Source organism: Gracilibacillus saliphilus, from assembly GCF_010994085.1.
In the GTDB taxonomy this organism is placed as follows: domain Bacteria; phylum Bacillota; class Bacilli; order Bacillales; family Amphibacillaceae; genus Gracilibacillus; species Gracilibacillus lacisalsi.
This window is the reverse complement of sequence record NZ_WJEB01000008.1, coordinates 55,214-112,884: the sequence shown is the minus strand read 5'-3', so window position 1 is coordinate 112,884 and position 57,671 is coordinate 55,214. Positions and strand designations below refer to the sequence as shown.

Sequence of the window (57,671 nt, the reverse complement as noted above, 5' to 3'; positions counted from 1 at the left end):
AGTCAGGAATAGGTATTGATGAAATATTGGACCAAATTGTTGAAAAAATTCCTGCCCCAGAAGGTAATCCTGATGAGCCATTAAAAGCACTAATATTTGATTCTTTATATGATCCATATCGAGGTGTTATTGCATATATTTGTGTGAAAGAAGGATCAGTTAAAGTAGGAGATAAAATTAAAATGATGGCAACGGGTAAAGAATTTGAGGTCAATGAAGTTGGAGTATTTAATCCGAAGCCAGTCCAACAAGATCAACTAACAGTAGGAGATGTAGGGTACTTAACCGCATCGATTAAAAATGTAGGCGATTCTCGAGTCGGAGATACGATTACATTGGCAAACAATCCAGCAGCTGAGCCATTACCGGGGTACCGTCGTTTAAATCCAATGGTATTCTGTGGTCTTTACCCGGTAGATGCAGATAAATATAATGATTTACGGGAAGCTCTTGAACGTTTGGAGTTAAACGACTCTTCCTTGCAATATGAAGCAGAGACTTCGCAAGCATTAGGTTTTGGATTCCGTTGTGGCTTCTTAGGACTACTACATATGGAAATTATCCAGGAACGTATTGAGCGTGAGTTTGGTATAGATTTAATCACAACAGCGCCAAGTGTTATTTATAAGGTTGTGAAGACAGACGGGGAAGAAGTTGATATTGATAATCCTTCATTTATGCCGGACAATCAATCGGTCCAAGAAGTTCAAGAACCATATGTTAGAGCGACGATTATGGTGCCTAACGACTTTGTCGGACCAGTGATGGAAATCTGCCAGAAAAAACGTGGTGAATTTCAGGATATGCAATACTTAGATGATAATCGTGTCAATGTTGTCTATGAAATTCCATTGTCTGAGATCGTCTATGACTTTTTTGATCAATTAAAGTCACAGACGAAAGGTTATGCATCATTTGATTATGAAATGGTAGGGTATAAAATATCAGACTTGGTGAAAATGGATATTTTACTAAATGGTGATACTATTGATGCATTGTCCTTTATTGTACATCGTGATTTTGCTTTTGAACGTGGCAAGCAAATTGCTGATAAATTAAAGACGTTAATACCTAGGCAACAGTTCGAGGTCCCGATCCAAGCGGCAATTGGTAATAAGATAGTCGCAAGAACAAATATTAAGGCAATGCGTAAAAACGTGTTAAGTAAATGTTACGGTGGGGATATATCCCGTAAACGGAAGCTTCTAGAGAAACAAAAAGAAGGTAAGAAACGAATGAAAATGGTTGGTTCTGTCGAAGTTCCTCAAGAAGCCTTTATGGCCGTACTTAAAATGGATGATGATTAGACAAATGTTAAACCCTTGTCAATTGGCAAGGGTTTTTACCGTACGTGGAAGGGGGAAAAACAATGGTATCGTCTGTATATATTCACATTCCGTTTTGCGAAAAGATTTGCCATTATTGTGATTTTACCAAGTTCTTTTACGAAGAAAAGATGGCAGATGATTATTTAATTGCATTAGAGAATGAGATAAAAACGAATATACAAGAATCAAAAAAGAAAATGAAAACTATTTTTGTTGGTGGAGGAACTCCAACGGCATTGAATAACCGTCAATTAACGAAACTGGTGAAAATGATTGATTATTATTTTGATGTTGCCAGTGTAGAAGAATATTCATTTGAAGCAAATCCTGGTGATTTAACGGAGGATAAAATACGTATTTTAAAAGACCATGGAGTTAATCGGATTTCGATGGGGGTGCAAGTGTTTGATGACGAGATGTTGGAACAGTTAGGGAGACTGCACCGTGTGAAAGATGTTTATCAGAATGTGAATGACTTGATAAAGGTAGGCATCGACAATATTAGTATCGATTTAATGTATAGTCTGCCAAATCAGACGATAGAACACTTTGAGAAAACGTTGGATGAGGCACTACAATTTGATCTGCCTCATTACTCTGCTTATTCATTACAGATTGAGCCTAAAACCATCTTTTATCAGCGATATAAGAAGGGAAGGCTAACTAAGCCGCCAGAAGAAATTGAAGCGGATATGTATGAGTTACTGCGTAGAGAAATGAGAGATAAGGGGATCAAGCAATATGAAATCAGTAACTTTGCCAAACCTGGTTTTGAGAGTAAACACAATTTAACTTATTGGAACAATGATTACTATTATGGATTTGGTGCTGGTTCACACGGGTATTTACCAGGTGAAAGGATTATTAATATCCGTCCATTCCCGACATATGTGGAAGCAGCTAATGAAACAGGAAAACCAGTGCTTCATATAGAAAAAATCGGGAAAAAGGAGCAAATCGAAGAGGAGATGTTCCTAGGTTTAAGGAAAAGTGAAGGAGTATCAATACCAAAATTCGAGGAAAAGTACCAAGTAAATATTGAAGAAGTGTATGGTAATGAATTAGCTCAGCTTGAGGCTAGAGGATGGATTAATCGGAATACTACGTTTATTAAATTAACCGAAGAAGGAAAGCCATTTGGTAATGAGGTATTTCAATCCTTTTTATTGGACAGAGATATTTAATAAAGGTCAAATTAAATATGAGTTTCCTGATTGACATTTTTAGTGGTATTTGATAATTTATTAATAGATTTAGCACTCAAGGTTTCAGAGTGCTAACAGAGGTGATCATCGATGCTTACAGAGAGACAGACACAAGTTTTGCAGGTTATTATTGATGAGTTCATCCAGACGGCACAACCGATTGGATCAAGGGCTATCGCAAAGAAGGAAGACATTTCTTTTAGTCCTGCCACGATTCGAAATGAAATGGCAGACTTAGAGGAGTTAGGTTTTATTGAAAAGACCCATACTTCCTCTGGACGTGTACCATCCGAGAAAGGATACCGTTTTTATGTAGATAACTTAATGTCACCATTTCGTTTATCGAATCAAGATATGGGTATGATACAACGGACATTTGAACGGGAAATGATCGAATTCGAAAAAGTTGTACAAAAATCAGCACGTGTTTTATCAGATTTAACGAACTATACTTCGATCATTTTAGGACCGGAAGTTTTTGAAACAACATTAAAGCAAATTCAGATTATCAGTTTATCTGAACATACAGCAGTTGCTATATTGGTCACTAATACAGGACATGTGGAACATCGCTATTTCAATGTACCAACAACAATGCAAACTGTAGATTTAGAGAAAATGGTGAATATTTTAAATGATCGCTTGGTAGGCGTGCCAATTGTCCAACTGCAACAGAAGCTGTATGGCGAAGTTGCCCAAATGTTGCAACGTTATAGCTCCGATTTTGAAGCAACTTATGCCTATTTGAAAGAAGCTTTATTAGAGAAACAACCTGTAAAACTTTACATGGATGGAAAAACCAATATTATGTTACAGCCAGAATTCCATGACATTGACAAGATTCAATCTCTTTATTCCGTGATGGAAAAAGAAGATCAAATTGCGCGTCTGCTCAGAACATCTGGTAAAGGAATTAAAGTATCGATTGGACAGGAAAATGAATTGGCTGCGATGCAGGATTGTAGCCTGATTACCGCAACATACTCGTTAGGTGATGAACAGCTCGGAACGATTGCATTGCTTGGACCGACAAGAATGGAATATTCAAGAGTTGTATCCATATTGAATGTTTTATCAAACAGGTTAAGTCAAAAATTCAATTCGTGGTACTAATACGAGAAGGGTATGGTGTAATCCCGTACTCTTTTCTCGTATGTGTATAAAATTTGATTATTTAGTAAAAATGTGTTTTGCTATACAATGGCTTTATTTTAGGAGGTGACAGGGATGGAAGAAAAAGACGTAAAACAACAAGAACAAGAAGATGTGAAAGAAGAAGTAGTTGAAGATGCTGAACAAGAGCTTGTCACAGAAGAGGAATCAGCAGAATCTGAAGAAGTAACAGTAAGTAATAAAGAATTTGAAAAACTGCAACAAGAGAAAAATGAGTTGCAAGAGCGACTTCTTCGTGTGCAAGCAGAATATGATAACTTTAGAAAACGCACCAAGAAAGAAAAAGAAGCAGATCTAAAATACAAATCACAATCGGTAGTAACTGAACTATTACCGGTTTTAGATAATTTCGAGCGAGCACTTCAAGTAGAAATTGAAGATAAAGCAGCAAAAGGTGTTGTCGAAGGTCTAGAAATGGTCTACCGACAATTGAAGACAGTATTGGAAAACGAAGGTGTAACGGAGATTGAAACAGATGGTCAAACTTTTGATCCGAATATACACCAAGCAGTAATGCAAGTAGAAGAAGAAGGTTATGAATCAAACCAAATTGTTGAGACGATGCAAAAAGGGTACCAATTAAAGGACCGTGTAATCAGACCAGCAATGGTGAAAGTTAATCAGTAATTACATACGTTGTGAAGGAGGATGTTGAAAATGGGAAAAATTATTGGTATTGATTTAGGTACAACTAACTCATGTGTAGCTGTAATGGAAGGTGGCGAATCAAAGGTTATTCCAAACCCTGAAGGTAACCGTACAACCCCTTCTGTTGTTTCATTCAAAAATGGAGAACGTCAAATTGGGGAAGTAGCAAAGCGTCAAGCTATCACCAACCCAAATACTATTCAATCGATCAAACGGCATATGGGGACAGATTATAAAGTAGAGATTGAAGGGAAAGAATATACGCCTCAAGAAATTTCTGCAATTATTTTACAACATTTAAAATCATATGCAGAAGATTATTTAGGCGACACAGTAGATAAAGCAGTTATCACTGTTCCAGCTTACTTTAATGATGCTGAGCGTCAAGCGACAAAAGATGCTGGTAAAATTGCTGGTTTAGAAGTAGAACGTATTATTAACGAGCCTACTGCAGCAGCATTAGCATATGGTATTGATAAAGCAGAAGAAGATCAAACAGTACTCGTATATGACCTTGGTGGCGGTACATTTGACGTATCTATCCTGGATATTGGTGAAGGTACTTTTGAAGTAGTTTCCACAGCCGGAGATAACCGTCTTGGTGGGGATGACTTTGACCAAGTATTAATTGACCACATGGTAGAAGAGTTCAAGAAAGAAAATGGTATAGATCTTTCGCAAGATAAAATGGCACTTCAACGTTTGAAAGACGCTGCCGAAAAAGCGAAGAAAGATCTTTCTGGTGTAGCTCAAACACAAGTATCTCTTCCATTTATTACAGCTGGAGATGCTGGTCCGTTGCACTTAGAAATGAACATTACTCGCGCGAAGTTTGATGAGCTGTCTGCAGGACTTGTGGAAAAGACAATGGGGCCAACTCGTCAAGCATTAAAAGATGCTGATCTTACTGCAAGTGAAATTGATAAAGTGTTGCTTGTTGGTGGTTCAACTCGTATTCCAGCAGTACAGGAAGCAATTAAAAAAGAAATTGGCAAGGACCCATCTAAAGGTGTAAATCCTGATGAAGTTGTAGCACTTGGAGCGGCTATCCAAGGTGGGGTATTACAAGGCGACGTAAAAGACGTGGTATTACTGGACGTTACTCCATTATCACTAGGTATCGAAACAATGGGTGGTGTAACAACAAAACTTATCGAACGTAATACAACGATCCCAACAAGTGCACAACAAGTATTCTCAACTGCAGCGGATAATCAAACAGCTGTTGATATTCACGTGTTACAAGGTGAACGCGAAATGGCACAAGATAACAAAACACTTGGTCGTTTCCAATTAACTGATATTCCACCAGCACCACGTGGAGTACCTCAAATCGAAGTATCATTCGATATTGATGCCAACGGTATTGTGAATGTTCGTGCCAAAGATTTAGGTACAAATAAAGAGCAGTCCATTACGATCAAATCTTCTTCGGGACTTTCTGATGAAGAAGTTGAAAAAATGGTACAGGAAGCAGAAGAAAATGCTGAAGAAGATAAAAAACGTCGTGAAGAAATAGAATTGCGTAATGAAGCAGATCAATTGGTTTTCCAAACGGATAAAACGTTAAATGATCTTGGCGACAATGTTTCTGAAGAAGAAAAACAAAAAGCAGAAACAGCAAAAGACGAACTGAAAAAAGCATTAGAGGACAATGATCAGGAACAAATTAAAGCGAAGAAAGAAGCTCTAGAACAAGAGGTTCAAGCTCTTTCCATGAAGCTTTATGAGCAAGCTCAACAACAAGCACAGGCTAACGGTGATGCCGCAGGAGCAGAAGAACAGCAAGCAGAAGATGTAGTAGACGCAGACTACGAAGAAATGGACGATGAAGATAAAAAATAAAAATAGATTAAAAATCTAAGTTTGGAAAGTCAAAGTCAGTAATACATGGCTTTGGCTTTTTCCATGAAATAGTCAATTTTTAAAATTCTTATTTAACAACGGACGCTACTTTATGATACTTAGTGTCTAACAAGTAATGTTTGCTTATCTTTATCAATCAATGTTATGATAATGTTTATGCAATAAACGAGCGGGAGTGTGATCAGTCAGTGAGTAAACGAGATTATTATGAAGTACTTGGTGTATCCAAGGATGCTTCAAAAGAAGAAATAAAAAAAGCGTACCGTAAACTTGCAAGAAAATATCACCCAGACGTTAATCAAGAAGAAGGCACAGATCAGAAATTCAAGGAAGTCAAAGAAGCTTATGAAGTATTAGGTAATGAACAAAAAAGAGCTCAATACGACCAATTTGGTCATGCTGGACCACAAAGTCAGGGTGGCTTTGGCGGTTTCGGAGGCGCAGAAGACTTCGGTGGATTCGGAGATATCTTTGATATGTTCTTTGGTGGTGGTGGTCGCAGAAGAGATCCGAATGCCCCACGCCAAGGAAACGACCTACAATATTCGATGACATTAGAATTTGAAGATGCCATTTTTGGAAAAGAGACAGATATCCACATTCCTAAAGAGGAAGACTGTACAACATGTAATGGTTCAGGGGCAAAGCCTGGCACTACTCCAGAAACTTGTAGTCATTGTAATGGTAGCGGTCAGTTAAATGTGGAGCAAAACACGCCTTTTGGTAGAGTAGTTAATAGACGTGTATGTCACCATTGTCAAGGTAGCGGTAAAATGATTAAAGATAAATGTACAACGTGTGATGGCCAAGGTAAGGTCAAGACTCGTAAGAAAATTCATCTTAGTATTCCTGCAGGTATTGATGATGGTCAGCAAATTCGCGTCGCAGGTCAAGGTGAACCTGGTGTGAACGGTGGGCCAGCTGGGGATTTATATGTTATTATTCAAGTAAAAGAACATGAATTCTATCAACGTGAAGGCGATCATATTTTCTGTGAAATGCCTATAACCTTTGCACAAGCGGCGCTTGGAGATGAAATTGAGGTTCCAACATTACACGGTAAAGTGAAACTTAAGGTTCCAGCTGGTACACAAACTGGTAAAACATTCCGCTTAAAAGGAAAAGGTGCTCCGAATGTTAGAGGATATGGTCATGGTGATCAGCATATTAAAATCCGTGTGATTACACCGACTAACTTAAGTGAGCGTCAGAAGGAATTATTAAGAGAATTCAATGAAATTAGTGGTAACCAACCGACCGATGAACATGAAAATTCGTTCTTTCAACGCGTAAAACGTGCTTTTAAGGGAGAATAACTAAGCCTTAATGAAAATTTTTATAAAGTGAGTTGATCTGTGTGAAGTGGACAGAGCTGTGTATCTATACGACAAATGAAGCGATTGAACCGATCTCCAACATTATTCATGAAGCAGGTGCCAGTGGTGTTGTCATTGAGGATCGTCAGGATTTAGAGAAGGAACGTGAAAGCATTTATGGTGAAATATATGATCTAAATCCTGATGATTATCCTGAAGAAGGAGTTCGTTTAAAAGCATATCTTCCTGTTAATAGTTTCCTAGGTGAAACGGTATCTGAGATTAAGCAAGCGATTAATAATTTGCTTCTATACGATATAGATATTGGTTTAAATAAGATAACACTCAGTGAAGTAAATGAAGAAGAATGGGCAACTGCATGGAAAAAATATTATAAGCCAGCGAAAATTTCAGAACGGGTAACGATAACACCGACTTGGGAAGATTATCAGCCTGTCTCCACAGATGAACTCATCATAGAATTAGATCCAGGTATGGCATTTGGCACAGGTACCCACCCGACAACCGTACTAAGCATTCAAGCACTTGAGAGATTCATTAAGGAGGGGGACACTGTCCTTGATGTAGGATGTGGTTCAGGTGTATTAAGTGTTGCCTCCGTACTATTAGGTGCAGAACAGGTTTTTGCCTACGACTTAGACGAAGTAGCTATTCAGAGCACTAAGTTAAACGTCAAAGTAAATAAAGTGGATAGCAAAGTCAAAGTAAAGCAGAATAATTTACTAGAAAATGTTAAGGAAGCAGCGGATATCATCGTAGCAAATATCTTGGCTGAAATCATTTTGCGTTTTGAAAATGATGCTTTTGAACGGTTGAAACCAGGCGGAGTATTTATCACTTCGGGCATTATTCAAAAGAAAAAGCAGGATGTTAAGGAAGGTTTAGTAAAAGCAGGATTTAACATTTTAGAAATCAATCAAATGGAAGATTGGATTTCAATTATTGCCCAAAAGCCTGAAGAAAGTAGGTAAAGGGATGCAACGTTATTTTATAGAAAAAGATAACTGGCAGGAAGACAAAATACAAATTGTGGCTAACGATTATCATCATATTGTTCATGTTATGCGGATGGAAGAAGGAGATACATTGATCGCCAATCGTTATGACGGACAATCAGCCATATGTCGTATCAACGTAATTCAGGAAACAGTGGTGGAAGCTACTGTTGAAGAGTGGCTTCAGGAAGAATCGGAGTCACCAATTGATATTACGATTGTACAAGGCTTGCCAAAAGGTGATAAATGGGAACTAATTCTCCAGAAAGGGACTGAGCTTGGAGCTACACATTTCATTCCTTTCCAAGCAGACCGTTCTGTCGTAAAATGGGATCACAAAAAATTGAAGAAAAAACTACCCAGATGGCAAAAAATTGTGAAAGAAGCGAGTGAACAATCACACCGCACAAAAATTCCTAAAGTTGAGTCTGTTGTAACATTCAAAGAATTAATGGACGTAAGTGCGTCTTATGATTGGAAATTCTTTGCTTACGAAGAGGCGACGCGTGATTACAAGTCGTTCAAATTACATAATTACTTTTCACAAATAGAAGAAGGTCAATCCATCATGATATGCATCGGTCCAGAGGGTGGATTTAGCGAAGATGAAGCAAATGGATTAAAGGATGCAGGCTTTCAGGCAATACGTCTTGGACCACGAATTTTACGAACAGAAACAGCGCCTTTATACGTACTTGCAAATTTATCTTACTACTTTGAAGAAATGAGGTGAAGAAATGCCTACAGTAGCATTTCATACATTAGGCTGTAAAGTAAACCATTATGAAACAGAAGGCATATGGCAGAAATTCAAAAATGAAGGTTATGAGCGAGTAGATTTTGATCATCATGCCGATGTTTATGTTATCAATACGTGTACGGTTACCAATACAGGGGATAAAAAAAGCCGGCAAGTGATTCGCCGTGCCATTCGTAGCAATCCGGAAGCAGTGGTTTGTGTAACAGGTTGCTATGCTCAAACCTCTCCAGGAGAGATTATGGAAATTCCAGGCGTTGATATAGTAGTAGGTACACAAGATCGCGGTAAGATGATTCAATATATTGAAGAACATCAAGAGCACCGCCAACCAATCAATGGTGTATCCAATATTATGAAAAATCGTGTTTTTGAAGAAATGGATGTACCTCAATTCTCAGATCGTACACGTGCGTCACTAAAAATACAAGAAGGATGTAATAACTTTTGTACGTTCTGTATTATTCCATGGTCTCGTGGACTATTACGCTCTAGAGAACCAGAGAATGTACTGAAGCAAGCACATCAACTGGTAGATGCAGGTTATAAAGAAATTGTTCTAACAGGTATTCATACAGCTGGATATGGAGAAGACATGAAAGATTATAACTTCGCACAACTATTACGTGACCTAGAATCAAAAGTAGACGGTTTAAAACGAATCCGTATTTCGTCAATAGAAGCGAGTCAAATTACGGACGAAGTAATCGAAGTTTTGGATGATTCTAAAAAAGTAGTACCACATCTTCATATCCCGTTACAATCAGGTTCAGATACTGTATTGGAAAGAATGCGTCGTAAATATACAACAGACTTCTATAAAAAACGTGTAGCCAGAATACAAAAGGCCTTACCACATTTAGCGATAACATCAGATGTAATAGTTGGATTTCCTGGTGAAACAGAGGAAGAATTCCAGGAGACAATGAATTTTGTCAAAGAAATTGGTTACTCTGAATTACACGTGTTCCCATTCTCAAGAAGAACTGGTACACCTGCAGCACGGATGGACAACCAAGTAGATGATGAAGTGAAAAACCGCCGCGTTCAAGCATTAATTGACCAATCAAATGAACAAGCATTAGCATATGCGAAAAATTATGAAAATGAAGTGGTCGAGGTTATTCCAGAGGAAACATTTGATGCTGATCAACCGAATATGTTGGTAGGTTATTCGGATAACTATTTAAAAGTTAAATTCGAAGGTACGAAAGATATGATCGGTGAGATTGTTCGCGTGAAAATAACAAAGGCAGGTTATCCGTATAACGAAGGTCAATTTGTCCGAGTAATGGATGACACCGCATTATCTGTTTAAACCAAAATCATAACAGGTATTCTGTTATGGTTTTTCTAGTAGGACAAGAAAGTATAAAATTTTGCGCAGATGTCTAGCTCCGAGCGCCCAAAAACTAGGCGACTTCACGAATCGCCCTACGATAAGTCATCATCGGTTCGCTTTTCTCAGTGATTCCTTTATCTCAGTAGATTAGCTCCAGCCGCTACGTTTCTAAGCGGGCGCTCTGCGCTTTTCTTATTATAAAAGCAACCATGTTATTTCATGCTAGCGTTGTAGTTGAAGGGCAATCCCCACCGAAAGGGAAGTGGGTAGCCAGAGTGATGGTCAACCAGTCGATATATTTCATAATGGCTACTAGAGAAATCATAGGTCTAGTTAGCATTTAGTAATAAGGATTGTATGGGGTTTGCCGGTTTTTCTTATTAAAACGGTTGACCTATTTTTGCTAGTATATTATAATTGCAAAGAGACATATGTATCTATACATATGTTTGATTAATTTTGTTGATGCTTCGGAGGGAGGGAAATTAGCATGTCTAACACAACTCGCGTTCGTAAAAACGAGTCACTTGAAGATGCTCTTCGTCGCTTTAAACGTAGTGTATCAAAATCTGGTACATTATCTGAATATCGTAAGCGTGAATTTTATGAAAAACCTAGTGTTCGCCGTAAGAAAAAATCGGAGGCTGCTAGAAAGCGTAAATTTTAAAGAGGGTGTAATGAAATAATGGCAATCGTTGAACTTTTGAACCAGGATATGAAGCAGGCGATGAAGGATAAAGATAAAGTTAAATTAGGTGTAATTAGAATGGTCAAAGCATCGATGCAAAATGAAGCCATTAAATTACAGAAAGATGCATTGTCTGAAGAAGAAGAATTAACTGTTTTAGCGAGAGAGCTAAAGCAAAGAAAAGATTCCCTCCATGAATTTAAAGAAGCTGAACGCGAAGATCTTGTAAGCAAGTTAGAAGATGAAATTAACATAATTCAAGCTTATATGCCTGAACAACTTTCTGATGAAGAGTTAGAGAAAATAGTTGTTCAGACGATCGAGGAAGTTCAAGCTCAATCAAAAAAAGATATGGGAAAAGTAATGAGTGCGCTTATGCCTAAAGTAAAAGGTAAAGCTGAAGGCTCAAGAGTGAATCAATTGGTTCAAAAGAACTTATCATAAATGGACAAAATGAATTCATTCATCTATAAGACCCTTGACTTAGTGAATAAGTTAAGGGTCTTTTTAACAAGGATAGGAAGTTTAAAAAAATTGATTCTCTTTCCTTAACAAATGTAATGGTTGGGTATATGTATATACATATATAAGTGAAAAATTTTTCTAGTAGTTATAAGTATGATAAACTAAATGCGTTGACATAAGTTTTTTGTCCATTAATGAAACTTTTTATACATAATTTCCGTATGAATACTTATATGTCAAAGCACTTAGTGAAGGGAGGGTGGGATTTGAAAAAATACGTATCTGTGTTGTTGGTCTCGATATCGATCATTGCAGCTCTAACTACCTTCACCAATAGTTTTCAAATGGAAGTGCTTGCTGAAGACAGTGGAGAAGGTAAACTTGTTTATGTTATACCAATAGAAAACGAGGTAGAACGTGGCTTAGAAGCATTTATTAGAAGGACAACAACGGAGGCAACTGAAAATAATGCAGATCATATTATTTTCGAAATTAATACTCCTGGAGGTCGAGTAGATGCTGCAGAATACATTGGGGAAATATTGCAGGATTTAGATATCGAAACGACATCTTTTATTACTGTTAGAGCACTTTCTGCAGGCTCCTATATTGCTTTAAATACGGATAATATTTATATGAAACCTCAAACGAGCATGGGAGCAAGTGGAGTCATTAATTCAGATGGTACTGCAGCTGACCAAAAAGCACAATCAGCATGGGTGGCTAGTATGAGAGGGGCAGCCAGTTCTAAAGACAGAGATCCATTATATGCAGAAGCTATGGCAAATGCTGAAATTGATTTACCTGAATATGGTGCTCCAGAAGGTGATTTCCTTACTTTGGATGCTAATAATGCAGTAGAAGTAGGTTATGCCCAAGGGATTGTAAGTCACAGGGCAGAGTTATTAAGTAATCTATCCTTAGCAAATGCGGAAATCATTGAAACCGAACCAACTGCTGCAGAAGGTCTAGCACGTTTTTTGACAAATCCGATAGTTGTACCGATACTGTTATCGTTAGCAAGTATTGGTTTAATCGTGGAATTGTATTCCCCAGGTTTCGGGATTCCAGGCTCCATTGGAATAGCATCATTGGTTTTATATTTTTATGGACATATCATAGCTGGTCTAGCAGGTTATGAAGCAATTGTTTTACTTATATTAGGGATTGTTTTAATTATTATTGAAATATTTGCACCGGGAGGGATTCTCGGCTTCATTGGTATTGGTGCGATAGTAGCTTCATTATTTATGTCGACTGATGATCCTGGGCATATGGCGATGAGTATTGCTATTGCACTTATTGCAAGTATTATTGTAGCTGTTATTTTATTTAAAACGATTGGTTTGGAGAAAGGGGTATTCAGACATGTTATTCTAAAAGACTCAACAACTACAGAGCAAGGATATGTCTCTAGTGTAAACCGATTAGAATTAATTGGTCAGAAAGGGATTACGGTTACACCACTAAGACCATCAGGAACTGCAGAGTTTGGTGATGAAAGGCTGGATGTGGTGTCTGAAGGAGCGTTTATTGACGTGGATACACCGATAAAAATAATCAAGGTCGAAGGTTCACGTCTTGTAGTAAGAAAAATATAAACTTTAATTTCTAGGAGGATGTAGTATGGAAGGATTTGGAGATATTTTTCCAATTATTATTATTGGGCTGATTGTAATTGCAGTTGCTATTCTATTTACCTTTATTCCGGTAATGCTGTGGATTAGTGCACTTGCAGCAGGTGTCAGAGTAAGTATTTTTACGTTAGTTGGGATGCGTTTGAGAAGGGTTGTTCCTTCGCGAGTTATTAACCCGCTAATTAAAGCGCACAAAGCAGGGTTAGATGTTACGACAAACCAATTAGAAAGCCACTTCTTAGCTGGTGGTAATGTTGACCGAGTTGTTAATGCGTTAATTGCTGCACAACGGGCAAATATTGAGTTGAGTTTTGAGCGTTGTGCTGCGATCGACTTAGCTGGTCGTGACGTATTAGAAGCGGTACAAATGAGTGTTAATCCGAAAGTAATTGAAACACCTTTTATTGCAGGTATTTCAATGGATGGTATTGAAGTAAAAGCGAAAGCACGAATTACTGTTAGAGCAAACATTGATCGACTCGTCGGTGGTGCTGGTGAAGATACAGTTATTGCCCGTGTTGGTGAAGGTGTTGTAAGTACTATTGGTAGCTCAGAAGCACATACGAAAGTATTAGAAAATCCTGACTCTATTTCTCATAATGTTTTAAACCGTGGATTAGATGCTGGTACTGCTTTTGAAATCTTATCAATCGATATTGCCGATGTTGACATCGGTAAAAATATTGGTGCGATTTTACAAACAGACCAAGCAGAAGCAGATAAAAACATCGCTCAAGCAAAAGCAGAAGAACGTCGTGCAATGGCAGTTGCCCAGGAACAAGAAATGGTTGCAAAAGTTCAAGAAATGCGTGCCAAAGTGGTCGAAGCAGAAGCAGATGTACCAAAGGCACTTGCAGAAGCCTTGCGTTCTGGCAATATGGGTGTCATGGATTATATGAATTATAAGAATATTGATGCTGATACAGATATGCGTGATTCTATTGGTAAATTAACAGAAACAGACAACGAAGAAGACGAAAACAAGTAAGAATCCTCATAGGGGCTTTCTTGGTTAGATGGCGTAAATTGCTAATAACTGTTGAATAGCCCCTGAAAGGAAGATGTAAATGGATGAATTGTTAAGTTTTATTGTTCCGATAATAGCAATATTGTTTTGGCTATTCGGTCTGTCAAAATCTAAAGATGAAGAGCAGAACCAAAAGAGACCACAAAGACCTGTTCAACAAAAAACTGGTCATACGCAACAGCCAAGAACCGAAACAACAACAGCACAAACTGTTCCTGATTTTCAAACAATCGATACCAATCCTGATTCTGGACAAGAGACATTTGCTCAACAAAAGGAAAAGCAAATGGAAAAATTAAAGGAAAAAATCCAACACGCAGAAAATATTCGGGATAAATCGAAAGACCAGCAGCTAGGTAAGCATGATGCTATAAAGGATGGTCCGCCGCCAAGAGCGTATCGAAAAGACAGTAAAGAACAGATTTCTTTATCAGTTGAAAAAAACTTAACATCAAAAGGAATAGCTCAAGGTATTATTATGTCAGAAGTATTGGGACCGCCACGCGCCTATCAAAAAAGAAAATATTATCGGAGCTATCGTTAAAAAAGTCGAATGGGAAACCATTCGGCTTTTTTTATGTTATAGAGAATTATGAATTTTCTTGTATTTGAACTCGCCACGGTGGAATAAGCCAAGTTACTACCTCGTATATATTAGAGTGGTGGTCAAGCTGTTGCCATTTTGAAATGGCTTGTACAGGAAACCATCGCTGCGGCTGTCCACTTCCCTTTCCACGGGATTTTCGTCTAAGCTAACTTTGGTAAGCAAAGAGTACTTACCAAAGTGGATCTTAGTCGAAAATCATCCCGTAGGAGTGGAAGTGGACGGCCTCCGCTATGAAACTGTTCTACAACGATTGTGACTGCTCACTTCTCGAGCTTTCTTAACCAGTGTTAAAAAATTGGAATGTCAGCGAGTACATTCATTGTAGAGCATTCATTAGCGTAGGCGTCCACTTCGACTCCTGTGGGATCAGCGTGATCTGAAGATCCACTTTTGTAAAGCGATCTTCTTTACAAAAGTTAGCTGAAGACACGGCCCACGGAAAGCGAAGTGGGCAAGCCGCAGCGGTTGTTACGCCTATTATTCATGTCAAAATAACTACTTTGGACAGGACCGGGTGGGCTTTCCCGGTTTTTCTTATTTGTAAAGAAAGTATAAAATTTGCGCAGATGTCTAGCTCCGAGCGCCCAAAAACTAGGCGACTTCACGAATCGCCCTACGATAAGTCATCATCGGTTCGCTTTTCTCAGTGATTCCTTTATCTCAGTAGATTAGCTCCAGCCGCTACGTTTTTAAGCGGGCGCTCTGCGCTTTTCTTATTTGTCTTTCATCAGTTGTGTATAACTGTTCTTAAATTTGTATATTTTCATAGAATGTAGTTGAGGGGAGGCATATAAACAGTGAAAAAGATAAAAGAAAAATTTATGACTGCCTTTACACGTACATTTGATTTGCCTTCTGAAGTAACGCTAGAATTGCCGCGGATCACAATGATCGGATCCATTCATGCGTACATAGAAAATCATCATGGCCTTATCATCTTTTCTTCTACCGAATTGCTTTTAAAAGTTCACCAAGGACATGTTCGAATAAAAGGAGAAGATTTTGTATTGAAAACAATGATAGATAAAGACATTTTACTAGAAGGTAATATAAAAGATGTCACCTTTGAGCAATCGTAAAGTCTGAATTCGGAGGGAAGGGCTTATGTTTTTCAAACGCAAAAATTGGTTATCAGGATATATCACTATTGAAATTAAAGGTCAGTATCCAGAGCATTTTTTCGATTTGTGTGCAAAATATCATATTCCATCCTGGGATATCAAAAAAAAGAGTGAAACAATTGCATTGGGGAAAATAAAATTATCTGATTTGCCTAAACTAAGGGTTGTAAAAAGAAAAACAATTTACAAAGTATATTTTAAAGGGAAAAATGGACTACCTTTTTTTCTTCGTCACTTACTTTTTCAAAAACCACTATTAATCGGGTTCTTTGTTGCCATGGCAGTTATTTTTTTCTTGTCTAATATCGTTTGGCGAATTGATGTATCAGGTTTGGATGAAGAAATTGAAAGCAAAGTCATCCAACAATTAGAAGAATATGGTGTAGAAGAGGGTAGCTTTCAGTGGAATATAGAATCACCAGCTTCTATCCAAAAACAGTTACTAACTGATGTTCCAGAATTATTATGGATTGGTGTTAAAAAGAGTGGATCTGCTTTTCATCTCGAAGGTGTTGAAAAGACAATAGTCGAAAAAGAAGAAGAGGAAGCAGCAGGACACCTAGTAGCCACAAAAGAAGGAGTTATTGAAGATTTATTTGTTTCAAGAGGACAACCTCTTGTAAGAACCAATGATGTTGTCTATCCTGGAGATATTTTAGTCTCTGCATATCTAAATGAGTCGGAGGAAGATGATGAAGAAGAACGAAAGCCTGTGGCAGCAGAAGGAGAGGTAATTGCTAAAGTATGGTATAAAAGTGAAGTGACCATACCGTTGGACAACCAGTATCAAGTACTCAATGGTAAAACGGAACAAAAACATTATTTACATGCTTCTAAATATTTAATTCCGATCTGGAATTTTAAAAATCCAGAATATAAACATTATCAAGTCGATATTGAAGAAAAAAATTTTTATTTTTTAAGATGGAAACTCCCAATCAGTTATATAAACCAAACAATATATGAAGCAGAGTTGAAAGAGGAACAACTTAGTGAAGATAAAGCAAAGGAAATTGCATTAGAACAAGGCAAAAGACAGTTAATGAGAGAAATTCCACATGATGCAGAAATTACGGATGAAAAAGTTTTGCACGAAAGTGTAGAGAGTGGTAAAGTAAAATTAACCTTGTATTATACTGTACTAGAAAATATTGCAAAGAAACAACCAATTACTCAAGGAGATTGATTATGTCAGAAGATCTAAAGATGATTGATTTACAATTAGAAAATCCTAATGAAGCATTAACACTTTTCGGCACAGAAGATCGACATTTAAAGCAATTAGAAGAACAATTGCAAGTATCGATTACTTCTCGTGGTGAGCAAATTAGTGTTTCTGGTAGTAATACAGATGTAAAAGTTATTCAAGAAGTTTTAAATGGATTGTTGGCTATTATTAGAAAAGGAATTACGATCACAGAGCGTGATGTTATTTATGCAGTAGACCTAGCAAAGAGAGGTAAAATTAACCAATTAGAAACATTGTTTGAAGATGAAATTACAAAAAATGCAAAAGGCAAATCCATCCGTGTAAAAACTTTAGGGCAGCGCCATTATTTGCAGACGATGAAACAGAATGATCTTGTCTTCGGGATAGGTCCAGCGGGTACTGGTAAAACATACTTGGCTGTAGTAATGGCTATCCACGCACTAAAAAATGGCAAAGTAAAGCGTATTATTTTAACAAGACCAGCAGTTGAGGCAGGAGAAAGTTTAGGTTTCTTACCGGGAGACTTAAAGGAGAAAGTCGATCCTTATTTACGACCTTTATATGATGCTTTACATGATGTATTGGGGACCGAGCATACGATGCGTTTGATCGAGAGGGGAACGATTGAAATTGCTCCCCTTGCTTACATGCGTGGTAGAACGCTAGACGATGCTTTTGTTATTTTAGATGAAGCTCAAAATACAACCAATGCCCAAATGAAAATGTTTTTAACGCGTTTAGGTTTCGGCTCCAAAATGGTGATTACTGGTGATGTCACTCAAATTGATTTGCCGCATGGAGTTCAATCAGGTTTAACGGAGGCAAAAGAAAAACTAGCCAATATGAAAGGTATCGGTATTGTTTATTTATCGCAATCTGATGTGGTACGACATCCAATAGTACAAAAAATTATTGAAGCATATGATAATTAAATGAAGTGGGACTTCCATCATTTTGGGGTCTCACGTATGGATGGTGCCGTGAAAGTTAAGGTCACTCTCTTCTAAAACTATTTACGAATGGAAAGCCCAAGAGATGGGGGAATCGAAATGAAAAAATTTTGGTGGTTAAAGCAAAAAGTTGTTTCTTTTTTTCAGTATAATAAAATTCAATTAGTTACAGCATGCATTGCTATCGCGAGCATCTTTTTTGTTGTAACTTACCAAAATGTTCATACAGAAACGTATGATATAGAAAAGTTTTCTACAGCTAGTGAAACTATTCGTTCCCCTATTACGATCGAGAATACCAAAGAAACGGAACGGAGGATTAGAGAAGTAGTCCAAGCTGTAGAGGATCATTTCGAAATTTCGGAAGAAGTGACCGAAGAACAAATTACATATATAAATGAGGTTTTTGAAGCGATAGACAAAATCGAATCAGGAAATATCGAATTAGATTCGGAGGAAGAAACCCTTGATTCTGTTTCAGAAAAGATTACTTATCTTGAAAATATAGTTCACGATCAACTACTTCTTGAAGTTGATAGAGCTACGTTTAGAGCATTATTCCAAGCGACAAATGAAGAAAGAGTGTTAGCAAAGGAATTAATTACGACTGCATTATATGATGCGTATTATAATGGCATTAAGGTCGAAGAAGTGGATCAAGCCATTCAGACAGCTCAACAGAAACTGACGTATTCAACATTAGATTCTTCTTTTGTGGATGCTTTACGGCCCCTCATTGCCTTTAGTATACAACCTAATTCATTTTTTTCTGCTGACCAAACTAATGAAGCGCAACAACAAGCGAGAAATAGTGTTGAGCCCGTGATGATACGAGCAGGAGAAGTAATTGTTGAAGAAGGACAACTGATTACGAATGAATTATATGAAGAGCTTGAGGTTACAGGCCTTTTAAACGAAGAACGGAATTTTTATCCGATGATTGGTTTATTCCTGTTAGTTACATTAATTGGCTTATTTTTGTTTTTTGAATTAAGCCACCATATGAAAAGGTCTAATTTTCATTTTCGTAAATTATTGGCAGTTAGCGTGTTAAGCATTTTTATTGTGTTACTGATGAAAGTAGTAAGTTTTTATACAACCTCTGTCAATCCTTTATACTTAGTTACCCCTGTCGCCACGGTATCTATGTTATTAAAAATCTTAGTTAACGAACGAATTGCTATAGTTATGTCGTTATTTTATGGTGTGATTGGCAGTGTCATTTTTAATGCGGATATTCCAGGATTGTTAAATATGGAAGCTGGAATTTTTATTATCTTCTCTCAGTTAGCCAGTATTTTCTCCTTGTCAGTAGTTAAAGATAGAGGATCGATTATTAAAAGTGGATTAGCTACGTCCGTCATTAATATGGTAACAATCTGTTTATTTTTATTCTTATCCTTCGAAAAATATTCGTGGTTGGACTATTTATCTTTAAGTGGATATGGATTTCTCTCAGCTATATTTGCTACGGTACTAACAATGGGGATGTTGCCTTTCTTTGAGACGGGATTACGGATTTTATCAGATACAAAGCTTTTAGCTTTATCAAGTCCTAATCAACCATTATTACGTAAGTTGTTAATTGAAGCCCCTGGAACCTACCATCATAGTATCATGGTAGCTAATTTAAGTGAGGCATCCTGTGAAGCGATTGGCGCAAATGGTTTACTAGCTCGCGTTGCAGCATATTATCATGACCTAGGAAAAACAATCAGGCCTCATTATTTTATAGAAAATCAAATGGGAATGAAAAATCCCCATGATTATCTTGATCCTTATCAAAGCGCAGAAATCATTTTACAGCATCCAGTCGATAGTGCAAAGCTGTTAAAAAAAGAAAAAATACCTAACGAGATTATTGATATTGCCTTACAGCATCATGGCACGACTTTATTGAAGTATTTTTATTATAAAGCGAAAGAGCGGAATGACAAAGTCAATGAAGACGACTTTCGATATGAGGGTCCAAAACCAAAGACGAAAGAAGCTGCTGTTGTTTCGATTTGTGATTCCATTGAAGCAGCTGCAAGATCATTGGTTAATCCCACTCAGGAAGAGATTGAAAAAGTTGTATCATCTATTTTTGAAGATCGATTATTAGACGGTCAGTTAAACGATAGTACCTTAACGTTTAAGGAATTAGAACAAATGAAATTAGTAATTTGTGAGACATTAAAAGGTATCTACCACTCTCGAATTCAGTACCCTAAGGAATCCAACATGAAGGAGGCGAAATAGAAATGGAAATTGATTTTCATGATGAAACAGAAAAAGTATCAGAGGAACATTTGGATTTAATTAGTCAATTGCTTACTTATGCTGCGAAACAGGAAAACATTGCAGTTGATTCAGAGTTGTCCATTTCATTTGTCAATAATGATGAAATCCAACAGTTAAATAAACAATATCGCGAACTGGATAAACCAACAGATGTCTTATCTTTTGCTCTTGAAGAAGAAGTTGATCAAGAGATAAGGATCATAGGCGCTGATATTCCTGTAACTTTAGGAGACATTATCATTTCGGTTGATAAAGCAGATGAACAAGCTTTGGAATACAATCATTCCTTATCTAGAGAATTAGGATTCTTAGCTTTACATGGTTTTTTACATTTGCTTGGCTATGACCATATGAATGAAGAGGATGAAAGAAAAATGTTTTCCAGACAAGAGGAGATATTAAATGGGTTCGGATTATCGCGAGAAAAATAAGTTTCATTTTGGTTTGCGGTATGCATTGAACGGTTTGAAAATTGCCATTTTGTCAGAACGGAATATTGTAATTCATTTTATTGCAGCAACCATTGTTTTAATTGCTGGGGTTCTCTATTCTATTTCCGTGATAGAATGGGCTATTTTGTTTTTGACGATTGGTGCGGTTATAAGTATGGAAATGATGAATACTGCTTTGGAAAGAGCTTTAGATTATTTGGAGCCTGAACATCGACCTCAGATAGGAGTTGCCAAGGACATATCTGCAGGCGCGGTCTTAGTTACTGCCATTGTGGCAATCATCATTGCTTGTCTCATTTTTGCACCAAAGATTTTGTCATAAATAGAACATTCCCTTACGGAGGTTTTACGGACGATTAGTATCGTGATTTACACTATAGGAGCACATATTTTTAAACTTTACCACTAGTTTTGTCGAAAGTATGAAATCTCAGAGAAGATATAGTATTATTATGTTATAGATAAGCAACAGGATTTAAAGCGGAGGAAAAGTTATGCATAACAATTTCAAATCAGGATTTATAGCCATTATTGGTAGACCAAATGTAGGAAAATCGACCTTTATGAATCATGTTATTGGTGAAAAAATTGCTATTATGAGCGATAAAGCACAAACTACCAGAAATAAAATTCAAGGTGTATACACTGATGAGCAAAAACAAATCGTATTTATTGATACCCCTGGAATTCATAAGCCTAAGCATAAATTAGGAGATTTCATGGTGAAAATAGCGGAGGATACTTTAAACGAAGTAGATGCAATTATGTTTATGATTAATGCGGATGAAGGCTATGGTATGGGTGACCAGTATATCATGGACCGCTTGGAATCGATCAAAAAACCTGTTTTTTTAGTCATTAATAAAATTGATCTTGTTCATCCTGATCAGCTGCTACCACTTATAGACCAATATAAGGACAAGTATCCGTTCAAAGAAATTATTCCTATTTCAGCTTTGGAGGGAAATAATGTTAATCATTTAATGGATGTCTTTACAGAGCATCTTCCCGAAGGCCCTCAATATTATCCAGATGATCAAATTACCGATCATCCGGAACGATTTATCATTAGTGAATTAATACGCGAGAAGGTCTTACAATTAACGAGAGAAGAAGTACCTCATTCTGTTGCTGTAGTAATAGATGGGATTGATAATCGCGGTGAGGATGAAAAAGTCTTAGTACAAGCAACCATTGTGATTGAAAGAAAATCACAAAAAGGTATTATTATTGGTAAACAAGGTCAAATGTTAAAAGAGATTGGGAAACGAGCTAGACAAGATATCGAACGATTATTAGGTTCGAAAGTCTATTTGGAGTTATGGGTGAAAGTGCAAGAAAATTGGCGGAATAAACCACATCAACTAAGTGAATTTGGTTTTAATCAGGATGAATATTAAAATAAGATGGAACATCTCAGCAGTAAATGTTTGATAAGTTGTTGTTTGTAGTTTGATACATGGTAAATATTTTTACTAATTGAATGAAGATTTCAGGAAAATCTAATATTGAACACAATGAAAGATTACCATAAGGAAAGGTGAGGTTTATTGTGATCGATGTACCATGGAAAATTTTTAGTCAAACAGGCAATATTGAAGCTTACTTATGGATGAAACAAGTTGAGTCAGATGATTTTGAGGAAGAAGAAGAGATTGACGATTCGTTGTTAAAGGATACTCATTTTTAGCGTGAAAGGGAAAGGTGAAGCTTGTGTTTGAAAAAGTTGAAGGCTTCATTTTGAAAACACAGGATTATGGGGAAACACATAAAATTGTGACCATATTAACACCAACATTAGGAAAAGTTGGTGCCATAGCAAGAGGTGCAAAGAAAACCAAAAGTAGAATGGCTGCTATTACGCAGCCATTTATTCATGGTTTATTCCTGATTCAGCCAGGATCAAGTCTTGCTACAATTCAGCAAGGCGAAGTGATCACTTCCTTTCGTAAAATACGGGAAGATATATTTAAAACCGCATATACAAGTTATTTAGCAGAATTAACGGATAAATTGGTCGAGGCTAAAAAGTATAACCCATTTGTCTATAAGCAATTATTACATACAATTGAGCGAATAAATGATGATAAGGATCCCGAGATATTAACAATGATCTATGAATGGAAAATGTATAAAGAAGCAGGGTTCGCTCCTGTAGTGACACAATGTGTTTCATGCGGAAACCCCCAAGATTTAAAGGTATTTTCTATTTCAAATGGTGGGTTGTTATGCAGGAATTGTGTACGATTAGATGAGAATGCGATTTCGATACCTGAAAAAGTAGCAAAACTAATGGCGTTATTCGCTTGGGTTGAAGTGGAACAAATCGGGAATATTTCAGTGAAAACTGAAAATAAAATGATTTTGCAGAGAATCATGGACCAATATTACGAGGAGCATGGCGGTTATTATTTGAAATCTAAAAGATTTTTGAAACAGATGAATCAGTTAAATGATAAATTATAATTGACAATTGGTTTAATCTTGCGTATGATGTAAAAATGAAATGAATAGCGGATTGCTAAGAAAGAGAGTAGTACTGATTCATTGTCTTTTAAGCGAGTTCAGGGTGGTGGAAGCTGAACAAGGTCAAAATCAGGAAGGCGCTCTGGAGCAGCTTTTACGAAAGTGGTCGTCTTTATTATTTTTAGGCGATAAATAGGGTGGAACCGCGGGCAAACCCGTCCCTATGCTTTATCAATGGATAAGGCATAGGGACGGGTTTTTCTATTGCTCTCTCATCTATAACACATAATGCATAAACTGCGAAATGAAGTGGACATGGATTTCTACTCATCCATTCAAAATATGGGTGAGTAGAAAACTAAGAACGTTTGCTTGCCAGTTCTTTGTCTGGAAGACGCGAAAGCTTTTGTAACATGGCTCAATGGAAAAATCCATTGTGTACAGAAATACGATGCGTCTTCATACTAGCGTTGTGGAGCAAATCTTAGCGAAGGCCACCCACTTCCACTCCTGTGGGAATTGTTTGACCTGAAGATCCACTTTTTCGAGCGGGTTATGCTCGAAAACGTTAGCTGAAGGGCAAACCCCACGGAAAGGGAAGTGGGCAGCCGGAGTGCCGGTTATCATCACGATAAATGTCAAAATTACTTCATAAGTGACCGTTCAAACAAATAGTATTTTCACTAGTTCGCATTATGTGTTTAAAGTTTTCTTATTAAAATTGTTATCAAACCGTCTATACATAGGAGGATGTACTGATGAAGAATATTCAAGAGATGATATTAACTTTACAAAAGCATTGGTCAGATCAAAATTGTATCTTAATGCAAGCATATGACGTTGAAAAAGGGGCCGGAACGATGTCGCCTATGACCCTTTTACGTAGTCTAGGTCCGGAACCTTGGAACGTAGCATATGTAGAACCATCACGTCGACCTGCAGATGGTCGCTATGGGCAAAACCCAAACAGATTATACCAACACCATCAATTCCAAGTGATTATGAAGCCATCCCCAGACAATATTCAAGAACTATATCTGGAATCATTAGAAAAGTTAGGAATTGACCCTAAGCATCATGATATTCGTTTTGTTGAAGATAATTGGGAGAACCCAACTTTAGGTGCAGCTGGGCTAGGATGGGAAGTCTGGTTAGATGGTATGGAAATAACACAATTCACTTATTTTCAACAAATTGGTGGACTGGAAGCGAAACCGGTAGCCGTTGAAATCACTTACGGCATCGAACGATTAGCGTCCTACATTCAAGATAAAGAGAATGTATTTGATTTAGAATGGACAAAAGAAGTTACAGTTGGAGATATCTTCTATCAACCGGAGTTTGAACATTCTAAGTACACATTTGAAGAATCTGATACAGACATGCTTTTTGAATTGTTCACTACATATGAACAAGAAGCAAAGCGAGCAATGGAAAAAGATTTAGTCTTTCCTGCGTATGATTATGTTCTAAAATGTTCTCATACCTTTAATTTATTAGATGCAAAAGGTGTTATTTCCGTAACAGAGCGTACGGGATATATCGGACGTGTCCGTAATTTAGCAAGAGAGATCGCTAAGTTATACGTAGCAGAAAGAGAAAGACTTGGATTCCCGATGTTGAAAGGAGAAGAAAACCGTGATGAAAACAACTAATGTTTTGTTTGAAGTTGGTTTAGAAGAAATGCCAGCTCGTTTTATGAATGATACGGAAAAGCAATTAAAGAATAAAACGATCGAATGGCTTAAAACCATTCGATTAGCTTATCAAAACCTAACCACATATATAACTCCAAGGAGATTTGCTGTACTGATTGAAGGATTAGACTACAAACAAGCCGATCAAGAAGAAGAAGCAAAAGGCCCTGCCTTGAAGATTGCACGGGATGATGAAGGAAATTGGACGAAAGCTGCGATCGGCTTCTCTAAAGGTCAAGGAAAGTCTGTAGATGATCTGTATGTAAAAGAAATTAATGGAACAGAATATGTTTTTGTAAACAAATTTTTAAAAGGTAAAACACAGGAAGAGTTGTTACCGGATTTTAAAGATATTATTCTCAGCTTAAATTTCCCTAAAAATATGCGTTGGGCTGATCAAAACTTGCGCTTTATTCGGCCGATAAAATGGCTAGTAGCCTTACAAGATGAAAATGTTATTCCTTTTGAGATTGCAGGTGTCCAGACAAGTAATGTCAGCTTCGGCCATCGCTTTTTAGGGGGAAAAATAGAAATAAAAACACCATCTAACTATTCACAGCTATTAAGTAAGCAATATGTAATCGCAGAAACAACGAAACGACAACAAATGATTGTTGAAGGTATTAAACAACTGGAACAAGAAAATGGATGGGATATTCCTGTTGATAATGATTTACTAACAGAAGTAGCGCATCTAGTAGAGTATCCAACTGTATTCTTTGGCCAATTTAGTGAGGAATTTTTGCATATACCAAAAGAAGTACTAATTACCTCTATGAAAGAGCATCAACGCTACTTCCCTGTTCAAACGGAAGATAATCAGTTATTACCGTATTTTATTGGTGTGCGTAATGGTACAAATGATCACATTGGTACGGTGTCAAGAGGTAATGAAAAGGTGTTACAGGCAAGACTACAGGATGCACAGTTTTTCTATGAAGAGGATCAGAAACAATCAATAGATAATAACTTAAAACAATTAGATCGCATGGTGTTTCAAGAAAGCCTTGGTACAATTGCAGACAAGGTGAAACGAGTAACAGAAATAAGTGAAATTATTGCAACTGAATTAAATTTACCCGAGCTGGAAAAGAAGCAAATCGAAAGAGCTGCGAAGATAAGCAAATTTGATTTAGTAACCAACATGGTTAATGAATTTACGGAGCTGCAAGGTATAATGGGAAGAAAATATGCAACAATTTTTGGTGAAGATGATGCCGTTGCACAAGCAATAGAGGAGCATTATATGCCGAGAAGTGCCAATGATAAATTGCCGGCTAGTGTGGTAGGATCTGTTGTAAGTATTGCTGACAAAATCGATACAATTGTTGGATGTTTTGCGGTAGGCTTGATACCAAGTGGTTCTCAAGATCCTTATGCTTTAAGAAGACAAGCGCTAGGTATTTTACAGATTAACCAACATAATAGCTGGGATGTTAATATTAATCAATTAATCGAAAAGGTATTTGGATTATTTGATGCCAAAAATATTTCAACAACAGAAAAATCTCATGTATTAACACAATTAGAATCATTTTTCAAACAACGTGCTGCATATATTATGAAAGAAGCAAACATTGAAGCTGATATTATAGAGGCAGTTCTTGTCAATGAATTATCAGATTTCTCGTTAGTACTAGAAAAAGCACAATTATTGAAAGAAAGACGTACAGACGTTGATTTTAAAGATAAACAAGAAGCTTTCGTCCGTGTAATGAATTTAGCAATGAAAGCCGAGGGAGACGTAACTGTTGACTCAAAACTTTTCGAAAAAGATGAGGAAAACCAATTATATCAATCATTTTCAGATATAAAAGCTCCATATCGCAAGGCAATGGTGAAGAAAAATGCCAAAGAAGCACTGGAACAATTAACACCATTGGTTGAGCCTATCCATCAATTCTTCGATAATACAATGGTAATGGCTGATGATGAACAGATTCGTCATAATCGTTTAGCTTTATTGAAAGTAATTGCCGATGAAATTTATCAATTTGCAGATTTAACCAAAGTCCAGTGGAAACAGACGCAGATTTAGGCGGACTGAGGAGGACATCACGTACATGGAAAAAGCAATCATTTATGTTGTTTCTGATTCAGTTGGCGAAACAGCAGAATTAGTAACAAAAGCAGCACTCAGTCAATTTATGAGTGAAAATGACTATGATTTATACCGCATACCCTATGTAGAAAATATCGAAGTTTTGCGTGGTGCTGTTTACCACGCAAAACAATTAGGTGCAATGATTGGATTCACGTTAGTCAACCCAATGTTCAGAGAGTTTTTAATCCAGGAATCCGTGAATAAAAATGTCGAATGTGTGGATATAATGGGTCCGATGCTCCAGGCAATGGAACGAAAATTTCAAAAGAAACCCAAACAAGAGCCAGGACTTATTCATAAGCTGGATGAAGATTACTTTAGTAGAGTGGAAGCTATTGAATTTGCAGTTCGCTATGATGATGGCAGAGATCCAAGAGGGGTAGAACAAGCAGATATTGTATTAATTGGAGTTTCCAGAACGTCCAAGACCCCGTTATCACAATATTTAGCACACAAGCAATTGAAGGTTGCAAATGTACCGATCGTTCCTGAAGTAGAACCGCCTTCTTCCTTATTTAACATTCCTACCCATAAATGTATTGGGTTAAGAATCAGTCCTGAAAAATTAAATGGAATTAGGAAGGAACGACTGAAAAGTCTTGGACTGGATGATCAAGCTGCATACGCAAATTTAAACCGAATCGAATCTGAATTAGATTATTTTGATAAGATTATTCATCAACTGGGTTGTCCTGTGATTGATGTGTCGAATAAAGCTGTCGAAGAAACAGCTAATATTATTTTAAATATGATCAATCAGCCTTATTGGGATTTACATGATAACAAGGCAAGTGAATAATATAAGTTAAGATGTTGGCAAATATTTTATTTATGTATTATAATTATATTTTGTGAAAATGTTTATATTATCAATAAAATGTATATTACTTACTAATATAATAAGGTTTTGCTAGACATTTCACCACATGTTATTAATGAAAGAAAACATTTTTTCAAAATTTAGCAGGAATTTGCGGTTTTGTGTAGAATAATGTATCCGTAAGGACTTTTTTGTTATTCGGCAATTTATTGTCATCATATGGGTAGTATTAATTATTCTAATATGGTGTTTATCATATCTAAGTTGGAGGGTATTATGTTAACAAGAGGCTGTACTGTTCACACAGTAATAGCTGTTGTTTATACCGAGGATGAGAAAATTGTCGAACCTTATACTGAGTAGTTGTAAGAAATGGTGATAAAAAATGGCCAATCAAGTATCAGATGAAACGATTGAATCACTTCGTCATGCTAATGATGTTGTTGATATTGTAGGAGAATATGTTCAATTAAAGAAACAAGGCCGCAACTATTTTGGACTTTGCCCTTTTCACTCTGAAAATACACCTTCTTTTTCCGTTAATCAAGATAAGCAAATTTATCATTGTTTTGGTTGTGGCAAAGGTGGCAATGTCATAACATTTATTATGGAAATGGAAGGATATACTTTTCAACAGGCTATTCAATATTTAGCTGAAAAATCTGGTCAGTCTATTCCTGAATTGAAAGAACCAGCAAATGAAAGGGTTAATAACGAAGAACAGACCATTTTAGATGCTTACCAGTGGTTGGTTAAGCTTTACCATCATTTATTACGTCATACAAAAGATGGAAAAAAGGCTTTGGAATACCTATATGATAGAGGTTTTTCAGATGAGGCAATCGATCAGTTTCAAGTTGGTTTTTCGCCAACATCAAGAGATTTTATTGCGCAGTTTTTAGAGAATAAAGGTTTCCACAAACAGAGAATGGCAAATGCCGGATTATTAACGGCGGGTAATGAAGGGACCTATTATGATCGATTCCAAGCAAGAGTTATTTTTCCAATTCGTAATCATTTAGGGAAAACAGTTGGATTTGTAGGAAGAACTATTTCAGATCAGCAACCTAAATATCTGAATAGTCCCGAATCATCATTGTTTAAGAAAAGTAAATTACTCTACAACTTTGATCTGGCTAGAAGTGAAATTAGGAAAAAAGGAGAAGTCATACTTTTTGAAGGCTCTGCGGATGTAATTGCAGCTTATCAGGCTGGTGTTACAAATGGCGTAGCATCATTAGGGACTTCTTTAACCGAATCACATGCCAGTCTTTTAAGAAGGTATGTTGATACAGTTCTCATTTGTTATGACGGTGATGATGCCGGTCAAAATGCTACGTATAAAGCTATTCAGTTGTTGAAAAAAGTTGATTGTAACATAAAAGTAGCAACATTACCTCATAATTATGATCCAGATCAATATATACAAGAGTATGGCGGTGACAAATTTCGAACAGAAGTGATTGAAACAGCAGATACCGAAATGGTCTTCTTCATGAAATATTTAAAAAAGAATTTTAATTTAAAACTTGAAGGAGATCGACTGCAATATGTAGAAAGAGTAATAGGGGAAATTGCACAGTTAGATAGTTCTATTGAACGAGATCATTATATACGAGAATTAGCAGAAGAGTTTAATCTCTCTTATGATGCTTTATCACAAGAATTAATGTCTCAAATGCGAAATATCAAAAAAAATGATGATAACCATGCTAGGTTTGGTAATACTAATGGTGGAAATCAACAGAAATATACACCGAAACAGTTAAATGTTTTACCGCCAGCATATCAAAATGCAGAACGTCGATTGATCGCATTCATGTTACAAAATACTCACATTGCAGAAAAAGTCAGAGAAACAATTGGATCTAAGTTCAATTTAGAGCAACATCAAATTATTGTAACCCATTTGTACGGATATTATGAGGAAGGGAATCCACCTGATCCCAGTCATTTCTTAACATATCTGGAAGATGCAAATCTTCAACAAACAGTTGTTGAGTTATCAATGATGGATTATTCTTGGGAAATATCAGAGAAGGAGCTGCAAGATTATATCCATCTTATTCAATCAGAACAGACAGACAGTGAGAAAATTAAACAACTACAACAACAAATGAAACAGTTAGAGAAAACAGATCCAAAAGAAGCAGCTAAAGTAGCAATGGAGATTATAAAGATAAAACAACAATCGAAAAATTGGAGTTAGTTTTGGAAGGAGGGGCACTCATGGCAGAAAACAAGCCGTCACGTTCAAAAGAAGCTGAATTAACAGTTGAGCAGGCCAAAGACCAATTATTGGAATTAGGTAAAAAACGTGGTGTATTAGCATATGAGGAAGTAGCAGAAAGATTATCAAATTTTGACTTAGAATCTGACCAAATGGATGAATTCTATGAGTACCTGAATGAACAAGGTGTTGAAGTGATAGGAGATTCAGATGAAGATCCTACCATGCAGCAGCTGTCAAAAGAGGAAGAATTTGACCTAAATGATTTAAGTGTACCGTTAGGAATTAAAATTAACGATCCAGTTCGTATGTATTTAAAAGAAATTGGTCGAGTTGATTTATTATCTGCCTCGGAAGAAATTGATCTTGCAAAGAAAATCGAAGAAGGTGACGAATACGCTAAAAAAAGGTTAGCGGAAGCAAACCTTCGTTTAGTTGTTAGTATCGCCAAACGTTATGTGGGGCGCGGTATGCTGTTTTTAGACCTTATTCAAGAAGGTAACATGGGCCTTATAAAAGCAGTAGAAAAATTCGATTTTCGTAAAGGATTTAAGTTCAGTACCTATGCAACCTGGTGGATTCGCCAAGCTATTACAAGAGCAATTGCCGACCAGGCGAGAACGATCAGAATTCCTGTTCATATGGTAGAAACAATCAATAAACTGATTCGTGTTCAACGTCAATTACTACAGGATCTGGGAAGAGAACCAACACCAGAGGAAATTGCGAAGGATATGGATTTAACACCTGACAAGGTAAGAGAAATTTTAAAGATTGCTCAAGAGCCTGTATCCTTGGAAACACCGATCGGTGAAGAAGATGACTCACACCTTGGAGACTTTATCGAGGACCAAGAAGCTACATCACCGTCAGATCATGCAGCATATGAGTTATTAAAAGAACAATTAGAAGATGTCTTAGATACACTAACAGATCGTGAAGAGAATGTGCTTCGATTGCGTTTTGGTTTAGATGATGGCAGAACAAGAACATTAGAAGAAGTCGGTAAGGTATTTGGCGTGACTCGTGAAAGAATTCGCCAAATTGAAGCAAAGGCATTACGAAAATTACGTCATCCAAGTCGCAGCAAACGTTTAAAAGATTTCTTGGAATAAATCTTTAAGTGTGATTAATGAACTATCTTCTTTCACAGAAGATAGTTCATTTTAAATTTTCGCGTAGACTATCAATGTTTCATCTAATTATCCGATATAATGGTTAAAGTGGTTCTGACTTGGAGATGGTATTAATGGAAGAAGAACGTAAGCAAACAATTATTAACGAAATTAATTACTGGAAAACACATCAATTGTTACCCAATCAGTATTGTGATTTTTTGCTAGCTCTTTATACGGAAGGTGAAGGGCTATCAGAGAGAAATAAAGAAACGAAACAAACACCTTATTATTTACTGTTTTATTTTTTGGACACCTTACTGATATTATTGCCATTTTTCATTTTTCAATTTACCGATAATCTTTTGGTACAAATAATTGGTATCGTTCTCACACTCTGTATCGCGTTCGCGATGATGAAGATTTTTTCGCGGCATAGTGGATTACAAAATTCTTTTGCTATTATGATATTTTTTGTAGTGTTTTTATTTGCTACTGTATTATGGATGAATGACCATATTAAATTAGGGTGGATCACCTATTTGTGGATTTTTATTAATAGTATTTCTTGGATTACTTTTGGTAAATTAAAAAAGCAATTTTTCTTACAAGTGGCAGGTGTTTTTATTTTAATTATTCTGATCATTATGCTTGGTTTTAATTATTTTTAGACATTTTCATGAATTTTAATGAGTATCACTTTTCTATTTGTCTTTTTTAAAGTAAAATAAAGATGGTTTTCCATTTATACATAGTAGAAAAAATTGTTGGTACGTAAAACCCAACTTGACGTTTCATTGAAGGAGGAAAAAACAATGAAGAAAAATCCAATTATACCTTTTGCACTTATTGCTGTTCTTGGGATTTTAGCGATGATCATTTTATCCGTAGTTGGTCTCAACGAACAAGAAAGAATTGCAACAGGTGGAGATGGTGAAGGTGAAACAACAGAAGCAGATCCAGAAGCACTAATACAGAGCTGTATTGGATGTCACGGTGGTGACTTAGAAGGTGGAAGTGGTCCATCGCTTAATGATGTTCATGAGAGATTGAGTGTTGAAGAAATTGAAAGTATCATTATCAACGGTTCCGAGAATGGTAATATGCCAGGTGGTTTAGTAACGAACGAAGAAGCCGCAGTGTTAGCTGAATGGCTTGCTGAGGGACAAGAATAAATTTGCAAAAGCTTTCTGTGTCTACAGAAGGCTTTTTTCATCTTTCAATATAGTTAAGAAAGGACAAAAAATATGTTATCTAAAAGACTAGAACAACTAGCCGAATACTTGCAGGATCCAATTCATTTTGCTGATATTGGTTCTGACCATGCTTATCTACCATGCTATGTTTGTTCACGGTACGAACATGCAACAGCCATTGCTGGTGAAGTTAACCAAGGTCCGTTTGAAAGAGCAAAGCAAACCGTTGGAGAATATGGACTAGCTGACCGAATTGAAGTACGAAAAGGGAATGGCTTGGAAGTGATTAAGGAAAAAGAAGTGAACCAAATTACCATTGCTGGTATGGGAGGGAAACTAATTCGAACGATATTGGAAGAAGGTAAGACAAAATTATCTGGTGTCTCCCGATTAATTCTACAACCTAATATAGACGCTCAAATTGTTCGCAAGTGGTTAATTGATCATCAATATCAGATTGTTGCAGAAGAAATTATTACAGAGGATGGATATATTTACGAGGTTATAGTCAGTGATTATCAAAATAAGTCCTCAGAACTTTCTGAACAAGAACTATTATTTGGTCCATACCTTTTACAAGAAAAAAGTGAAGTTTTTTTAAAAAAATGGTGCCATGAAAAAGAAAAACGTATCAAGCTAATCACTCAGATGAAACAAGCAGCAAACTTGCCTATTGAAAAAATTAGGAAGCTAGAAGCAGAGATCGAATGGATTGAGGAGGTAATAGAAGATGACAACCGTTAAAGATGTAATCCACTTATTCGAGAAGTGGGTGCCTAAGCAATATGCAGAGTCTTGGGATAATGTAGGCCTTCAAGTAGGAGCAAAGGGCCAAAAAGTGAAGAAAATAATGATCACGTTAGATGTGATAGACGCTGTCGTAGATGAAGCGATTGAGAAAAATGTTGATTTTATTATCGCGCACCATCCACTATTATTCAAAGGTTTAAAGCAAATTGATTTTCAAGATCCTAAAGGCAGAGTGGTGAAAAAGTTAATTCAGCACAATATCGCCGTCTATGCAGCCCATACTAATCTAGATGTAGTCAGTGGGGGTGTAAACGACCTGCTGGCGCAAAGGTTAGAACTAATCAACACAAAGGTTTTAGTACCAACCATAGAAGACCAACTGTTGAAATTTATTGTCTATGTTCCGCAATCACACTTAGATGATGTGGTCGAGAAAATAGGGGATGCTGGAGCAGGACACATCGGTAACTATAGCCATTGCACTTTCAGAGCGGTAGGAACAGGTGCTTTCCAACCGTTAGAAGGGACTAATCCATTCCTTGGTACACAAGGTAAAATAGAGGAAGTAGATGAGTATAAAGTAGAAACCATTATAAAGAAATCACAGTTGTCTTCTGTCTTGCAAGCTGCAGAGAAAGCACATCCATATGAAGAAATGGCGTATGACCTAGTACCACTTGCTAATAAAGGTAATAAGGAAGGGTTAGGCAGAATCGGTAAGCTAGCTAAGCCGATGAAATTATCAGAATATGCGGAATTAGTTAAACGTAACTTAAATATTCCAACATTGCGTTATGTTGGCGATCAAGATAAATGGATAAAGAAGGTTGCTGTACTTGGAGGTAGTGGTAAAGGTTATATCGATGTTGCACGCCATGCTGGTGCTGATCTATATATAACGGGTGATTTAACCTTTCATGAAGCACAAGATGCAGAGGAAGCAGGGATTTGCTTGATTGATCCAGGTCACCATGTCGAGGAAGTAATGAAAGAAGGGGTAAAAGATTATTTCTTAGCAAACCTTGATGCATTACCAGAAAAAATCGAAGTAGAGATCTCAACCTTATCAACCGATCCATTTCGTTACCAATAAGCCAAATGAATTGCGCTTGAATGATTGTAGATATAAACTGCGAAGTAATGAAAATTTGTGGAGTGTGATCATCTTCCATTCTGATTGATGATGAGTGCTCACATACGCTCCGGCAGAATACTGCGCTTTCCGTGGGCTCGGCTTCAGCTAACTTGGTGAAGAAAGGCACTTCACCAAGTGGATCTTCAGCTCTCGCTGTCCCACAGGAGTCTCCGTATTCTGCCTACGCTGTGTAAATAATTCTACCTTATATAAGAGGAAATACTCGGGAACCAGTACCCGTGTGTTACTTCTTTCAATAGTCAGAACATTACGCAAAGCGGAGGCAAGATACGTAGACTCCTACGGGAACAGCGCGAGCCGAAGACCCCGCAGGAAAGCGAAGTATCTTGCCGGAGCGCATGTAAGAACTCATCAAAATGCAGTACAGGAAGAGAGCAAATCCTTATCCTCGTTACTTCGCAGTTTATGTTTGATGTGGAGGAGAGATTTTCTGATCAAATAAGAAGCAGGCACCGGAAAGGTGTCTGCTTCTTATTTTTTGGCTTTTACTTTTGGTAAAATTTTATCTTTCTTTACTTTTGACGTGCGATCCCATGTTTCGGGGTTATTCGGGTCATAAAGTTCGATGAATTTGATAACTTCTTTTGCAATTGGTGTCGGTGTTGATGCACCAGCAGTGACGGCAACTTTTGAAACACCTTCTAACCATTCATATTGAATTTCAGAAACATCAGCAATGCGATATGCTTGAGTACCAGCTTTCTCCATGGAAACTTGTGCTAAACGATTGGAGTTATTACTGCGTGGATCTCCCACAACTAAAGTTAAATCGGCATCTTTCGCTTGTTCCGCTACTGCTTCTTGACGAACCTGGGTTGCCATACAGATTTCTTGCTCCAGCTCCGTTTGCGGATATTTCTCTTGAACTTTAAGCATTACATCATATACATCCCATTGACTCATGGTTGTTTGATTGGTTACTAAGATTTTTTCAGCATTAATATGAAGATTTTCAACATCTTCTTGATTTTGTATTAAATGAACATGATCCGGTGCTACACCTACTGCACCCTCAGGTTCTGGATGGCCTTTCTTACCAATATAGACAATTTCGTAATTGTTTTTAACTTTCTCACGAATCAAATCATGTGTTCTTGTAACATCCGGGCATGTTGCGTCAAGAACAGTCAACCCTTTTTCTTCTGCACGTTTCTTCACTTCTGGCGATACACCGTGAGCTGTGAAAATAACTGTCCCATCTTCAATTTCCTCCAACAACTCTCCGCGATTTTTTCCATCTAATGTGTAAACACCTTGTTCTTGGAAGGCGTTAGTTACATGCGAATTATGAACAATCATACCAAGTATATAAATAGGGCGAGGTAGATTGGGATCCTTCACTGCATTTTGAGCAATTACCATTGCATCAACAACTCCATAGCAATATCCTCTAGGAGCAATCTTAATTACTTCCATTCTGGTTCCCCCTCTGTACTTTCTACTAGAGATCAAGTAAAATGTTTAATAGCGGACTTGAATTTGTCCAATACTTATATTATAAAGGTATTTGCTACAATTGACAAAGATATTTGTTAACTAGAAGGAGAATAACATGGAAAAGCATTTATTTAAACAATATGCATTGAATGATTGGATGAATGAAGTGATTGGTAAGCTTGGATTTTATGAGCCAACTGCAATTCAAGCCAAAGTCATCCCAGAGGCTTTAAAAGGAAAAGACATTATTGGACAATCAGAAACTGGATCAGGAAAAACTCATGCCTTTCTCATCCCATTGTTGAATAAAATTGATATCAATCAATCCGAAACCCAAATTGTTTTAACTGCACCAACAAGAGAACTTGCTATCCAAATATATGATGAAGTGAAGAAAATTATGCAATTTTCTGGGAATGAGGATGTTTGGCGCGCAAAGTTAATTATCGGTGGAACGGACAAAAAAAGAATGGTTGAAAAAATGAAACAACCGCCACATATCGTCGTAGGTACACCAGGACGTATTTTAGATTTGATACAAGAAGGTGTATTAGATATTTATTCCGCACGTTCCTTTGTGATCGATGAAACGGATTTAATGTTAGAACTAGGACTTATTGAAGAAATTGACCGAATTCTAACCAATGCAGATTCTGATATTCAAGTGATGGTGTTTTCAGCGACAATTCCAGAGAAATTACAGCCATTTCTTAAGAAATACTTGCATGCACCCCTTTATGTCAACATTGATGATCGCTTAGCTCCTGAAAAGCTTGAGCATCGTTTAATTGATCTTAGACACCGCGAACAAGCTGATGTCATTTTTGATATTTCCAAGGTAATTCAACCATATTTAGCAATTATTTTCACCAATGGTAAAGAAAAAGCCAATCAATTAGCGGAGCAATTACAAGCTAAAGGGTTAGAGGTTGGACTAATTCATGGCGGGCTTAATCAACGGGAACGAAAACGAGTCCTTAAGGAAATTCAGCAGTTGAAGTATCAATATATTGTCGCTACTGATCTTGCGGCACGTGGTATTGATATTAAGGGTGTTAGTCATGTGATTAATGCGGAATTACCAAAAGAAGAATCATTTTATTTACATCGGGTTGGCAGAACCGCACGTGCAGGAATGGAAGGAACAGCGATAAATCTTTATCATGAAGAACATATAGCGCTTATTAAGAAGTTAGAGAAAAAAGGATTAACTTTTACCTTTTATGATGTCGTAAAAGGGGAATGGCGTGAAGCTAAAGCATGGAATGTCAGGCAAAAGCGCGAAAGGCAAGAAAGTGATATTGAGAAAAAAGCTTGGCAGCAAACAAAAAAACCAAAAAAAGTGAAACCAGGCTATAAGAAAAAAATGAAAAAACAACAGCAGAGAGTAAAAAAGAAAATAGAAAGAAGTCAATTTAAGAAAAAATAGAAAAGGTGAGAGGAATTATGTTAAAAATTGGATCACACGTATCAATGAGTCGAAAGAAAATGCTATTAGGTTCAAGTGAAGAAGCAGCATCATACGGTTCAACAGCTTTTATGATTTATACAGGAGCTCCCCAAAATACTAGAAGAAAACCGATAGAAGAATTAAATATTGAGGCAGGTCGTCAGCATATGGAAGATAATGGTATTGCGGATGTTGTCGTCCATGCCCCATATATTATCAATATTGGAAATGCAAAAAAGAAAGAAACATTTGAACTAGGCGTATCCTTTTTAAAAAGTGAGATTGATCGTACAGAAGCGATCGGTGCTAAGCAAATTGTGTTACATCCAGGTGCACATGTTGGTGAGGGTGTTGATACAGGAATAGCTAAAATTATTGAAGGATTAAATGAAGTACTGGATCCTAAACAAGATGTCCAAATTGCATTGGAAACAATGGCTGGTAAAGGTTCAGAAATTGGTCGAAGTTTTGATGAATTAGCTAAAATTATCGATGGTGTAACACATAACGAAAAACTTTCCATCTGCATGGATACTTGTCATATCCATGACGCAGGATACCCAATCGTAGATGATTTTGACGGGGTTTTAAATGATTTTGACAAAATAATCGGTCTTGATCGATTAAAAGTTGTCCATATTAATGACAGTAAAAATGTTCAAGGCGCAGGAAAAGACCGTCATGAAAATATCGGATTTGGACATATCGGTTTTGAGACGATTCATAACATTGTCCATCACGACCAGTTAACAGAATTGCCGAAGATTTTGGAAACTCCTTACGTTGGAGAAGATAAGAAAAATAAAAAACCTCCATATAAATTTGAGATCGAAATGCTAAAAAATGGATCTTTTGTTACAGATTTAAAAGAACATATTGTGAACCAGTAATACAGTAATATATTGCTAAAATGTATAGCTTAAAAACTCTGCCAGTTAAATGAAAAATGGCAGAGTTTTTTGATGAACTTTAAGTCCTGTTTTCTAGTGATTTTTCACGATACCCTCTGTAAGCCCTAGTTTAAGTTTAAGTAACACAAGGAAGATATATCAGCAATAACAAACGCTAACGTACTGATCAGTGTCAACTTTATTTGAAATAATCTTCTACTCCATATTCTTTAATTAATTTATGAAATAGTTGCTGGCAAGCCTTAGCTGTTTTTATATCTGTGATTTGCGCAAGTTTCCTTAGCATTTGTGCTCGATCTTCGGGATTTGTTGGATCATAATTACTTCTTTTTAAATGATCCGAAATTAATTTTGCTTGGTCTTCTGTGATAGCAATATGATATTTCTTAGCATAACTTGTTATTTCTTTTGCACTGATTTTCCTCATTTTACTAAGCATAATTTGTTTGGTTAAACCGTTCATATTAAAAACTCCTTTATTATCGTTTCAATATTTTATGCAATAATGTTTATTTTTTGTGCATATGGGTAATAAGAATAGAGTGTAAATCATTTGCATTAATCGACATTTTTCGCTAATATATAGCGCTGTAGATTAAAACTACAATATCGACTAATGCTTGGAAAGCAAAGGAGTGTATTTTTACATGTCAAAAAAGATACAATGGATTAGCATTGTATTTACTTTGGTGCTTATAGGTTGGAGCTATTATCAAGTAAATTCATATAAATCAGAAATGCAAGCACTAAAGAAAGATAAGGTTGAATTGGAGCAAGAGGTGCAAAATATGGAATCACAAGCTCAATATATTTTAACCCAAGCTAATCAAAAAGAAGTTGAAATGACACATGAAACATGGCCGAAATATTTCGATATAGCAGAGGTTATGGTGGAGGAAAGTGAAGGGAAATTTCTAAGACCATGGGCGATCTATTTAGTGAAAGAAGCAGACACATACGGTATCGATCCATTTATTGTTTATGAACTGCTAAAAATTGAAACAGGTAACAGTTTTGATCCTGATTTAGTTGGTCCAGAAACAAAATATGGGCATGCATACGGTATGGCCCAGTTTATGAAAAACACTGCACCATGGATAGCGGATATGGCCGATATGCCTTATGAAGATGAACTTTTATTTGATCCGTACTATTCGATAAAATTATCTTTAGTTTATATTGATTATTTATATGATCAATATGACAATTGGGATGAAACTTTGACAGCCTACCATCGTGGAATGGCAGGCTTAGAGCAATATAAGCTAAAAAATGGTCATGCCAATAGTGAATATGCTTCACGTATCCAAAAGAATGCTCAAAAATATAAAGAATTTGTTGCATATGCACCGTAATGGAAAGTAGAATTTACCACGTAACAGCATAAAGAAATAAGGCATACTAAAAATGTACCTCTAAAAGAAAGGGAGGGTTTATAGTATGCCAGAGCATCAGAATGACCAACAAGTTGAGAATGCTCCTAAAATCGATAACGGACGTATTGATGAAGCACCTCAATCTAAACAATTTGTAGCTACAGATGAGTTGTATTCAGTCGATGAGGCGTATAAAAGGGAAGCAGAAACTTCTGCTGAGTTATCAGCTAATGAATTTAATCGCCCTGCAGAATCTGAAGAGCAAGAAACAGAAATGCAATCAGATGTTAACACTGCATGGGGTTGGGCTGGTTTAGTTTTAGCATTAGCTTCCTTTTTCGTTTGGCCGCTGATACTGGCAATTGGTGGCATTGTTTTAGGATTTATTTCCAGACAACAAGGTGCCAATACGCTAGGTAATGCAGCTATTGTAACAGCGATAGTATCTATATTAATTTCGCTGATATTTATACCACTATAAATAACAAAGGCAAGCCGTGTACGGCTTGCCTTTTGTTTATTCATTATATTTCTTGTACTTCTTCTTTTTGTTTTTGGATATATTCCTCAGCAATTTTATCGACTTCTACTTTTAGTTCTTCTACCATAGTTTCTTCTGGAACTTTTCGAATAATTTCACCGTGACGGAATAATAAACCTTCTCCACGAGCACCTGCGATACCAATATCGGCCTCACGAGCTTCTCCCGGACCATTTACAGCACATCCCAGCACTGCAACTTTGATAGGTGCTTTAATAGTTGAAATATATTCCTCAACCTCATTGGCAATCTTAATTAGATCAATTTCAATACGTCCACAGGTAGGGCAAGAAATTAATGTTGCTGCATTAGATGCTAAGCCAAATGATTTTAGTAACTCTTTAGCAACTTTAACTTCTTCTACAGGATCCGCACTTAATGAAATACGCATAGTGCTCCCGATCCCTTTACTTAGAATGGCCCCCATACCAGCTGCGCTTTTGATACTTCCTGCGAAAAGAGTACCAGATTCTGTAATCCCTAAATGTAACGGATATGGAATAACTTCTGCTGCTTTTTCATACGCTTCAATTGCTAATTTAACATCTGAAGCCTTTAAGGACACAACAATATCATGAAAGTCCAAGTCCTCTAGAATTTTAATATGATGAAGCGCACTTTCAACCATACCATCAGCGGTAGGATAACCGTACTTTTCTAAGATGTGGCGCTCAAGAGAACCTGCGTTTACTCCGATTCGAATTGGAATGCCTTTCTCTTTAGCAGCATTTACCACTGCTTCCACTTTATCTCTTTTTCCAATGTTACCAGGGTTAATACGAATTTTGTCTGCGCCACCTTCAATTGCTTTTAGCGCAAGTTTATAATTAAAGTGAATATCAACTACTAGTGGAATGTTGATTCTTTTTTTTATTTCAGGAATTGCATTGGCAGCACGCTCGTCTGGACAAGCTACACGCACAATTTGACAGCCAGCTTCTTCAAGCCGTTCAATTTCTTTAACCGTTGCTTCGACATCGTGTGTTTTGGTTGTTGTCATGGATTGAATGACAACTTCATCTTTTCCACCAACCATCACATTTCCCACTTTTACAGGTCGTGTATCTTTCCGATGTATTAAAGCCATAAATAAAATCGCTCCTTTAATTCAGTTTCCCAAAAAATTCATTCATATAAAATGGTAAATCACTGTTAGCATTTATTAAATTAACTATCATCAGTGGCAGAAATTTATTACCATTGTCCATTATAAAGGTTAAAATAAGAAAAGAGAAGTATCAAACCTTATTCTTTATGAAAAAATAATAAATTGAAACTAATGAACATTTTTTTTCGTATGTTATGATAGATAGAAAAAACCTGATTTGAGGTGAGCAAATGTTTACAATAACTGCAGATTGGATGAGTTTTGTCATCGTTGCTTTAGCAACACTATTTCTCATTGGTGAACTACTCGTCAATGCAAAAGGTATTTTCAGTGTTTTAGGTTTAGGATTTATCACTATTTATTTTGCTTCATTTTTAGACCCCGGTATGTTTTTTATTATGATCATTATTTATTTCTTTGGATTAATGCTGATGGTAATTGATGGTAAGGTTATCAATGATGGTACCCTAGCAGTAATTGGCCTTGTTTGTATGATTGTATCCGTTGGATTTACCGCTCCAAACATGTCTGCTGGCTTATATGCGGTTATTGGTGTATTTATTGGGGCAATCAGTTCATTAGGCTTTTTAAAGGTTTTTAAGAAACGTCAGATGTGGACCAAAATTACATTGTTTGATCAATTGACCGATGAAGCAGGTTATTCAAGTATTAATCAATCCTATAAAGAATTAGTGGGTGAAACGGGAATAACAACGACAGATATGAGACCGATAGGAACAGTACTAATTCGAGAAAAGGAATACAGCGCAATTACGGAAGGAAAATGGATCACTAAAGATACTGAAGTTGAAATCGTAGATGTAGACGGAACAAGGATACTGGTAAAGGATAAAAAGAAAATAGAACAGTCTGCTGAGTAAAAGCAGGCTATATGGAAAGAAAGTATAAAATCAGCGCCATGCCTGCGGTCAAACCCCGTGGAAAGGGAAGTGGACAGCTTGAGCGGTGGCTAGTCTGTTCAAGAATTTCATAATGGATGCTAGAGAAATGGTAAATTAGTTATAACGAACTGAGCGTTTTGCTCAGTTTTTCTTATTAGATATGAAAGTATAAATTTTGCGCAGATGTCTAGCGCAGAGCGCCCAGAAACTAGGCGACTTCACGAATTGCCCTACGATAAGTCATCATCGGTTCGTAAACTCACCGTGATTCCTTTATCTCAGTTAATTCGTTCCAGTCGCTACGTTTCTAATCGGGCGCTCTGCGCTTTTCTTATTTATAACGTTTCTGTCTAGTAAGTATCTAGGTTCGCGTTTTGTATATTCTAAGTGGAAGTGAGCCAATTTGAATAGGCATAATTGATGTAAATGCATTACCATTTATTGAAAAACAAACTTCTCCACAAAAAGATTAAAAATTTTGTCAAAAGGACTATTATTATGTTCGAATGTTGTTATAATGAAATTGTTTGTTAAGGTTTTGTAAATTTTAAAAAAATTCCTTTACAAACCCTCAATAAATAATTAATAATGAGGTGGTGTGCATAGGAGGTTTTGTCTAATTTTGTCGTTGGAGCAGTAGATATAGAAAATAAACGGAAAAAGGCAATACTTTCGACACATTGGTCATACTAAAGACAGACAAAGATTTGTGAGAAGGGATGAACACTGTTGGATGTAAATGTACAAGCTATGATTTTTGAGTTTATCGGTGGTTTGGGGATATTTCTTCTTGGTATTAAGTACATGGGGGAAGGACTTCAAAAAACTGCCGGCGATCGTTTGCAGGAAATTTTGGACAAGACTACAAGTAATCCATTCATGGGTGTACTTGCAGGTATCTTTGTGACAGTTCTTTTGCAAACAAGTACTGGAACAACGGTACTAACGGTAGGCTTAGTAAATGCAGGATTTATGACGTTAAGACAGTCTATCGGTGTTATTATGGGGGCAAATATTGGTACAACGATGACTGCATTCATTATTGGAATTGAAATTAAAGAATATGCGTTACCAATCCTTGCAGTTGGTGCACTTATGTTATTTTTCTTAAAAAATAATAAATTGTCTAATATTGGTTTAACAATCTTCGGATTTGGTTCATTATTCTTTGGACTTGATCTCATGGGGTCCGGACTTAAGCCGTTAAGAGATATACAAATGTTTCATGACTTAACTGTAAGTATGTCAGAAACACCAATCCTAGGTGTGGTTATAGGTACAGTGTTCACGGTAATTGTCCAAAGTTCAAGTGCAACAATTGGTATCTTGCAAAGCTTGATGACAGAAGGGGCTATTGAACTGAAGGCGGCATTACCTGTATTATTTGGAGATAACCTGGGTACCACCATTACGGCAGTTATCGCATCTATTGGTGCAACAATTGCAGCTCGCCGTGCAGCATTAACCCATGTAATCTTTAATTTGATCGGAACGATAATAGTAGTTACTGTGCTACCGTTATATACTATCTTTATCAGTAATCTTCAGGCATGGTTAGAGTTGAATCCAGCGATGACCATAGCATTTGCGCATGGTATTTTTAACTTTAGTAATACAATTATTCAATTCCCATTTATTGGGTTATTAGCATTGTTGGTAACTAAGATTATCCCTGGTGAAGATACTGCTGTAAAATATAAGCCACAGCATTTAGATCCAATATTTATTAACCAATCACCATCAGTTGCTTTAGATCAGGCGAAGCTGGAAGTGATTCATATGGGTAAATATGCCATTAAGGGGCTTGAAGAAACAAGCATGTTCCTAAACAGTAACAGTCAGAAAAATTCGGAAATGGCTTTACAATTAGAAGGAGCACTAAATAATCTAGATCGTGAAATAACGTCTTATCTAGTAGAATTATCGGGCACGAATTTTTCAGATGTAGAACGTAATAATCATTCAGCACTGATTAATTCCGTACGTGATATAGAACGAATTGGCGATCATTATGAAAACATTATTGAATTAGTTAATTACAGAATTTCTAATAAAGTAGATATTACAGAACAAGGCATGATTGATCTTAACGAAATGTTTGATTTAACGATCAGTACAGTGGAAGAGGCTGTCACATCATTAGAAAATATGGATAGAGAAGCAGCATTAAATGTTGTGCAGAAAGAAAATGAAATAGATAAAATGGAAAGAAAATATCGCAAAAAACATATTATTCGACTTAATGAAGGAGCATGTACTGGAGCGGCTGGTATTGTATTTGCTGACATTATCAGTAACCTAGAGCGTATCGGTGATCATGCTGTCAATATAGCAGATGAAGTATTAGGAGAAAGACAAAAACATTAAATAAGATATAGTTGGGAGTAGCCAGTATGGCTGCTTCCCCTATATTTTTACGGTGAAACATAGATTTGAGAAGTTTTTATAAAAAAAACAGAAAAAACTATTGACGAATATATCTAGCTGTGATAAATTATTAAATGTCGCTTCAGTGATTACATAATTTTATTCCACAGTAGCTCAGTGGTAGAGCTATCGGCTGTTAACCGATCGGTCGTAGGTTCGAATCCTACCTGTGGAGCCAATATGGCGGTGTAGCTCAGCTGGCTAGAGCGTACGGTTCATACCCGTGAGGTCGGGGGTTCGATTCCCTCCGCCGCTATTTAAAGTAACGATGGCGATCGTGGTGAAGTGGTTAACACATCGGATTGTGGTTCCGACATACGTGGGTTCGATCCCCACCGGTCGCCCCATATTTTAAGAATAAGAGGACCCTTAGCTCAGTTGGTTAGAGCTATCGGCTCATAACCGATCGGTCGCAGGTTCGAATCCTGCAGGGTCCACCATTTTCTCAATCGCGGAGGAGTACCCAAGTCCGGCTGAAGGGAGCGGTCTTGAAAACCGCCAGGGGCTTCACGGCCCGCGGGGGTTCGAATCCCTCCTCCTCCGCCATACATAATATTCATAGATAAACAACATATCGTTTGGCTCGGTAGCTCAGTCGGTAGAGCAACGGACTGAAAATCCGTGTGTCGGCGGTTCGATTCCGTCCCGAGCCACCATTTCAACAAGCTAAATAAAAGCTTGTTTTTTTGTATGTAAAAATCATAAAATCCGACTTAATGAAAAACTAAGAACGTACCAAATATCATCTATCTAATATTTCTTGAAATGGTCTATGGTCAACATTTCCAATTTAAATGCTAAATATTTGCTTTTTATTTTATTGTTTTGATACCATTTGTCGTAGAAGGATTTTTATACTTTCTAATTAAAAAAATAGGAGGAATGAAAAATGGCAAACTTTACTTTACCAGATTTACCTTATGGATATGATGCATTAGAACCTCATATTGATAAGGAGACAATGAACATTCATCACACAAAACACCACAATACTTATGTAACCAAATTAAACGCTGCGCTAGAAGGTCATGATGATTTAGCAAACAAATCTATCGAAGAGATCTTAGCAAATCTTGATGCTGTACCAGAAAAAATCCGTACTGCGGTAAGAAACAATGGTGGTGGACATGCTAACCACAGTTTGTTCTGGACATTGCTTTCACCAAATGGTGGCGGTGAGCCAACAGGGGAATTAGCAGATGCGATTAATTCTACATTTGGAAGCTTTGACAAGTTTAAAGAAGAATTTGCTGCAGCTGGTGCTGGCCGTTTTGGTTCAGGTTGGGCATGGCTAGTTGTAAACAATGGTAAGCTTGAAATTACTAGTACACCTAACCAAGATACTCCTATTTCTGAAGGTAAAACACCTATTTTAGGCTTAGATGTTTGGGAGCATGCATACTATCTCAAATATCAAAACAGACGTCCTGACTATATTGCTGCATTTTGGAATGTAGTGGATTGGGATAAAGTAGCTAGTTTATATAATGAAGCGAAATAATAAAATAAAACACGTAGGGGCTATGGTTTAATACCATAGTCCCTTTATTTGTAGCAATTTTCAATGTCAGAAATCTTGTGACTTCATTAATCGCTTTTTTTCCTTTAATTTCTTTTGGTTGAACCGTTACTTACACCTTTTTTTCGAGTAAATATAGTTGATAAAATTTCTTCAGTTGATTAAATGTATATCTGCTACTTTCTAGACCAAAATAAAGGTTAGATTGTAGTGAGGTGTAAATGATGAGCGAAACCGTGAAAAGAACAAAAAAAGCAATGCCGAATAGTAAAGATTTAAAGTTATTATTAACAATAGGCGGCTTATACGCAATAGCAACTTTTTTATCCAATACTTTTGTTAATATCTTTTTATGGAAACAATCTGGGGATTATATTGATATAGCTATATATAATTTGTTTGTTTATATCCTGCAACCAATATCTTTCGTTGTTGCTGGAAAGTTTGCAAAGAAAGTAGATAGAACCATTATTATAAGAACAGGGGTAATTTTTTTATCCATTTTTTATGTAACTGTATTGTTAGCGGGTGATAATGCTTCACGTTTTCCTTATTTATTAGGTGCGATCCTAGGGATAGGTTATGGTTTTTACTGGTTAGCATTTAATGTGTTAACCTTCGAAGTTACAGAACCTGAGACAAGGGATTTTTTTAACGGAATTTTAGGTACGTTACAATCATTAGGTGGAATGATCGGTCCGATCTCAGCGGGTTATATAATCACAAGGATGGATAATTTCCAAGGATATAGTTTGATTTTTTTTATATCCTTTTTTTTATTTGTAATTGCAGTAGTATGCTCGTTTTTTCTAAAGAAACGAAAAGCAACCGGAAAATTCTTTTTTAAACATGTTGCATTGGAGAGAAAATCCAATCGAAACTGGCGCAATATTTTATATGCACATATTTTTCAAGGATTAAGAGAAGGTTTATTTATATTTGTTGTAGCTATTTGGGTATATATTGCAACGAATAGTGAGTTTGCATTAGGCGGTTTCAATTTGACTCTCTCTCTATGTTCATTTATTAGTTATTATCTGGTAACGAAAATGTTAAAAGTGGAATATCGAAAACATGCGATTTTACTTGGTGGGTTTTTATTATATGTAGCTGTTGGTTTATTTGTTTTTCAGACTGGTTATTGGATGTTACTTGTTTATGGAGTCATTGTAGGGATTGCGTATCCACTCTATAATGTTCCCTTCATATCATTAACGTACGATATCATTGGTAAGGCAAGAGGAGCAAGAGACCTAAGGATAGAATACATCATTATAAGAGAGCTATTTGTAAATGTTGGCAGGGTCTCTGCGATATTGATCTTTATTGTCGGTGTTACCCTTGTTGATCCAAAAGTTATGATTCCGATTCTTTTATTGACGATTGGTGGAGGTAACTTATTTGCTTATTATTTTGTGCGCAAAACAGATTCATCCATTTATCACGACGTTAACCGTACGTAAGGCGCTCATATATTTTAGTTAAGTTAAATGGGCGAGACCTGTCTCACTTTTAACTGTTAAATAGATAGTAAAGGAAGGGATAACATGTTATAATATACGGGATGTTTGTCATTAGGGGGAATGAGGATGAACCAGCATCCGGATTTTAAAAAAAAGAAGAAATCAAAAAAGAACAAAGCGCAACTGCCTTTTCGATTAAATATATTGTTTTTAAGTGTCTTTCTTATCTTTTCCCTGTTGATTGTTCAACTAGGTGTTGTGCAGATACTTAATGGGGAGGAAGCACAACGGCAGATTAATCAAACAGAGAACACACCTTCGGAAAAATCAGTACCAAGAGGTAAAATGTATGACAGTGATTTTGATTTGATTTTAGATAATAAAGCAGTCAAGTCAATCACCTATACACCTCCGAAAAATGGTGAATCAGCTGAAGCACGACTTAAACTAGCTGAAGAGTTAGCGAAATATATTACAATTATAAAAGATGAAGAAGAACTGGATGACGCTGTTCGAGAACGAGATAAAAAAGAATACTGGTATATAAAAAATAGAGACGAAGTTATTGATCTTCTATCAGATGAAGAAAGAGAAAGTCTTGATACTGGTGAGCAGTATCAAGCTGAACTTGACGCTATTACGCAAAAACACTTAGACGAAATTGATTGGACATCAGAAGTAAAGAATGTTATTGCGATTAAGAAAGAACTGGATGCAGCCTACGAATTATCTCCACATGTGGTAGTCAATGAAGGCTTAACAGATGAGGAATATGCAAAAGTGTCAGAACATTTACATGATTTGTCCGGGATTGATGCGGTTATTGATTGGGACAGAGAAAGGCTCTATGAAGGAACGTTAGGTTCTTTCTTCGGAAAACTAACTTCATCTGACGAAGGGATACCACGTGAGAATAGTGATTTTTATTTATCCAATGGTTATACATGGAACGACCGCGTAGGAACAAGCGGTTTGGAAGAACAATATGAGCATGTACTTAGAGGAAGAAAAGAAAAAGTTCAGTATACAACAGATACAAATGGAAATGTGATCAATTCTGAAGTAGTTGTCGAAGGTCAAAGAGGGAAGGACCTTATCCTTAGTCTCGATATGGAATTCCAGGCTGAGGTGGACAAGATAGTTGAAGAAGAGCTTCGAACGGCTATCAATAATCCTTATAACAATACTGGATATCTGAAGGATGCATTGGCGGTTGTCATGAACCCACAGACAGGTGATATTCTAGCCTTATCGGGATTCCGTTATGATGAGGAAGAGGACGAATATTTGAATCAGGCGTACAGAACTATTTATGATGCACATGAGCCAGGATCTGCCATTAAGGGTGCGACACTACTAGCTGGTTATCAGGAAGGTGTTGTTGACATTGGTACACACTTGTCTGATCAACCAATTAAAATAAAATCCACAAATGAATTTGCTTCACACACTTTTTTAGGATTTAGTATATCTGACTTGAAAGCTATTCAAGACTCATCAAACGTTTATATGGCGAAGATTGCGTTGGAAATAGCTGGAGCCACCTATCGTCCTGGAGAGATACTATATAATTTTGATTACAGTGCCTTTGATACGATGAGAAATTATTACAGTCAATTCGGCTTAGGAGTAAAGACGGGTATTGATTTACCATTTGAAGCAACTGGTGTAACAGGTACTAATCCTGCTCAAGGGAATTTGCTTCACCTATCTATCGGACAGTATGATACGTATACTGCTTTGCAGTTGGCACAGTATGTTTCCACGATTGCAAATGACGGATATAGAATGAAGCCACGTTTGGTTAAGGAAATTAGAGAACCGGGGAATGAAAATGGTATACCAGGCAAAGTTATTGAATCCTTTAGTCCTGAAGTGTTAAATCGTGTGGACATGGATGACAAATATATAGAACGAGTGCAAACAGGATTTAGACGTGTAATTAACGATGGAACAGCTAGAAACCAGTGGAGTAACATCTCTTATGAAGTAGCTGCAAAAACAGGTACAGCGCAAAGACCAAAATTTGAAATTATTAATGATGAACCTGTACAAGTAGATGAAGCAGAAAATTTATCCTTAGTTGGTTATAGTCCTGTTGAAAATCCAGAGGTTGCTTTTGCGGTTATCGTTCCTGATAATGGAACAAAAACTGGTAGACATCAGGTGCATCATGAGATTGGTAAAAGAATTATTGAAAAATACTATGATTTTAAAGATAAAAGTGACGAAGAAAAACAAAAAGAAATCGATGAGCAAGAGGATGAATAAAAAACCGGAACTAGTATTCTAGTTCCGGTTTTTTTATATGGAGAGAAAGTATAAAATCAGACGTGTTACTTCATGCTAGCGTTGTAGAGCAGATCTTAGCAAAGGTCGTTAACTTCCACTCCTGCGGGAATTGTTTGGCATAAAGATCCACTTTTTTGAGCGTTTTTTTGCTTGAAAAAGTTAGCTTAAGGACAAACCTCCCGGAAGGGGAAGGGGCAGCCGGATTGGTGGTTAAACTGTTCAAATATTTCATCATTACTATCGATCCAACTATCTTGTTCTTACGTCTTAATTTCTATAAAAATGTCGAATTTACATTATCTTTACAATTAATTAATAGTAGATTAATAGTTGTGAGTTATGATGTAGTAGAAGCTTAATTGACAAGCTTCTAAATCACATCGTCTATATAGGGGGAAACAAAAAATGAGCAAGTTCAAAATCATGTTGTTAGCTTTAATAGCTGTACTTACAATTGGGCTATTAGCTGCATGTGGAAATGATTCAGAAGAAGAAACAGACAACAATGAAGAAGCAAATGCAAGTGAAACAGATGATGGAGCGGAAGAAACAGAAGATACTTCTAGTGAAGAAGAAACAGAAGCTTCAGATGAATTAGAAGGAACTGTTGCAATCGACGGCTCAGGTACAGTGTACCCGTTAATGTCAAGATTAGCAGAAGAGTATATGCTTAATGAACAACCAAATGTATCAGTTGAAGTAGGTCGTGCAGGTAGTAGTGCAGGCTTCGAAAAGTTTTTAGTTGAAGATGGTACAGATTTCAATGATGCTTCTCGTCCAATTAAAGATGAAGAACAGGCTAAAGCTGATGAACTTGGAATGGAAGTAATGGAAATTAAGGTTGCATTAGACGGTTTAACAATTGTAGTTAACCCTGAGAACGACTGGGCAGAAGAACTTACTGCAGAACAGATTGAAGATATTTTCTTAGGAAATGTAACAAAATGGTCTGAAATTGACTCTTCTTGGCCAGATGAAGAAATTCAAACTTATGGCCCTAACGAGAACCATGGTACGTATGAATTCTTCTATGAAGAAATTTTAGAAGAACAAGATTTAGTAGATACTATTGACTTACAACAAGAATATTCAACTTTAGTAACACTAGTTTCAGAAGATGAAAATGCTATTGGTTACTTTGGTTTTGGATACTATGACAATAATCAAGATCAAGTAAAAGCTGTAGGTATCGATTTTGGTGATGGTGCAGTTGTTCCATCTCTTGAAACAATCGGAGAAGAAGGTCCATATGCTGACTATACTCGTCCGGTATTCACCTATTTAAATGTTGATAATGCAAAAGAAAAACCTCAAGTTTATGACTATGCAGAATATGTAGTTGAAAGCATTAATGATTTTGCTGGTGAGACTGGATTTGCACCAATTCCAGATGACGAACAACAAGCATTACTAGAGGATGTTCAAGCTATCCAATAATCATGGATCAGTATTTAAACGTAATTTCAATATAATGGCTTCAATAAGATGGGGGCATCTGTGCCCTCATCTTATTGTGAGTTTAAGAAGGAGTGCTCCAAGAAATGGCAAAAAGCAGCGGATCGAATCTAAACAGTGCTGTTAATGTCAGTGAATTGATTGCTGAAAACAAGAAAAAGAAAAGTATAAACAATTATATGGAAAAGTTAGTTCCTGCCATTCTTTTCTTGCTCGCATCAATTACGGTTCTGACAACAATCGGAATTTTATATACGCTAATCAGCCAAGCAGTACATTTCTTTATGGAAATTCCGATATTAGATTTCTTTACAGGAACGGAATTAAAACCACTTAGTCAAAATCCTGAATTTGGAATTTTACCTTTGTTGAATGGGACTATTTTTTCGTCTCTTATTGCAATCCTTGTTGCAGGCCCAATTGGTATCATGTCAGCTATTTATTTAAGTGAATATGCTTCAGATAAGGTGAGAAGAATACTAAAACCATTGTTAGAAGTATTGGCAGGTATTCCAACAATTGTTTATGGTTTTTTTGCATTCACATTTGTAACTCCTTTAATTCGCAGTATTTGGCCACAAGTTGAGGCTACCAATATTTTAAGTCCTGGTATTGTAATGGGGGTTATGATCATTCCAATGATTGCATCCCTATCTGAAGACGCCATGACATCTGTTCCTAATGGAATTCGTGAAGGATCTCTTGCGATGGGAACAACTAAATTAGAAACAACAATTAAAGTTGTGATTCCTGCAGCTTTTTCAGGAATAATGGCATCTTTTGTATTAGCTATTTCAAGAGCAATCGGAGAAACAATGATAGTAACAATAGCAAGTGGTAGTTCGAAAAATTTTACTTTTGATTTGACACAATCCATGCAAACAATGACAGCATATATAGTAGAAGTTTCCGGTGGGGAAGCACCCGCAGGATCTACTTTATATTATAGTTTATATGCTGTTGCATTAACATTATTTGTGTTTACGTTAATTATGAATTTACTAGCGAAATATATCTCTCGTAAATTTAGGGAGGAATATTAATGGAAAACTTAGAAGCATTACACGAAAATAACAAAATGGACGCTCGTGTGCGAAAAAACAGTATTTGGAAGTCTATATTTTTCCTCTCTACTTTATTTGGATTAGTAGTACTTGTTGTATTAATAGCTCGTGTATTATTACAAGGGGTATCCTGGATCGATTTGGATTTCATCACCGGACGACTATCGACAAATGCTGATAGAGCAGGTATTATGGGAGCCATTCTCGGTACGGTATGGGTGATGTTAGTTGTTATTCCTGTTACGCTCATTATCGGAGTTGGTTCAGCAATTTACTTGGAATTGTATTCTAAAAAAGGTATTATTCGATCATTTATCGAGACGAATATTTCTAATCTAGCTGGTGTACCTTCGATCGTTTATGGTTTATTAGGTTTAACAGTTTTTGTCCGCCTGATGGATTTCGGGAATGTGGTATTAGCTGGTGGTTTGACGTTAGCTTTACTAGTTTTACCGATTCTTATTGTATCTGCTCAGGAAGCATTAAGAGCAGTTCCAGGTCATCTATCTGAGGCCTCTTATGGAATGGGTGCTACCAAATGGCAGACCATTCGAAGAATCATTTTACCTGCTGCTATACCTAGTATACTAACCGGATCGATTCTATCACTTTCACGTGCAATTGGAGAAACTGCGCCTTTAACAGTTTTGGGTATCCCAGCATTATTGATTCCTTTTCCAGGCGGTTTATTTGATACATTTACTGCGCTACCAATGCAAATATATTATTGGACTATTGATGCATCATTAGTTGCTGAATATGCAAATTTAGCTGCAGCGACGATCATTGTATTATTGCTAATCTTATTTATTTTGAATTCAGTTGCAATTATCATTCGGAATAAGTTCCAACAGAGGTACTAACAGCTATTAGCTTCAATCGTTCAACAAGACCATAGTTAAGGAGTGGAAAAAATGAGTATGGCTACTGACAATAAAGTTCAGATCGAAGTAAGTAATAATCATACAACTACTGAATATAATACAACACAAAAACGTGTTGTTTACGATACAAAAAATTTAAACTTATGGTATTCTGAAAACCATGCACTCAAAGATATTAATTTGGAAATGAAGGAAAATGAAGTTACAGCAATTATCGGACCATCAGGTTGCGGTAAATCTACCTATATTAAAACATTAAATCGTATGGTTGAACTTGTACCAGGTGTAAGTACAACAGGTGCGATTGCCTATAAAGGAAAGAATATTTTAGATAAATCGATGAAAGTGGAAGACTTGCGAACACGAGTAGGAATGGTTTTTCAAAAGCCTAATCCTTTTCCGAAATCTATATATGAGAATGTAGCATATGGACCGAAAATCCATGGGATTAAGAAGAAAGCATTATTAGATGAGATTGTGGAAAAAAGTCTACGCGGCGCAGCTATTTGGGATGAAGTAAAAGATCGTTTAAACGAGAATGCATATGGACTTTCAGGAGGTCAACAACAAAGAATTTGTATAGCACGATGTTTAGCGATAGAACCAGATGTTATTCTAATGGATGAACCTACATCAGCTTTAGACCCTATTTCCACATTAAAAATCGAAGAATTAATTAAGGAACTAAAGCAAAAGTATACAATAATTATAGTTACTCACAATATGCAACAAGCTGCAAGAATATCAGATAGAACTGTCTTCATGTTAAATGGTGAAGTAGTGGAGTTTTCAGAGACAGATCAACTTTTTTCAAACCCTAAAGATAAACGTACGGAAGATTATATTACTGGTCGTTTTGGTTAAATAAGCAGAATAGTTATATATCAAGAGTTTGATAGGAAAGGGAGTACACAATGGTAGGTAGAGAAGCTTTCCAAGGTGAGTTGCAACATTTAGAGGAACTTATAATTGAATTAGCAAAAAAAACAAAAGAACAACTTAATCTAGCAATTGATGCTTTATATCGGGCTGATGTTTCACAAGCAGAACAAATCATTCAAAATGATAAAGAGCTTGATCAGTTAGATATGAAAATTAATGAAGAAGCGATTGTATTAATTGCAAGGCAACAACCTGTTGCAACAGATTTGCGTAGATTAGTTGTAGCACTTCGGATTTCCAACGATCTAGAACGAATGGCTGATAACGCAAAAAATGTGGCGAAATCAACTATTCATTTAGGTGAGAATCATGGTATAGAAGTACATCCTTCTATTCAGGAAATGAAATTAATGGCAGTAGAAATGATTGATTTAGCCATTTTGTCTTATGAAAATGAAGATGTTACGCTAGCTAGGAGATTAGCTGAGTTGGATGATGTAGTGGATAATATGTATTCCACTATGTTACGTGAATTATTAGAAGAAACGGCAACAAATCCTCAAAAAATTCAGCATATCATGCAAATGGCATTCAGCGGCAGATATGTAGAACGCATTGGCGATCATGCAACAAATATTGGTGAAGACGTCATGTACTTGGTAAAAGGTGAATCATTAGACTTAAACAACTAAAATAACAACAAGAAAGAGGAGTAGATATATGATCTACTCCTCTATTTGTCTCGTTAAAGTGTTCGTTAATTCTTCCACCGACATTCCACGATGAAGAGTAAATTCTCCGGTTTGAATAAATCGACTCAGCTCATTTTCTTCCAAATAGGAAAGAAATGCACCTTCATCAGAAACTAGTTCATTCTCATCTAGTAATGCCACAATTTCAGGCATGGTCATACCTGATTCTATCGTAATTGTTATTTCTTCGCCTTCTTCTTCCGTTTCAGATTCTTCCGTTTGATCATCTAAGTCATCTGTTGGTTCATCTAATTCACTATTCCTATCTTGTTGAAATTCTTCTATTTCTTGCTCTAATTGAGTTACCTTTGACTCTAAATCTTCTTCATATACATAATACCCATCATCTTCTACTAGTTTAATAGAATCATCAATTGTTGGGGGGGAAGTAGATTGAGCTTGTTCCGGTTTCTCTACATAATATGTAACTCCGATTATGACAGCTGCAACAAATAATCCAAGAGAAAAGGCTCTAATAATTTGCTTCAAAGTTATCCCTCATTCTTTTAGGCTAGTTTAAAATTGTTTAATCATTGAAATGACGTCATATTCATTGATATTCAGTTGTTCTGCTATGTAATCTGTATCATGTCCTTGTTGATATAATTCTTGTACCCTTCTTACCATTGGTGTTTGTTGAGTGCTTGCAGGACTGATTGTTTGCTCTACTGATAAATCATCAATCAGTAACTCTTCTTCCAGAATATTAATCTTCTTTTTTAATTGATACGTTTCTTGCAAAGATGAAATAGAGAATTGCTCAAATTGATCTTCTAGTTGTTTAAACTTATCTTGCATAAAAAACGATACAATCCATAATATGACGGCTATTATAATTACTGTAGCTATTGTTTCATATAACATAACTTTCCTCCTAATTTTGACCATTATTACGGACACTAAATCCCTGTTAAGCTTCACTAACTATTAGTGAGAGTATAACCTCACAGAATAGAAGTCTCACCTTATCTACATATATAGTTATACCATATTTAAGAATACAATAAAACATATACTTGAAATTATCGTCGGTTTTTGCTATGATATTTTAGGTAATGATTCGATATTGAAAAGAATGATGTAAGATTTAGTTTGGAGGGAAAACCATGCGCGTTAATATTACTTTAGCTTGTACTGAAACAGGTGACCGTAACTATATTACGACTAAAAATAAACGTAAACATCCAGAGCGTTTAGAGCTTAAAAAATATAGCCCACGCTTGAAACGACACACGTTACACCGTGAAACAAAATAATGAAATGAACGGAAAAACTCTTACCACAATTGGTAGGAGTTTTTCTTATATAGATATACCAAATAGTGGATGTATAGGCGGTGTTTGTGAATGGACAAATTATCTTTGGTAAAAGAACAACAACGGAAAAATATATTAAAGCAATGGCAGCAAATAGTGAATAGGCAGTTAATCGAACGATCTATCCAGACGAAATTACTACAGACAGATGTATGGCAGCAAGCTCAGACGATCGGTTTAACGATATCAAAAGGGGTGGAGTGGGACACTGAACCATTAATCAATATTGCTTGGCAACAAGGGAAGAGGGTTGTAATCCCCAAATCTAATCCTCAAGACCATTCCATGTCATTTCATCACTATCAAGCTGGTGATCGGTTAAAAAAAGTTTGGGCTGACATTTGGGAACCTCTCACATCCGATGTTTCCATTATTGAAAAAAACAATATAGATCTGATGATTGTACCAGGCATCGTATTTAGTAAGAATGGTTTGCGAATTGGGTATGGTGGTGGTTTTTATGATCGTTATTTACAAGATTTCACAGGTGATACTGTATCGCTTGCTGCAGATTTTCAGATTGTGGATACTATTAATGGTGAAAAGCATGATAAGCCAGTCGATATTCTGATAGCAAACTTCGGTAAAATTTACTGTAAACATACATAAAAATATAAAAAAAGAAAAAACTTTTGATAACAAAACAGTAGGAGTGAATATATATGAAAGTATCAAAAGTGTTTTTCTTCTTGGCAGCAATTGGAACAACTGTATATCTATTTCGTAACAGTATCTCCAGGTTAGTAATAAATGTACCATTGCTACGAAAATGGGGTATACGACTAGCCATGAATATCCCGTATATTCGTAATAAGATGATAGGTTCCATGTTTAAATAGCGCTATACCTTATTGTTATTCTAACTGCTATTATTCATGGTATGATTGGAATAGTGATAAGGTGGGTGTACACATGTTTATCAAGAATCAATTTATTCAAAATAAACTCGTGCTTCATTTAATGGAACAAGGGGAATTCGAACTCTTAACAGCTTCCTCTAATCAAGAGGAATATTTGTTATGGAAGACAAATAAAAGAAATGTAGATATCGTGAGAGTATCATTAAAGCAATATGATTGGAATAGGGAAGTAGAAGCATCTGTACAACAAGTTGAGAAAAATGTTGTACAAAATATCCAACTGCCGTTATTCAAACAAACCATTTCATTTCATCATGTTTTTATCGTTGAATATGAACCTGTTGATAGTTGGAGTAACCTCATGAACAGAGAATCGACCGTTAATAAAATTGATAATTCATTTGTTT

56 protein-coding genes, 6 tRNA genes and 1 other annotated feature (2 of these 63 running past the window's edge) are annotated in these 57,671 nt (G+C 36.4%); of the genes, 57 read left to right on the top strand and 5 right to left on the bottom strand.

Translation table 11 applies throughout. The features are described 5' to 3' along the window. From lepA to GHT08_RS09500, 32 genes are all read left to right on the top strand, one after another. On the top strand, positions 1–1,307 hold the 3' portion of the coding sequence (gene lepA / locus GHT08_RS09655) for a translation elongation factor 4 (RefSeq protein ID WP_163581208.1). 514 nt of this gene lie to the left of the window's left edge; only the last 1,307 of its 1,821 coding nucleotides appear in the window; its start codon lies off the left edge, out of view; it ends in the stop codon at positions 1,305–1,307. Positions 1,308–1,369: 62 nt separating this feature from the next. Beyond that, positions 1,370–2,512, top strand: a complete 1,143-nt coding sequence (gene hemW, locus GHT08_RS09650) for a radical SAM family heme chaperone HemW (protein ID WP_163581207.1) — start codon at positions 1,370–1,372, stop codon at positions 2,510–2,512. A 111-nt stretch (positions 2,513–2,623) separates the two neighbouring features. Further along, positions 2,624–3,646 (top strand): heat-inducible transcriptional repressor HrcA, encoded by a 1,023-nt coding sequence (gene hrcA, locus GHT08_RS09645; protein WP_163581206.1) that lies wholly within the window; start codon positions 2,624–2,626, stop codon positions 3,644–3,646. A 114-nt stretch (positions 3,647–3,760) separates the two neighbouring features. Next, the gene (gene grpE / locus GHT08_RS09640) at positions 3,761–4,333 is read left to right on the top strand and encodes a nucleotide exchange factor GrpE (RefSeq protein WP_163581205.1); all 573 of its coding nucleotides are present in this window, start codon (positions 3,761–3,763) and stop codon (positions 4,331–4,333) included. Between the two features lie 30 nt (positions 4,334–4,363). Then, positions 4,364–6,199 (top strand): molecular chaperone DnaK, encoded by a 1,836-nt coding sequence (dnaK, locus tag GHT08_RS09635; protein ID WP_163581204.1) that lies wholly within the window; start codon positions 4,364–4,366, stop codon positions 6,197–6,199. Between the two features lie 209 nt (positions 6,200–6,408). Then, complete coding sequence (gene dnaJ / locus GHT08_RS09630) at positions 6,409–7,536, top strand: molecular chaperone DnaJ (RefSeq protein WP_163581203.1); 1,128 nt, start codon at positions 6,409–6,411, stop codon at positions 7,534–7,536. Between the two features lie 41 nt (positions 7,537–7,577). Then, complete coding sequence (gene prmA / locus GHT08_RS09625) at positions 7,578–8,528, top strand: 50S ribosomal protein L11 methyltransferase (protein ID WP_018931583.1); 951 nt, start codon at positions 7,578–7,580, stop codon at positions 8,526–8,528. A gap of 4 nt (positions 8,529–8,532) precedes the next feature. Beyond that, positions 8,533–9,285, top strand: coding sequence for a 16S rRNA (uracil(1498)-N(3))-methyltransferase (locus tag GHT08_RS09620; protein ID WP_163581202.1), 753 nt, complete (start codon positions 8,533–8,535; stop codon positions 9,283–9,285). A gap of 4 nt (positions 9,286–9,289) precedes the next feature. After that, a complete protein-coding gene (mtaB, locus tag GHT08_RS09615) occupies positions 9,290–10,627 on the top strand; it encodes a tRNA (N(6)-L-threonylcarbamoyladenosine(37)-C(2))-methylthiotransferase MtaB (protein WP_163581201.1) in 1,338 nt (445 codons plus the stop codon). Between the two features lie 514 nt (positions 10,628–11,141). Next, complete coding sequence (gene rpsU, locus GHT08_RS09610) at positions 11,142–11,318, top strand: 30S ribosomal protein S21 (protein WP_018931586.1); 177 nt, start codon at positions 11,142–11,144, stop codon at positions 11,316–11,318. A gap of 18 nt (positions 11,319–11,336) precedes the next feature. Next, positions 11,337–11,783 carry a GatB/YqeY domain-containing protein gene (locus GHT08_RS09605; protein WP_153835115.1) on the top strand — a complete coding sequence of 149 codons (447 nt, stop codon included), beginning with the start codon at positions 11,337–11,339 and terminating at the stop codon, positions 11,781–11,783. A 287-nt stretch (positions 11,784–12,070) separates the two neighbouring features. Beyond that, complete coding sequence (locus tag GHT08_RS09600; RefSeq protein WP_163581200.1) at positions 12,071–13,405, top strand: NfeD family protein; 1,335 nt, start codon at positions 12,071–12,073, stop codon at positions 13,403–13,405. A gap of 25 nt (positions 13,406–13,430) precedes the next feature. After that, the gene (gene floA, locus GHT08_RS09595) at positions 13,431–14,429 is read left to right on the top strand and encodes a flotillin-like protein FloA (RefSeq protein WP_163581199.1); all 999 of its coding nucleotides are present in this window, start codon (positions 13,431–13,433) and stop codon (positions 14,427–14,429) included. Between the two features lie 79 nt (positions 14,430–14,508). Further along, complete coding sequence (locus GHT08_RS09590; RefSeq protein WP_163581198.1) at positions 14,509–15,012, top strand: hypothetical protein; 504 nt, start codon at positions 14,509–14,511, stop codon at positions 15,010–15,012. An 860-nt stretch (positions 15,013–15,872) separates the two neighbouring features. Next, positions 15,873–16,154 carry a sporulation protein YqfC gene (gene yqfC / locus GHT08_RS09585; protein WP_163581197.1) on the top strand — a complete coding sequence of 94 codons (282 nt, stop codon included), beginning with the start codon at positions 15,873–15,875 and terminating at the stop codon, positions 16,152–16,154. Positions 16,155–16,179: 25 nt separating this feature from the next. Beyond that, entirely contained in the window at positions 16,180–17,382 is a 1,203-nt protein-coding gene (gene yqfD / locus GHT08_RS09580; protein WP_163581196.1) for a sporulation protein YqfD, read from the top strand. 2 nt (positions 17,383–17,384) lie between these two features. Further along, on the top strand, positions 17,385–18,338 hold the full coding sequence (locus GHT08_RS09575) for a PhoH family protein (RefSeq protein ID WP_163581195.1): 954 nt from the start codon (positions 17,385–17,387) through the stop codon (positions 18,336–18,338). 117 nt (positions 18,339–18,455) lie between these two features. Further along, on the top strand, positions 18,456–20,597 hold the full coding sequence (locus GHT08_RS09570) for an HD family phosphohydrolase (RefSeq protein WP_163581194.1): 2,142 nt from the start codon (positions 18,456–18,458) through the stop codon (positions 20,595–20,597). 2 nt (positions 20,598–20,599) lie between these two features. Beyond that, a complete protein-coding gene (gene ybeY, locus GHT08_RS09565) occupies positions 20,600–21,070 on the top strand; it encodes an rRNA maturation RNase YbeY (protein ID WP_163581193.1) in 471 nt (156 codons plus the stop codon). Beyond that, a complete protein-coding gene (locus tag GHT08_RS09560) occupies positions 21,042–21,413 on the top strand; it encodes a diacylglycerol kinase family protein (protein ID WP_163581192.1) in 372 nt (123 codons plus the stop codon). The genes ybeY and GHT08_RS09560 overlap by 29 nt, the downstream gene beginning before the upstream one ends. Positions 21,414–21,585: 172 nt before the next feature. Beyond that, positions 21,586–22,491, top strand: a complete 906-nt coding sequence (gene era / locus GHT08_RS09555) for a GTPase Era (protein ID WP_163581191.1) — start codon at positions 21,586–21,588, stop codon at positions 22,489–22,491. A 152-nt stretch (positions 22,492–22,643) separates the two neighbouring features. Then, on the top strand, positions 22,644–22,781 hold the full coding sequence (locus GHT08_RS09550; RefSeq protein WP_163581190.1) for a YqzL family protein: 138 nt from the start codon (positions 22,644–22,646) through the stop codon (positions 22,779–22,781). Positions 22,782–22,804: 23 nt separating this feature from the next. After that, the gene (recO, locus tag GHT08_RS09545; RefSeq protein WP_163581189.1) at positions 22,805–23,557 is read left to right on the top strand and encodes a DNA repair protein RecO; all 753 of its coding nucleotides are present in this window, start codon (positions 22,805–22,807) and stop codon (positions 23,555–23,557) included. A gap of 48 nt (positions 23,558–23,605) precedes the next feature. Then, positions 23,606–23,783: a binding site (T-box leader), on the top strand. Between the two features lie 532 nt (positions 23,784–24,315). After that, complete coding sequence (gene glyQ, locus GHT08_RS09540) at positions 24,316–25,212, top strand: glycine--tRNA ligase subunit alpha (protein WP_163581188.1); 897 nt, start codon at positions 24,316–24,318, stop codon at positions 25,210–25,212. Then, the gene (gene glyS, locus GHT08_RS09535) at positions 25,199–27,292 is read left to right on the top strand and encodes a glycine--tRNA ligase subunit beta (protein ID WP_163581247.1); all 2,094 of its coding nucleotides are present in this window, start codon (positions 25,199–25,201) and stop codon (positions 27,290–27,292) included. Before glyQ ends, glyS begins: the two co-directional genes overlap by 14 nt. Positions 27,293–27,317: 25 nt before the next feature. Next, entirely contained in the window at positions 27,318–28,157 is an 840-nt protein-coding gene (locus GHT08_RS09530; protein WP_163581187.1) for a pyruvate, water dikinase regulatory protein, read from the top strand. Positions 28,158–28,563: 406 nt separating this feature from the next. Then, a complete protein-coding gene (dnaG, locus tag GHT08_RS09525) occupies positions 28,564–30,387 on the top strand; it encodes a DNA primase (protein WP_163581186.1) in 1,824 nt (607 codons plus the stop codon). A 20-nt stretch (positions 30,388–30,407) separates the two neighbouring features. Beyond that, positions 30,408–31,523: an RNA polymerase sigma factor RpoD gene (gene rpoD / locus GHT08_RS09520; protein ID WP_018931604.1), complete on the top strand. Its 1,116-nt coding sequence runs from the start codon at positions 30,408–30,410 to the stop codon at positions 31,521–31,523. A gap of 119 nt (positions 31,524–31,642) precedes the next feature. After that, positions 31,643–32,194 carry a hypothetical protein gene (locus GHT08_RS09515; RefSeq protein ID WP_238343539.1) on the top strand — a complete coding sequence of 184 codons (552 nt, stop codon included), beginning with the start codon at positions 31,643–31,645 and terminating at the stop codon, positions 32,192–32,194. A 144-nt stretch (positions 32,195–32,338) separates the two neighbouring features. Beyond that, complete coding sequence (gene cccA / locus GHT08_RS09510) at positions 32,339–32,698, top strand: cytochrome c550 (RefSeq protein WP_163581184.1); 360 nt, start codon at positions 32,339–32,341, stop codon at positions 32,696–32,698. A 72-nt stretch (positions 32,699–32,770) separates the two neighbouring features. Then, positions 32,771–33,463 carry a tRNA (adenine(22)-N(1))-methyltransferase gene (locus GHT08_RS09505; protein ID WP_163581183.1) on the top strand — a complete coding sequence of 231 codons (693 nt, stop codon included), beginning with the start codon at positions 32,771–32,773 and terminating at the stop codon, positions 33,461–33,463. After that, positions 33,450–34,562, top strand: coding sequence for a Nif3-like dinuclear metal center hexameric protein (locus GHT08_RS09500; protein WP_163581182.1), 1,113 nt, complete (start codon positions 33,450–33,452; stop codon positions 34,560–34,562). The genes GHT08_RS09505 and GHT08_RS09500 overlap by 14 nt, the downstream gene beginning before the upstream one ends. A gap of 534 nt (positions 34,563–35,096) precedes the next feature. Here GHT08_RS09500 and GHT08_RS09495 read toward each other — a convergent pair. Further along, on the bottom strand, positions 35,097–36,041 hold the full coding sequence (locus tag GHT08_RS09495) for a 4-hydroxy-3-methylbut-2-enyl diphosphate reductase (protein WP_163581181.1): 945 nt from the start codon (positions 36,039–36,041) through the stop codon (positions 35,097–35,099). A gap of 136 nt (positions 36,042–36,177) precedes the next feature. Between GHT08_RS09495 and GHT08_RS09490 the strand changes: the two genes are divergently transcribed. Beyond that, positions 36,178–37,491, top strand: a complete 1,314-nt coding sequence (locus tag GHT08_RS09490) for a DEAD/DEAH box helicase (RefSeq protein WP_163581180.1) — start codon at positions 36,178–36,180, stop codon at positions 37,489–37,491. A gap of 17 nt (positions 37,492–37,508) precedes the next feature. Further along, positions 37,509–38,402 carry a deoxyribonuclease IV gene (locus GHT08_RS09485; RefSeq protein WP_163581179.1) on the top strand — a complete coding sequence of 298 codons (894 nt, stop codon included), beginning with the start codon at positions 37,509–37,511 and terminating at the stop codon, positions 38,400–38,402. 199 nt (positions 38,403–38,601) lie between these two features. Here the strand turns inward: GHT08_RS09485 and GHT08_RS09480 are convergent, their stop codons facing one another. Beyond that, the gene (locus tag GHT08_RS09480) at positions 38,602–38,886 is read right to left on the bottom strand and encodes a DUF2624 family protein (RefSeq protein ID WP_163581178.1); all 285 of its coding nucleotides are present in this window, start codon (positions 38,884–38,886) and stop codon (positions 38,602–38,604) included. A gap of 184 nt (positions 38,887–39,070) precedes the next feature. Here GHT08_RS09480 and GHT08_RS09475 point away from each other — a divergent pair, with 184 nt between their 5' ends. Further along, positions 39,071–39,778, top strand: coding sequence for a lytic transglycosylase domain-containing protein (locus tag GHT08_RS09475; RefSeq protein WP_163581177.1), 708 nt, complete (start codon positions 39,071–39,073; stop codon positions 39,776–39,778). An 85-nt stretch (positions 39,779–39,863) separates the two neighbouring features. Next, positions 39,864–40,280, top strand: coding sequence for a DUF4190 domain-containing protein (locus GHT08_RS09470; protein WP_163581176.1), 417 nt, complete (start codon positions 39,864–39,866; stop codon positions 40,278–40,280). Positions 40,281–40,323: 43 nt separating this feature from the next. Here GHT08_RS09470 and ispG read toward each other — a convergent pair whose 3' ends face one another. Beyond that, entirely contained in the window at positions 40,324–41,427 is a 1,104-nt protein-coding gene (gene ispG / locus GHT08_RS09465) for a flavodoxin-dependent (E)-4-hydroxy-3-methylbut-2-enyl-diphosphate synthase (protein WP_153835915.1), read from the bottom strand. 251 nt (positions 41,428–41,678) lie between these two features. On the opposite strand from ispG, the gene GHT08_RS09460 reads away from it, so the two are divergent. The 17 genes from GHT08_RS09460 (at position 41,679) to phoU (ending at position 55,028) form a co-directional block, all read left to right on the top strand. Continuing rightward, a complete protein-coding gene (locus tag GHT08_RS09460; protein WP_163581175.1) occupies positions 41,679–42,329 on the top strand; it encodes an NfeD family protein in 651 nt (216 codons plus the stop codon). 750 nt (positions 42,330–43,079) lie between these two features. Next, on the top strand, positions 43,080–44,717 hold the full coding sequence (locus tag GHT08_RS09455; RefSeq protein ID WP_163581174.1) for a Na/Pi cotransporter family protein: 1,638 nt from the start codon (positions 43,080–43,082) through the stop codon (positions 44,715–44,717). 163 nt (positions 44,718–44,880) lie between these two features. Beyond that, positions 44,881–44,955 (top strand) — tRNA-Asn (locus GHT08_RS09450). Positions 44,956–44,959: 4 nt separating this feature from the next. Further along, positions 44,960–45,033, top strand: a tRNA-Met gene (locus tag GHT08_RS09445). Positions 45,034–45,048: 15 nt separating this feature from the next. Then, a tRNA-His gene (locus tag GHT08_RS09440) sits at positions 45,049–45,124 on the top strand. A gap of 16 nt (positions 45,125–45,140) precedes the next feature. Beyond that, a tRNA-Ile gene (locus GHT08_RS09435) sits at positions 45,141–45,217 on the top strand. A gap of 13 nt (positions 45,218–45,230) precedes the next feature. Then, positions 45,231–45,323, top strand: a tRNA-Ser gene (locus tag GHT08_RS09430). 34 nt (positions 45,324–45,357) lie between these two features. Further along, positions 45,358–45,433 (top strand) — tRNA-Phe (locus GHT08_RS09425). A gap of 233 nt (positions 45,434–45,666) precedes the next feature. Further along, on the top strand, positions 45,667–46,278 hold the full coding sequence (gene sodA, locus GHT08_RS09420; RefSeq protein ID WP_163581173.1) for a superoxide dismutase SodA: 612 nt from the start codon (positions 45,667–45,669) through the stop codon (positions 46,276–46,278). A gap of 242 nt (positions 46,279–46,520) precedes the next feature. Then, positions 46,521–47,759: an MFS transporter gene (locus GHT08_RS09415; RefSeq protein ID WP_163581172.1), complete on the top strand. Its 1,239-nt coding sequence runs from the start codon at positions 46,521–46,523 to the stop codon at positions 47,757–47,759. 126 nt (positions 47,760–47,885) lie between these two features. Continuing rightward, positions 47,886–50,030: a peptidoglycan D,D-transpeptidase FtsI family protein gene (locus GHT08_RS09410; RefSeq protein WP_163581171.1), complete on the top strand. Its 2,145-nt coding sequence runs from the start codon at positions 47,886–47,888 to the stop codon at positions 50,028–50,030. A gap of 227 nt (positions 50,031–50,257) precedes the next feature. Continuing rightward, on the top strand, positions 50,258–50,410 hold the full coding sequence (locus GHT08_RS09405; RefSeq protein WP_238343538.1) for a hypothetical protein: 153 nt from the start codon (positions 50,258–50,260) through the stop codon (positions 50,408–50,410). A gap of 46 nt (positions 50,411–50,456) precedes the next feature. Beyond that, positions 50,457–51,488 carry a PstS family phosphate ABC transporter substrate-binding protein gene (locus GHT08_RS09400; protein WP_163581169.1) on the top strand — a complete coding sequence of 344 codons (1,032 nt, stop codon included), beginning with the start codon at positions 50,457–50,459 and terminating at the stop codon, positions 51,486–51,488. 104 nt (positions 51,489–51,592) lie between these two features. After that, the gene (gene pstC / locus GHT08_RS09395) at positions 51,593–52,549 is read left to right on the top strand and encodes a phosphate ABC transporter permease subunit PstC (RefSeq protein WP_163581168.1); all 957 of its coding nucleotides are present in this window, start codon (positions 51,593–51,595) and stop codon (positions 52,547–52,549) included. After that, positions 52,549–53,433, top strand: coding sequence for a phosphate ABC transporter permease PstA (gene pstA / locus GHT08_RS09390; protein WP_163581167.1), 885 nt, complete (start codon positions 52,549–52,551; stop codon positions 53,431–53,433). Before pstC ends, pstA begins: the two co-directional genes overlap by 1 nt. A gap of 51 nt (positions 53,434–53,484) precedes the next feature. Next, positions 53,485–54,318, top strand: coding sequence for a phosphate ABC transporter ATP-binding protein PstB (gene pstB / locus GHT08_RS09385; protein ID WP_163581166.1), 834 nt, complete (start codon positions 53,485–53,487; stop codon positions 54,316–54,318). A gap of 50 nt (positions 54,319–54,368) precedes the next feature. Further along, positions 54,369–55,028, top strand: a complete 660-nt coding sequence (gene phoU / locus GHT08_RS09380) for a phosphate signaling complex protein PhoU (protein ID WP_163581165.1) — start codon at positions 54,369–54,371, stop codon at positions 55,026–55,028. Positions 55,029–55,061: 33 nt separating this feature from the next. Here phoU and GHT08_RS09375 read toward each other — a convergent pair whose 3' ends face one another. Both GHT08_RS09375 and GHT08_RS09370 read right to left on the bottom strand, forming a co-directional pair. Continuing rightward, positions 55,062–55,577 (bottom strand): endolytic transglycosylase MltG, encoded by a 516-nt coding sequence (locus GHT08_RS09375; protein ID WP_163581164.1) that lies wholly within the window; start codon positions 55,575–55,577, stop codon positions 55,062–55,064. A gap of 27 nt (positions 55,578–55,604) precedes the next feature. Next, complete coding sequence (locus GHT08_RS09370) at positions 55,605–55,952, bottom strand: hypothetical protein (protein WP_163581163.1); 348 nt, start codon at positions 55,950–55,952, stop codon at positions 55,605–55,607. A gap of 242 nt (positions 55,953–56,194) precedes the next feature. Here GHT08_RS09370 and rpmG point away from each other — a divergent pair, with 242 nt between their 5' ends. The 4 genes from rpmG to GHT08_RS09350 form a co-directional block, all read left to right on the top strand. Then, entirely contained in the window at positions 56,195–56,344 is a 150-nt protein-coding gene (rpmG, locus tag GHT08_RS09365) for a 50S ribosomal protein L33 (RefSeq protein WP_018933855.1), read from the top strand. Between the two features lie 90 nt (positions 56,345–56,434). Next, a complete protein-coding gene (locus GHT08_RS09360; RefSeq protein WP_163581162.1) occupies positions 56,435–57,013 on the top strand; it encodes a 5-formyltetrahydrofolate cyclo-ligase in 579 nt (192 codons plus the stop codon). 53 nt (positions 57,014–57,066) lie between these two features. Further along, positions 57,067–57,243, top strand: a complete 177-nt coding sequence (locus tag GHT08_RS09355) for a hypothetical protein (RefSeq protein ID WP_163581161.1) — start codon at positions 57,067–57,069, stop codon at positions 57,241–57,243. Between the two features lie 73 nt (positions 57,244–57,316). Beyond that, positions 57,317–57,671, top strand: partial view of a rhomboid family intramembrane serine protease gene (locus tag GHT08_RS09350; RefSeq protein ID WP_163581160.1) — the beginning only. The gene runs 1,202 nt beyond the window's last position; 355 of the gene's 1,557 nt are visible here — the first part of the coding sequence; its start codon is at positions 57,317–57,319; its stop codon lies beyond the right edge, outside the window.

Excerpts from the sequence above, each read along its gene's own strand:
- rpoD (WP_018931604.1), top strand. The coding sequence starts at position 30,408 with ATGGCAGAAAACAAGCCGTCACGTTCAAAAGAAGCTGAATTAACAGTT.
- GHT08_RS09490 (WP_163581180.1), top strand. The coding sequence starts at position 36,178 with ATGGAAAAGCATTTATTTAAACAATATGCATTGAATGATTGGATGAAT.
- GHT08_RS09570 (WP_163581194.1), top strand. The coding sequence starts at position 18,456 with ATGAAAAAATTTTGGTGGTTAAAGCAAAAAGTTGTTTCTTTTTTTCAG.
- GHT08_RS09530 (WP_163581187.1), top strand. The coding sequence starts at position 27,318 with ATGGAAAAAGCAATCATTTATGTTGTTTCTGATTCAGTTGGCGAAACA.
- dnaG (WP_163581186.1), top strand. The coding sequence starts at position 28,564 with ATGGCCAATCAAGTATCAGATGAAACGATTGAATCACTTCGTCATGCT.
- era (WP_163581191.1), top strand. The coding sequence starts at position 21,586 with ATGCATAACAATTTCAAATCAGGATTTATAGCCATTATTGGTAGACCA.
- GHT08_RS09480 (WP_163581178.1), bottom strand. The coding sequence starts at position 38,886 with ATGAACGGTTTAACCAAACAAATTATGCTTAGTAAAATGAGGAAAATC.
- floA (WP_163581199.1), top strand. The coding sequence starts at position 13,431 with ATGGAAGGATTTGGAGATATTTTTCCAATTATTATTATTGGGCTGATT.
- glyS (WP_163581247.1), top strand. The coding sequence starts at position 25,199 with ATGAAAACAACTAATGTTTTGTTTGAAGTTGGTTTAGAAGAAATGCCA.
- ispG (WP_153835915.1), bottom strand. The coding sequence starts at position 41,427 with ATGGCTTTAATACATCGGAAAGATACACGACCTGTAAAAGTGGGAAAT.
- phoU (WP_163581165.1), top strand. The coding sequence starts at position 54,369 with ATGGTAGGTAGAGAAGCTTTCCAAGGTGAGTTGCAACATTTAGAGGAA.
- GHT08_RS09410 (WP_163581171.1), top strand. The coding sequence starts at position 47,886 with ATGAACCAGCATCCGGATTTTAAAAAAAAGAAGAAATCAAAAAAGAAC.
- sodA (WP_163581173.1), top strand. The coding sequence starts at position 45,667 with ATGGCAAACTTTACTTTACCAGATTTACCTTATGGATATGATGCATTA.
- GHT08_RS09400 (WP_163581169.1), top strand. The coding sequence starts at position 50,457 with ATGAGCAAGTTCAAAATCATGTTGTTAGCTTTAATAGCTGTACTTACA.
- mtaB (WP_163581201.1), top strand. The coding sequence starts at position 9,290 with ATGCCTACAGTAGCATTTCATACATTAGGCTGTAAAGTAAACCATTAT.
- GHT08_RS09590 (WP_163581198.1), top strand. The coding sequence starts at position 14,509 with ATGGATGAATTGTTAAGTTTTATTGTTCCGATAATAGCAATATTGTTT.
- glyQ (WP_163581188.1), top strand. The coding sequence starts at position 24,316 with ATGAAGAATATTCAAGAGATGATATTAACTTTACAAAAGCATTGGTCA.
- dnaK (WP_163581204.1), top strand. The coding sequence starts at position 4,364 with ATGGGAAAAATTATTGGTATTGATTTAGGTACAACTAACTCATGTGTA.
- GHT08_RS09485 (WP_163581179.1), top strand. The coding sequence starts at position 37,509 with ATGTTAAAAATTGGATCACACGTATCAATGAGTCGAAAGAAAATGCTA.
- GHT08_RS09500 (WP_163581182.1), top strand. The coding sequence starts at position 33,450 with ATGACAACCGTTAAAGATGTAATCCACTTATTCGAGAAGTGGGTGCCT.
- GHT08_RS09370 (WP_163581163.1), bottom strand. The coding sequence starts at position 55,952 with ATGTTATATGAAACAATAGCTACAGTAATTATAATAGCCGTCATATTA.
- GHT08_RS09470 (WP_163581176.1), top strand. The coding sequence starts at position 39,864 with ATGCCAGAGCATCAGAATGACCAACAAGTTGAGAATGCTCCTAAAATC.
- GHT08_RS09475 (WP_163581177.1), top strand. The coding sequence starts at position 39,071 with ATGTCAAAAAAGATACAATGGATTAGCATTGTATTTACTTTGGTGCTT.
- GHT08_RS09460 (WP_163581175.1), top strand. The coding sequence starts at position 41,679 with ATGTTTACAATAACTGCAGATTGGATGAGTTTTGTCATCGTTGCTTTA.
- GHT08_RS09360 (WP_163581162.1), top strand. The coding sequence starts at position 56,435 with ATGGACAAATTATCTTTGGTAAAAGAACAACAACGGAAAAATATATTA.
- yqfD (WP_163581196.1), top strand. The coding sequence starts at position 16,180 with ATGTTTTTCAAACGCAAAAATTGGTTATCAGGATATATCACTATTGAA.
- rpmG (WP_018933855.1), top strand. The coding sequence starts at position 56,195 with ATGCGCGTTAATATTACTTTAGCTTGTACTGAAACAGGTGACCGTAAC.
- ybeY (WP_163581193.1), top strand. The coding sequence starts at position 20,600 with ATGGAAATTGATTTTCATGATGAAACAGAAAAAGTATCAGAGGAACAT.
- pstC (WP_163581168.1), top strand. The coding sequence starts at position 51,593 with ATGGCAAAAAGCAGCGGATCGAATCTAAACAGTGCTGTTAATGTCAGT.
- GHT08_RS09575 (WP_163581195.1), top strand. The coding sequence starts at position 17,385 with ATGTCAGAAGATCTAAAGATGATTGATTTACAATTAGAAAATCCTAAT.
- GHT08_RS09605 (WP_153835115.1), top strand. The coding sequence starts at position 11,337 with ATGGCAATCGTTGAACTTTTGAACCAGGATATGAAGCAGGCGATGAAG.
- grpE (WP_163581205.1), top strand. The coding sequence starts at position 3,761 with ATGGAAGAAAAAGACGTAAAACAACAAGAACAAGAAGATGTGAAAGAA.
- GHT08_RS09355 (WP_163581161.1), top strand. The coding sequence starts at position 57,067 with ATGAAAGTATCAAAAGTGTTTTTCTTCTTGGCAGCAATTGGAACAACT.
- pstA (WP_163581167.1), top strand. The coding sequence starts at position 52,549 with ATGGAAAACTTAGAAGCATTACACGAAAATAACAAAATGGACGCTCGT.
- GHT08_RS09495 (WP_163581181.1), bottom strand. The coding sequence starts at position 36,041 with ATGGAAGTAATTAAGATTGCTCCTAGAGGATATTGCTATGGAGTTGTT.
- rpsU (WP_018931586.1), top strand. The coding sequence starts at position 11,142 with ATGTCTAACACAACTCGCGTTCGTAAAAACGAGTCACTTGAAGATGCT.
- GHT08_RS09505 (WP_163581183.1), top strand. The coding sequence starts at position 32,771 with ATGTTATCTAAAAGACTAGAACAACTAGCCGAATACTTGCAGGATCCA.
- hemW (WP_163581207.1), top strand. The coding sequence starts at position 1,370 with ATGGTATCGTCTGTATATATTCACATTCCGTTTTGCGAAAAGATTTGC.
- pstB (WP_163581166.1), top strand. The coding sequence starts at position 53,485 with ATGAGTATGGCTACTGACAATAAAGTTCAGATCGAAGTAAGTAATAAT.
- GHT08_RS09620 (WP_163581202.1), top strand. The coding sequence starts at position 8,533 with ATGCAACGTTATTTTATAGAAAAAGATAACTGGCAGGAAGACAAAATA.
- cccA (WP_163581184.1), top strand. The coding sequence starts at position 32,339 with ATGAAGAAAAATCCAATTATACCTTTTGCACTTATTGCTGTTCTTGGG.
- GHT08_RS09560 (WP_163581192.1), top strand. The coding sequence starts at position 21,042 with ATGGGTTCGGATTATCGCGAGAAAAATAAGTTTCATTTTGGTTTGCGG.
- GHT08_RS09415 (WP_163581172.1), top strand. The coding sequence starts at position 46,521 with ATGAGCGAAACCGTGAAAAGAACAAAAAAAGCAATGCCGAATAGTAAA.
- hrcA (WP_163581206.1), top strand. The coding sequence starts at position 2,624 with ATGCTTACAGAGAGACAGACACAAGTTTTGCAGGTTATTATTGATGAG.